At 55.7% G+C, this 56404-nt stretch carries 57 protein-coding genes, 1 tRNA gene and 1 pseudogene (1 of these 59 cut by a window edge); 32 read left to right on the forward strand and 27 right to left on the reverse strand.

Annotation, left to right across the window (positions count from 1 at the left end):
• Nucleotides 1-392 precede the first annotated feature (392 nt).
• The 4 genes from KO486_RS02505 to KO486_RS02520 form a co-directional block, all read right to left on the reverse strand.
• A complete protein-coding gene (locus tag KO486_RS02505; RefSeq protein WP_216035674.1) occupies nt 393-1535 on the reverse strand; it encodes an MFS transporter in 1143 nt (380 codons plus the stop codon).
• Nucleotides 1536-1604: 69 nt separating this feature from the next.
• Nucleotides 1605-2219 carry a protein-methionine-sulfoxide reductase heme-binding subunit MsrQ gene (gene msrQ, locus KO486_RS02510; RefSeq protein WP_216035675.1) on the reverse strand — a complete coding sequence of 205 codons (615 nt, stop codon included), beginning with the start codon at nt 2217-2219 and terminating at the stop codon, nt 1605-1607.
• Nucleotides 2219-3124, reverse strand: a complete 906-nt coding sequence (gene msrP, locus KO486_RS02515; RefSeq protein WP_216035676.1) for a protein-methionine-sulfoxide reductase catalytic subunit MsrP — start codon at nt 3122-3124, stop codon at nt 2219-2221. The genes msrQ and msrP overlap by 1 nt, the downstream gene beginning before the upstream one ends.
• Nucleotides 3125-3315: 191 nt before the next feature.
• A complete protein-coding gene (locus KO486_RS02520; protein ID WP_216035677.1) occupies nt 3316-4794 on the reverse strand; it encodes an FMN-binding glutamate synthase family protein in 1479 nt (492 codons plus the stop codon).
• Nucleotides 4795-5046: 252 nt separating this feature from the next.
• On the opposite strand from KO486_RS02520, the gene KO486_RS16510 reads away from it, so the two are divergent.
• The 4 genes from KO486_RS16510 to KO486_RS02540 all read left to right on the forward strand — a co-directional run bounded on the left by KO486_RS16510 (nt 5047) and on the right by KO486_RS02540 (nt 8750).
• Entirely contained in the window at nt 5047-6570 is a 1524-nt protein-coding gene (locus KO486_RS16510) for a hypothetical protein (protein ID WP_216035678.1), read from the forward strand.
• Between the two features lie 93 nt (nt 6571-6663).
• Entirely contained in the window at nt 6664-7440 is a 777-nt protein-coding gene (locus KO486_RS02530; RefSeq protein WP_216035679.1) for an SDR family oxidoreductase, read from the forward strand.
• Between the two features lie 126 nt (nt 7441-7566).
• A complete protein-coding gene (locus KO486_RS02535) occupies nt 7567-7893 on the forward strand; it encodes a hypothetical protein (RefSeq protein ID WP_216035680.1) in 327 nt (108 codons plus the stop codon).
• A 5-nt stretch (nt 7894-7898) separates the two neighbouring features.
• Nucleotides 7899-8750 carry an MBL fold metallo-hydrolase gene (locus KO486_RS02540; RefSeq protein WP_216035681.1) on the forward strand — a complete coding sequence of 284 codons (852 nt, stop codon included), beginning with the start codon at nt 7899-7901 and terminating at the stop codon, nt 8748-8750.
• A gap of 323 nt (nt 8751-9073) precedes the next feature.
• Here KO486_RS02540 and clpB read toward each other — a convergent pair whose 3' ends face one another.
• Nucleotides 9074-11692 (reverse strand): ATP-dependent chaperone ClpB, encoded by a 2619-nt coding sequence (clpB, locus tag KO486_RS02545; protein WP_216035682.1) that lies wholly within the window; start codon nt 11690-11692, stop codon nt 9074-9076.
• A gap of 160 nt (nt 11693-11852) precedes the next feature.
• Here clpB and pyrF point away from each other — a divergent pair, with 160 nt between their 5' ends.
• From pyrF to KO486_RS02560, 3 genes are all read left to right on the forward strand, one after another.
• Entirely contained in the window at nt 11853-12554 is a 702-nt protein-coding gene (gene pyrF / locus KO486_RS02550) for an orotidine-5'-phosphate decarboxylase (protein ID WP_216035683.1), read from the forward strand.
• A 195-nt stretch (nt 12555-12749) separates the two neighbouring features.
• Nucleotides 12750-12926 (forward strand): hypothetical protein, encoded by a 177-nt coding sequence (locus tag KO486_RS02555; protein WP_216035684.1) that lies wholly within the window; start codon nt 12750-12752, stop codon nt 12924-12926.
• A gap of 24 nt (nt 12927-12950) precedes the next feature.
• Nucleotides 12951-13163, forward strand: coding sequence for an orotidine 5'-phosphate decarboxylase (locus KO486_RS02560; protein ID WP_216035685.1), 213 nt, complete (start codon nt 12951-12953; stop codon nt 13161-13163).
• A gap of 148 nt (nt 13164-13311) precedes the next feature.
• Here the strand turns inward: KO486_RS02560 and KO486_RS02565 are convergent, their stop codons facing one another.
• Genes KO486_RS02565 through KO486_RS02575 form a run of 3 tightly spaced genes read right to left on the reverse strand, consistent with a single transcriptional unit; the run spans nt 13312 to nt 14985 of the window.
• Entirely contained in the window at nt 13312-13587 is a 276-nt protein-coding gene (locus tag KO486_RS02565) for a hypothetical protein (protein ID WP_216035686.1), read from the reverse strand.
• Nucleotides 13587-14480 (reverse strand): SPFH domain-containing protein, encoded by an 894-nt coding sequence (locus tag KO486_RS02570; RefSeq protein ID WP_216035687.1) that lies wholly within the window; start codon nt 14478-14480, stop codon nt 13587-13589. The genes KO486_RS02565 and KO486_RS02570 overlap by 1 nt, the downstream gene beginning before the upstream one ends.
• A gap of 58 nt (nt 14481-14538) precedes the next feature.
• Entirely contained in the window at nt 14539-14985 is a 447-nt protein-coding gene (locus KO486_RS02575) for an NUDIX hydrolase (RefSeq protein ID WP_252734529.1), read from the reverse strand.
• A gap of 63 nt (nt 14986-15048) precedes the next feature.
• Between KO486_RS02575 and KO486_RS02580 the strand changes: the two genes are divergently transcribed.
• Nucleotides 15049-16302 carry a DNA polymerase IV gene (locus KO486_RS02580; RefSeq protein ID WP_216035688.1) on the forward strand — a complete coding sequence of 418 codons (1254 nt, stop codon included), beginning with the start codon at nt 15049-15051 and terminating at the stop codon, nt 16300-16302.
• Here the strand turns inward: KO486_RS02580 and KO486_RS02585 are convergent, their stop codons facing one another.
• Nucleotides 16303-17187, reverse strand: a complete 885-nt coding sequence (locus KO486_RS02585; RefSeq protein WP_216035689.1) for an N-formylglutamate amidohydrolase — start codon at nt 17185-17187, stop codon at nt 16303-16305.
• 153 nt (nt 17188-17340) lie between these two features.
• Between KO486_RS02585 and KO486_RS02590 the strand changes: the two genes are divergently transcribed.
• From KO486_RS02590 to KO486_RS02605, 4 genes are all read left to right on the forward strand, one after another.
• Nucleotides 17341-17415 (forward strand) — tRNA-Val (locus KO486_RS02590).
• Nucleotides 17416-17497: 82 nt separating this feature from the next.
• A complete protein-coding gene (gene ykgO, locus KO486_RS02595; protein WP_005850168.1) occupies nt 17498-17623 on the forward strand; it encodes a type B 50S ribosomal protein L36 in 126 nt (41 codons plus the stop codon).
• Nucleotides 17624-17756: 133 nt separating this feature from the next.
• Nucleotides 17757-19610 (forward strand): ABC transporter ATP-binding protein, encoded by a 1854-nt coding sequence (locus KO486_RS02600; RefSeq protein WP_216035690.1) that lies wholly within the window; start codon nt 17757-17759, stop codon nt 19608-19610.
• Nucleotides 19611-19738: 128 nt separating this feature from the next.
• Nucleotides 19739-20956, forward strand: coding sequence for a DVUA0089 family protein (locus KO486_RS02605; protein WP_216035691.1), 1218 nt, complete (start codon nt 19739-19741; stop codon nt 20954-20956).
• Between the two features lie 74 nt (nt 20957-21030).
• Here KO486_RS02605 and KO486_RS02610 read toward each other — a convergent pair whose 3' ends face one another.
• Nucleotides 21031-22698, reverse strand: coding sequence for a peptidoglycan-binding domain-containing protein (locus KO486_RS02610; protein WP_216035692.1), 1668 nt, complete (start codon nt 22696-22698; stop codon nt 21031-21033).
• A 271-nt stretch (nt 22699-22969) separates the two neighbouring features.
• Between KO486_RS02610 and KO486_RS02615 the strand changes: the two genes are divergently transcribed.
• Entirely contained in the window at nt 22970-23821 is an 852-nt protein-coding gene (locus KO486_RS02615) for a hypothetical protein (protein WP_216035693.1), read from the forward strand.
• A 2-nt stretch (nt 23822-23823) separates the two neighbouring features.
• A complete protein-coding gene (locus KO486_RS02620; RefSeq protein WP_216035694.1) occupies nt 23824-24855 on the forward strand; it encodes a saccharopine dehydrogenase in 1032 nt (343 codons plus the stop codon).
• Here KO486_RS02620 and KO486_RS02625 read toward each other — a convergent pair.
• The 11 genes and pseudogenes from KO486_RS02625 to KO486_RS02675 form a co-directional block, all read right to left on the reverse strand.
• Nucleotides 24852-25169: a DUF3775 domain-containing protein gene (locus KO486_RS02625; protein ID WP_216035695.1), complete on the reverse strand. Its 318-nt coding sequence runs from the start codon at nt 25167-25169 to the stop codon at nt 24852-24854. The genes KO486_RS02620 and KO486_RS02625 overlap by 4 nt on opposite strands.
• A 92-nt stretch (nt 25170-25261) precedes the next feature.
• Complete coding sequence (locus KO486_RS02630; RefSeq protein ID WP_303435488.1) at nt 25262-25654, reverse strand: hypothetical protein; 393 nt, start codon at nt 25652-25654, stop codon at nt 25262-25264.
• Nucleotides 25635-26024, reverse strand: a complete 390-nt coding sequence (locus KO486_RS02635; protein ID WP_252734531.1) for a hypothetical protein — start codon at nt 26022-26024, stop codon at nt 25635-25637. The genes KO486_RS02630 and KO486_RS02635 overlap by 20 nt, the downstream gene beginning before the upstream one ends.
• Before the next feature lie 64 nt (nt 26025-26088).
• Nucleotides 26089-27936 carry a DNA mismatch repair endonuclease MutL gene (gene mutL, locus KO486_RS02640; protein ID WP_216035696.1) on the reverse strand — a complete coding sequence of 616 codons (1848 nt, stop codon included), beginning with the start codon at nt 27934-27936 and terminating at the stop codon, nt 26089-26091.
• Between the two features lie 48 nt (nt 27937-27984).
• On the reverse strand, nt 27985-29286 hold the full coding sequence (locus KO486_RS02645; RefSeq protein ID WP_216035697.1) for a pitrilysin family protein: 1302 nt from the start codon (nt 29284-29286) through the stop codon (nt 27985-27987).
• Entirely contained in the window at nt 29283-30608 is a 1326-nt protein-coding gene (locus KO486_RS02650; RefSeq protein ID WP_216035698.1) for a pitrilysin family protein, read from the reverse strand. Before KO486_RS02650 ends, KO486_RS02645 begins: the two co-directional genes overlap by 4 nt.
• Nucleotides 30609-30693: 85 nt before the next feature.
• Nucleotides 30694-31197, reverse strand: coding sequence for a DUF3035 domain-containing protein (locus KO486_RS02655; protein ID WP_216035699.1), 504 nt, complete (start codon nt 31195-31197; stop codon nt 30694-30696).
• Between the two features lie 52 nt (nt 31198-31249).
• Nucleotides 31250-31732 (reverse strand): annotated as a pseudogene (lspA, locus tag KO486_RS02660) (signal peptidase II); the annotation flags it as partial.
• An 18-nt stretch (nt 31733-31750) separates the two neighbouring features.
• Nucleotides 31751-33340: a bifunctional phosphoribosylaminoimidazolecarboxamide formyltransferase/IMP cyclohydrolase gene (purH, locus tag KO486_RS02665; protein ID WP_216035701.1), complete on the reverse strand. Its 1590-nt coding sequence runs from the start codon at nt 33338-33340 to the stop codon at nt 31751-31753.
• A gap of 20 nt (nt 33341-33360) precedes the next feature.
• Nucleotides 33361-35052 (reverse strand): heparinase II/III family protein, encoded by a 1692-nt coding sequence (locus tag KO486_RS02670; RefSeq protein ID WP_216036206.1) that lies wholly within the window; start codon nt 35050-35052, stop codon nt 33361-33363.
• A gap of 129 nt (nt 35053-35181) precedes the next feature.
• On the reverse strand, nt 35182-36459 hold the full coding sequence (locus KO486_RS02675) for an RsmB/NOP family class I SAM-dependent RNA methyltransferase (protein WP_216035702.1): 1278 nt from the start codon (nt 36457-36459) through the stop codon (nt 35182-35184).
• Between the two features lie 67 nt (nt 36460-36526).
• Here KO486_RS02675 and KO486_RS02680 point away from each other — a divergent pair, with 67 nt between their 5' ends.
• The gene (locus KO486_RS02680) at nt 36527-36703 is read left to right on the forward strand and encodes a DUF1674 domain-containing protein (protein WP_216035703.1); all 177 of its coding nucleotides are present in this window, start codon (nt 36527-36529) and stop codon (nt 36701-36703) included.
• 18 nt (nt 36704-36721) lie between these two features.
• Here KO486_RS02680 and dapB read toward each other — a convergent pair whose 3' ends face one another.
• Nucleotides 36722-37540 carry a 4-hydroxy-tetrahydrodipicolinate reductase gene (gene dapB, locus KO486_RS02685; RefSeq protein WP_216035704.1) on the reverse strand — a complete coding sequence of 273 codons (819 nt, stop codon included), beginning with the start codon at nt 37538-37540 and terminating at the stop codon, nt 36722-36724.
• Between the two features lie 69 nt (nt 37541-37609).
• On the opposite strand from dapB, the gene rbfA reads away from it, so the two are divergent.
• The 3 genes from rbfA to truB are packed head-to-tail and all read left to right on the forward strand — an operon-like array spanning nt 37610 to nt 39682.
• Nucleotides 37610-38026, forward strand: a complete 417-nt coding sequence (gene rbfA, locus KO486_RS02690; protein ID WP_216035705.1) for a 30S ribosome-binding factor RbfA — start codon at nt 37610-37612, stop codon at nt 38024-38026.
• A complete protein-coding gene (locus KO486_RS02695; RefSeq protein WP_216035706.1) occupies nt 38026-38739 on the forward strand; it encodes a phosphodiester glycosidase family protein in 714 nt (237 codons plus the stop codon). Before rbfA ends, KO486_RS02695 begins: the two co-directional genes overlap by 1 nt.
• Nucleotides 38740-38779: 40 nt before the next feature.
• Entirely contained in the window at nt 38780-39682 is a 903-nt protein-coding gene (truB, locus tag KO486_RS02700) for a tRNA pseudouridine(55) synthase TruB (RefSeq protein WP_216035707.1), read from the forward strand.
• Here the strand turns inward: truB and KO486_RS02705 are convergent.
• On the reverse strand, nt 39679-40047 hold the full coding sequence (locus KO486_RS02705; RefSeq protein WP_216035708.1) for a VOC family protein: 369 nt from the start codon (nt 40045-40047) through the stop codon (nt 39679-39681). The two genes, truB and KO486_RS02705, sit on opposite strands and share 4 nt — an antisense overlap.
• Nucleotides 40048-40110: 63 nt before the next feature.
• Here KO486_RS02705 and KO486_RS02710 point away from each other — a divergent pair, with 63 nt between their 5' ends.
• The 11 genes from KO486_RS02710 to aqpZ all read left to right on the forward strand — a co-directional run bounded on the left by KO486_RS02710 (nt 40111) and on the right by aqpZ (nt 50758).
• The gene (locus tag KO486_RS02710; RefSeq protein ID WP_216035709.1) at nt 40111-40623 is read left to right on the forward strand and encodes a DUF1643 domain-containing protein; all 513 of its coding nucleotides are present in this window, start codon (nt 40111-40113) and stop codon (nt 40621-40623) included.
• A gap of 154 nt (nt 40624-40777) precedes the next feature.
• The gene (locus tag KO486_RS02715) at nt 40778-41629 is read left to right on the forward strand and encodes a calcium-binding protein (RefSeq protein ID WP_216035710.1); all 852 of its coding nucleotides are present in this window, start codon (nt 40778-40780) and stop codon (nt 41627-41629) included.
• A gap of 142 nt (nt 41630-41771) precedes the next feature.
• Nucleotides 41772-42041, forward strand: coding sequence for a 30S ribosomal protein S15 (gene rpsO, locus KO486_RS02720; RefSeq protein ID WP_216035711.1), 270 nt, complete (start codon nt 41772-41774; stop codon nt 42039-42041).
• 88 nt (nt 42042-42129) lie between these two features.
• Nucleotides 42130-43230 carry a class I SAM-dependent RNA methyltransferase gene (locus KO486_RS02725; RefSeq protein WP_216035712.1) on the forward strand — a complete coding sequence of 367 codons (1101 nt, stop codon included), beginning with the start codon at nt 42130-42132 and terminating at the stop codon, nt 43228-43230.
• The gene (locus tag KO486_RS02730; RefSeq protein WP_216035713.1) at nt 43230-43937 is read left to right on the forward strand and encodes a polysaccharide deacetylase family protein; all 708 of its coding nucleotides are present in this window, start codon (nt 43230-43232) and stop codon (nt 43935-43937) included. The genes KO486_RS02725 and KO486_RS02730 overlap by 1 nt, the downstream gene beginning before the upstream one ends.
• A 76-nt stretch (nt 43938-44013) precedes the next feature.
• Nucleotides 44014-44730 (forward strand): sterol desaturase family protein, encoded by a 717-nt coding sequence (locus KO486_RS02735; RefSeq protein ID WP_216035714.1) that lies wholly within the window; start codon nt 44014-44016, stop codon nt 44728-44730.
• Nucleotides 44731-44817: 87 nt separating this feature from the next.
• Nucleotides 44818-45789 carry a YHYH protein gene (locus tag KO486_RS02740; RefSeq protein WP_216035715.1) on the forward strand — a complete coding sequence of 324 codons (972 nt, stop codon included), beginning with the start codon at nt 44818-44820 and terminating at the stop codon, nt 45787-45789.
• Between the two features lie 189 nt (nt 45790-45978).
• Nucleotides 45979-48111, forward strand: coding sequence for a polyribonucleotide nucleotidyltransferase (gene pnp / locus KO486_RS02745; RefSeq protein WP_216035716.1), 2133 nt, complete (start codon nt 45979-45981; stop codon nt 48109-48111).
• A 595-nt stretch (nt 48112-48706) separates the two neighbouring features.
• Nucleotides 48707-49258, forward strand: a complete 552-nt coding sequence (locus KO486_RS16575; RefSeq protein WP_216035717.1) for a LicD family protein — start codon at nt 48707-48709, stop codon at nt 49256-49258.
• Nucleotides 49259-49377: 119 nt separating this feature from the next.
• Nucleotides 49378-49932: a L,D-transpeptidase gene (locus tag KO486_RS02755; protein WP_216035718.1), complete on the forward strand. Its 555-nt coding sequence runs from the start codon at nt 49378-49380 to the stop codon at nt 49930-49932.
• A gap of 136 nt (nt 49933-50068) precedes the next feature.
• Entirely contained in the window at nt 50069-50758 is a 690-nt protein-coding gene (aqpZ, locus tag KO486_RS02760) for an aquaporin Z (protein ID WP_216035719.1), read from the forward strand.
• A gap of 75 nt (nt 50759-50833) precedes the next feature.
• Here the strand turns inward: aqpZ and KO486_RS02765 are convergent, their stop codons facing one another.
• Nucleotides 50834-51487, reverse strand: coding sequence for a peroxiredoxin (locus KO486_RS02765; protein WP_216035720.1), 654 nt, complete (start codon nt 51485-51487; stop codon nt 50834-50836).
• A 119-nt stretch (nt 51488-51606) separates the two neighbouring features.
• Here KO486_RS02765 and KO486_RS02770 point away from each other — a divergent pair, with 119 nt between their 5' ends.
• The 3 genes from KO486_RS02770 (at nt 51607) to rpiB (ending at nt 54593) form a co-directional block, all read left to right on the forward strand.
• A complete protein-coding gene (locus KO486_RS02770; RefSeq protein WP_216035721.1) occupies nt 51607-53031 on the forward strand; it encodes an aldehyde dehydrogenase family protein in 1425 nt (474 codons plus the stop codon).
• 80 nt (nt 53032-53111) lie between these two features.
• Nucleotides 53112-54119 carry a serine/threonine protein kinase gene (locus tag KO486_RS02775; RefSeq protein ID WP_216035722.1) on the forward strand — a complete coding sequence of 336 codons (1008 nt, stop codon included), beginning with the start codon at nt 53112-53114 and terminating at the stop codon, nt 54117-54119.
• 30 nt (nt 54120-54149) lie between these two features.
• Entirely contained in the window at nt 54150-54593 is a 444-nt protein-coding gene (gene rpiB / locus KO486_RS02780; RefSeq protein WP_216035723.1) for a ribose 5-phosphate isomerase B, read from the forward strand.
• On the opposite strand, the gene KO486_RS02785 is transcribed toward rpiB, so the two are convergent.
• The 3 genes from KO486_RS02785 to KO486_RS02795 form a co-directional block, all read right to left on the reverse strand.
• Nucleotides 54590-55237, reverse strand: coding sequence for an RluA family pseudouridine synthase (locus tag KO486_RS02785; protein ID WP_216035724.1), 648 nt, complete (start codon nt 55235-55237; stop codon nt 54590-54592). The two genes, rpiB and KO486_RS02785, sit on opposite strands and share 4 nt — an antisense overlap.
• The gene (rarD, locus tag KO486_RS02790) at nt 55234-56127 is read right to left on the reverse strand and encodes an EamA family transporter RarD (protein WP_216035725.1); all 894 of its coding nucleotides are present in this window, start codon (nt 56125-56127) and stop codon (nt 55234-55236) included. The genes KO486_RS02785 and rarD overlap by 4 nt, the downstream gene beginning before the upstream one ends.
• A gap of 78 nt (nt 56128-56205) precedes the next feature.
• On the reverse strand, nt 56206-56404 hold the 3' portion of the coding sequence (locus KO486_RS02795) for a DUF6552 family protein (protein ID WP_216035726.1). 17 nt of this gene lie beyond the right edge of the window; only the last 199 of its 216 coding nucleotides appear in the window; its start codon lies beyond the right edge, outside the window; its stop codon occupies nt 56206-56208.

Genomic DNA, 56404 nt, shown 5'->3' on the forward strand with positions numbered 1-56404 from the left:
CCGCTTCGGTCCGTTCCGCGTCCAGCGCCGCTTGCTGCGTTGCTGATGAAGGGGGTTCTACGGTCAGTGAACAAAACCCGCAACCCCTTTTTTGGAGAAAATTCATATTTCTGTCATTTTCTCGTTTTTCGTTGAATTTCAAAGCCTTGATTGTCGAAAGCTGCTTTCGACCCTAGGTCATTCGTAATTTTGTTACCTTCGCTCTTGGGGCGCTAACACTAGATGCTGCGTTATCCACAGAGGTGTACACAAGTTCGACTGAGACTCCCCCTGAATCGCACCCTACGTTCGGCTGATTTTGGCACTGACTCGCGCAAATCAGTGAAACGACTCGCGCCCTGACTCACTGAATCGCTGAAAATTTCCTGATGCACACCGTCTAAGGCGCCGATTCATCCCATAGAAAAGATCCGCGACAGCCAAAAAGATAGGATCAGCCCCGGAAAGAGGCACATAAAAGCAGCGCGAAGTGAAAACGACTCGGCCACGAAGCCAATTAGGGGCGGTCCGATCAGAAAACCGGAGATTCCGATCATCGCCATGGTCGCGATGTTCTGTGCTTCATGTGTATTGTCCAACCCCGCCGCTGCAGAGATACCCAATGGAAAGGCCACCGACACCCCAAGCCCGATCAAGGCGAAGCCTACAAACATAGCCGCCACACCAAAGGGCAATGTCAGGCATGCTATTCCCGCAATCGCCAAGCCCACAGTTAGTCGTGCGATGGCCCGCGCGCCATACCTCCGTCGCAACGCATCACCAGCAAACCGCCCTGCGGCCAAGAACCCCGCGAAGATGGATACCGCAATGCCCGCATCCTCGGGCATCCCCCCCCAGCGTTCAGCTAGGTAAACCGCAGCCCAATCCGACATCGCGCCTTCGACCATGGTCACGCACAATACAAAGAGAGAGATCACGAAGAGCGCCTTTGGCATTTCTCTAAGCCGTTGGGGTTTTACGGATGCGTTGTCTTCTTCGCCCAAGAGTCGCGGCAGGCTTAAGCCGGCCCATACACCGATCATTGCCGATGTTGCGGCGACAAGGAAAACACCCAAGGCCGGTCCAAAGACAATCAACACAGTCGCGAGCAATGATCCCGCCATGACACCCAAGGCCCAAAAGCCATGGCATCTGGACATGATGTGCAGGTCTGCGGATTTCTCGAGCCGTCCGGCGTAGGTGTTCATTGCGACTTCAAGAAACGCCACAAATGCGCCCAGCACTGCCAAGGCCAGAAACAAGCCGACCACGCCGCTTGCCATAAACGGCAAAAGCACCGCCGCTGCCTGAATCGGCAACATAAGAGCGAACGTTTTGCGTGGCCCGATCTTGGCGACGATCCGACTGGCCAGCTGTAGCGTCGGGATCAGTGCAATCGGCATCCCAAGTAATGCTAGGGCAAGGTCGGATTTCGACAGCCCAAGCGTTTCCTTTATATAGGGGATCAACGCCAGCCACGCGCCAAAGGCCATTGGCTGAAGGAAGAACAATGCCATGATAAGAAGCGTGGCTTTTTGAGTCGTGCGAGTATCCATGAGCGGACGCTAACAGCCGCCGATGCGAACACCAGTCAATTCACATTTCAAGATTGAAAGACCGACGGCCTAAACGCTTGCCGACAACCGAGCTTTGATGCTCGGAACATAACGGGTCCCGATAAGGGCGACGACAACCGCAAGATAAACCATAGGTTCAACCTCCCACACCTTTTGTACCATAATAAAGTGCACCGCCCCAAGGACCGCGATGGGATAGACGAGTTTGTGCAACTTGCGCCACGCCATTCCCCCCATCTTGCGAACCGACAGGTTGTTAGATGTCACCGCCAACGGGATCATCGCGATGAATGCGACCATGCCGATGGTGATATAAGGACGTTTCCAGATATCGCTCCACATTTGGTCAAACCGCAGCGACATATCCAAGACCACCCAAATGCCCAGATGCACGGCGACATAGACAAACGCCATGACACCAATGGCACGGCGAAACTTTAGCAGGTTCAGCTTCAGGTATTTGCGCAAAGGCGTAATAAGCAGGCCAAAGATAATCAGCTTCAACGACAGCTCGCCCATCTCTCGCTCTAGGGCGTTGATCGGCTCAACCCCCATCCCGCCCGTCGCCGCACTGTAAAACAGAAACGGGATCGGCAGAGTCAGCAAGATGTAGAGCACCCAAGCGGGAACTTTACGGGCGGCGGTGTTGAGGGTGTCGATCATTAGAAATCTACGCTCAAATCCATGCCTGCATAAAGGCTGGCAACTTCGGGGTAGCCGTTGAACATCAGTGTGTCCTGGCGCGATGCAAACAGCCCGCCGCCGATCATCCGCTCAGAGGCTTGGGACCAACGCGGGTGATCCACCTCTGGGTTCACATTACTATAGAAGCCGTACTCGCGTGCGTTGATGTCGTTCCATGTGGCTTTCGGTTGTTCATCCGTCAAAGTGATCCGCACAATGGATTTGATCGACTTGAACCCATATTTCCACGGAACCACCAAACGGATCGGTGCGCCGTTTTGATTGGCCAAAGGTTCGCCATAGATGCCCGTCGCCATCAGCGTCAGCGGATGCATCGCTTCGTCCAAACGCAGCCCTTCGACATAGGGGAAATCGATCACACGGTTGCGCACACCGGGCATAACTTCGGGCATCACGGCGGTTTCAAACGCAACATGGGTCGCACCGGACTGAACGCCAGCCTTTTCCAGCAGGTCTGCCAGTTCAAACCCATTCCAAGGCACAACCATCGACCACGCTTCAACGCAGCGGAAACGGTAGATGCGCTCTTCCATGGTCATATCGGCAATCAAGTCCTGCAAAGAAAAGGTGCCGGGATTTTCGACCATGCCGTCGATCGTGACTTCCCAAGGATCTGTGATCATGTCGCCGGAATTCTTGGATGGATCATCTTTGCCCGTGCCGAATTCATAGAAGTTATTGTAGCTGGTTATTTCTTCCAACGTGTTTGGTTCAAGCGGGGCCTGCTGCGCGGCCGCCGCCCCTGCAAGACCACCCGCCGCAGCGAGCCCTGTCATCCCCGCCAAAACGGAGCGGCGGTTCATCCAGACGTTTTTCGGTGTGACGTCGTTCGCAGTGTAAGTGTTCGTCCAGCGGTGGGCCATTGGGGCGTTCTCCGTTTCAAGTTTCGCTCTCTATATAAGGAAGAGTGATCACAGGTCACTAAAAGCCGCCTCACATCTGCGCGGGGAAACTGTAACGTTTGAAAATACGGACCGTCGAATTTGCTACGCAAATCCGATCCGGCGGGGGCCAGCCCCCGCACCCCCGAGGTATTTATGAAACAAAGGCAGGGTTAAGAGGGGTATAGCGACGAAAGCGGAATGCTGGTCCCATCAGGCTGAACGATCCGCACGTGGTCGCGCCGCATCTTGCGCGGTTCGGGAACACCTACCGAATGCGCGATGATTTCGACCTCTTTGACGATACCTTTGGCGTAGCCCGCGACACGTTCCCATTTTTCTTCTGGAACAAGACCTTTTTGGAAGCGGGGATCATGCGTGGTGATTCCTGTTGGGCATGTATTCTTGTTACACTTTAGAGCCTGGATGCATCCAAGGCTAAACATGAACCCTCGCGCTGACGTCACAAAATCCGCGCCTGCACAAAGGGCCCAGGCAATGTCGCCCGGGTTGACCAGTTTGCCCGAAGCCACCACGCGGATACGATCCTTGAGGCCACGGTCATTGCGCAGCGCCGTCACCAAGGGCAGGGCTTCGCGGATCGAAACGCCGACCAAATCCATCAGCGGCATAGGCGCGGCCCCTGTGCCACCTTCTCCCCCATCAAGCGTGATGAAATCAGGTGCGGACTTAGCCCCCCGCGCCACGATCACGTCAAAGAACTCTGCCATAGCGGCCTCTGAGCCCAGAACGGTTTTGATCCCCGTCGGCAGGCCCGACACTTCGCGGACGTGGGCGATGAAATCGAGCAGATCATCCCAGTCGTCCACTTCTGCATGGCGGTTCGGGCTTATGCCGTCTTTACCCCTTGGAAGGCCACGGATCTCAGCGATTTCGGCGCTGATCTTGGCAGCTGGAAGAATCCCGCCCTTGCCAGGTTTGGCCCCCTGCGCGAGCTTTATCTCGATCATTTTGACTTGTGGTGTTTCCGCTATTTTACGCAGCTTCTCATCATCCAATGCGCCAGCCGCATCTCGCACGCCGAACTTCGCCGTGCCCATCTGAAAAACAATGTCGCAACCGCCTTCCAAGTGATAGGGTGACAACCCGCCCTCGCCCGTATTCATCCAGATGCCCGCAGCCGCGCACCCTTTGGACAACGCCTGCACGGCAGGTTTCGAGATCGCGCCATAGGACATACCCGACAGATTGAAGATTGACTTTGCCTCATAGGGCGCGCGTGTGTCCGGTCCGATGACCAGCTTTTCGGTGCTGGCGAATTGATTGTCCAAAGGCGGAAATGCGGCATTGGTAAAGATGGGCGTCCCAGGCACCGACAGATTGCGGGTCGATCCGAAGGCCAAGGTACTACTACCCCCGTCCGCTGTGTGTTTTACCCAGTCGCGTTGCGCGCGATTGAACGGCAGCTCTTCGCGGTCCATGGCAAAGAAGTACTGGCGGAAAAATTCACCCAGCGCCGAGAACAAATAGCGGAACCTGCCGACCACGGGATAATTGCGCCGGATCGCATCCTCGGTTTGGGTGCGGTCGATGATACCCAGCACCAGAATCAAGAGAATGGCGGCGCCGATAAAGAGGATGAAAGTCACAGCGAGACCTTCAAAAACGGACATTGAGAAAGTGGAAAACATTGAGAACCGCCTATTTTTGGAAACAGTTAGATCACAGACAATAGATTGGCTAGCAATCGGTCAACCACTTCACGCAATTGGGAACTTTTGCTTTCCCAAGTGTAAACGACGCTCTACTCTGTGGCGAAAGACTGGCCGAAATTTGTCAACAATAAGGCACAGTTGGCGTCTAGAAAGACGCACACTTGGGGACTTCAGAGCATGACTTGAATGCGCGCCATTGGCGCGTTGTAACGTTTTTTGGAGGACTTTATGTCTGCAGACGATCTTCGCATTACCGAAGTAATGTATAACCCCGGTGCGACTGGCTACGAGTATATCGAAATTACAAACACGGGGACGGAGAGCGTTTCGACTGATGATTTTTTTGTCGGAAACGCAGACTTCCTGCCGGAGTATTTTGACGGTGGATTTGACGACGGCATCGATATTCCAGCAGGCGCGACGATTGTCTTGGTTCCCTCCCTTCCTGACTTCGACGCAGAGGTCTTTGAGCCACCGGCCCCGATTTCGCAGAACGATTTTGAAGCGGTCTATGGTCCTATACCAGCAGGTGCAGTTTATCTAAGCTATATCCACTTCTTTGGCGGCTCAGAGGACGGTGCTTTGTCCGGCGGCAGCAGCTACACCATCGGTGGAAACGATATCTATGCGCAGAGCGTTTACATCCAAAGCGGAGCCGCTGAAGGTCAGTCCGTTTCGGTTTCGTTGGAAGACGGATCCACATCGATTGGCGCGCCGACACCCGGTAGCGTTGGCTTACTTCCCATCGACGTTCCGACAGAGGGCGACGACACGTTGACCGGAACAGAAAGTGATGACGTTATTGACGGCCTTGGCGGTCGCGACACGATCAACGGTGGCGCGGGCGACGATACGTTGACGGGTGGCGCGGGAAATGACGCGATTGATGGCGGTCAAGACGATGACGAGATCGATCTTGGTGACGGGAACGACAACGCGTGGGGCGGTGACGGTAACGACGTGCTGTTTGGCGGCACAGGACTGGATCGCTTGAACGGAAACTCCGATGATGACAGTATCTTTGGCGGCAAAGGTGGCGACATCATCCAAGGCGGCAAAGGCGAAGATTACATCGACGGCGGAAAGCAGTCTGACAACATTTCGGGCGGGGAACAGTCTGATGAGATCTACGGTGGTAATGGCAATGATACCATCAACGGGGACGAAGGCGCGGACCTGATCTATGGCGGTTCTGGCAACGATAATATCGATGGCGGCACGTACGATGACGTTCTTTACGGCGATCACGGTCAAGACCGTATCAATGGAGGTGCTGGGGATGACTATATTGACGGCGGGGTCAGTGATGACCGCCTGAATGGCAACTCCGGTAACGACGAAATCTACGGTGGCCGCGGGAATGACGTTATGACCGGTGGCTCCGGCAATGATGAGCTGTTTGGCGGCAATCAAGGTGACCGACTCAATGGCGGTGACGGTGAGGACATCCTCAATGGCGGAATGGGCAACGATGAGTTGACCGGTGGCGCGGGCGCGGATGTGTTCATCTTTGAGGGAACCGTCAACTATGACGTCATCACGGACTTTGAAGTCGGCATCGACCAGATCGACTTTACTGCCTACGGCCCAATCTCGGACGCGGATGCAGCCGCTATCGCAAGCCAAACCGGATCAGACGTTGTCTTGAACCTAAGCGGCAGCGGCCAAGTCACGCTCGAAGGAATAGCACTCGGGGACCTGAGCTTGAGCGACTTCATCTATGTTCCCGATGACATCCTCGTGGTTGGCTAAGCTGACCACATCAAGACACCAATAATTGGCCCCACCGTAAGTTCTTTGCGGTGGGGCTTTTCTTTTGCACTGCAGCGCGGCAAGGTCCGCCTTATGAAAACAGCAATTATCACAGGCGCCGCGCGTGGCATTGGGCTAGCAACCACCGACATCCTTTTGTCGCAAGGCTGGCAGGTCGCGATGATCGACCGCGACGGTGGTGCTTTGGCCGATGCCATCAATTCTCGAACCAATGTCCATGGCATTGATTGCGATGTGTCAGACCCCGTTGCCGTTGACGGTATGGTCACTGAAACTCTCCGCCATTTCGGGCGCATCGATGCTCTGATCAACAACGCCGGTGTTGCCGATTTCGGGCCGATGGAAGACACGGATTTCGCCCGTTGGAAGACGGTCATGGACACCAATCTGGACGGTGTGTTTCTGTGTTCGCAAGCGGCTATTCCAGCATTGAAGGAAACCAAAGGCGCGATCGTAAATATCGCCAGCATTTCAGGCCTACGCGCGTCAACCCTGCGCGTCGCCTATGGCACGTCCAAGGCGGCGGTCATCCAACTGACGCTCCAGCAAGCGGCAGAACTCGGTGAATTTGGTGTCCGCGCCAATACGATTTGCCCCGGCCCCGTGCGTACGAAACTCGCGATGGCCGTTCATTCACAAGACATCATCGACGCTTATCACGATGCAATCCCGCTGAACCGCTACGGCACCGAAAATGAGATCGGCGAAGTCATCGCCTTTCTGGTCTCCGACAAGGCCAGCTATATGACGGGCCAGACAATCGCCGTTGATGGTGGGTTCGAAGCGACCGGCGTCGGGCTTCCGTCGTTAAGAAATACTGCCCAAACTGCGGATGAAACGGCCAAATAAGGTGTACGAACACCACACATTGCCAGTTTTTTGCACTATTGTGCTTTAAAATCACCCCATTCATGGCAGATTTGTCGTTCATTGTGAGCTGTGAACCAAAATCGGTAACGCAGCACTGGAGACGCAATGAATCGTCTTTTTAAAGCAGACAAATATGAAACTGAGGTTGAGCCCAAAAAGCTGTTGACCCGTTTCAAGCGTGTGCACAGGCGTGACGCGCCTCAACCTCCAAGAGACGGCGGCATCGATCCGCTTGGAACGCTGACCCGCGCCGATCAACAGCACCAGCGTGCGACCCCAACTCCCAATCCGACCTCAGGTCCAAGCCCCGTTAGACGGTCGATGATGGATTTGCAGGCCGCATTGCATGCCAATGGGCCGATCTCGGTCAGCGTGTTACAAAATGCTTTGCCACTCCGCACCGCCAAGATCGCTGGAAAGTCGCTAATTTGACCGCAATGACATCGTCTATCACCTTGATGGGTGTAAAAGGCGGCCCCGCCATTCGGCCTGGCTCAAACATGCCGACGTCCAATCTGTTACACATGGGCGGGCAGACTATTCTGGTGGATGCGGGGCTCGGCTGTACACGTGGAATTTGTGATGCTGGCGTGGCGCTAACGGGGATTGATTGTATTGTCATCACCCACCTGCATTCGGACCACTACCTCGAACTTGGGCCCTTCTTTCACACCGCGTGGACTGCGGGGCTGAACCGCCCCATTCGCGTTATCGGCCCAGAGGGTTTGCAGGCCTATTGGGACGGTTTTTTGTCTTCGATGGCTTTCGACATCGAACTTCGCCAAGACGATGAGGGCCGCTGCCCTCTCGCGCCCTTGGCCGAGATCGAAGTGCTCACGGAAGGCCCAGCCGCAATTGGCGGCGTGTCCCTGCACGCGATGCGCAATATTCACCCGCCGATCCATGACACCTATGCCCTACGGTTTGACCACGCAGACAAGCGCATTGTTGTATCGGGTGACACAGCCTTCATGCCCGAGATGATCGATTTCGCGAACGGCGCTGACATCCTTGTCCATGAAGCCATGTTGATCGATGGGGTCGAAGCCCTCGTGGCTCGGATGACCAATGGCGACGATCGTCTTCGAACCCACATACTACGCAGCCACACCAGCGCCGAAGACGTAGGCCGCATCGCGCGGGACGCGGGCGTCAAACAACTCGCGCTGACCCATATGGTTCCGGACGGTGATCCTGACTTTACTGAAGCCCACTGGGTCGAAGAAATTCGCAAGCATTTCAACGGGCGGTTTCAGATCGGCATCGACGGGATCACCCTGACGGCCTAATACCCGTTTATCATACTCTGGATGTAAGGAAGTACACTCGCCGCCAATATGCCCACAACTGCGCCCACACCGAGACGGACTGAAAAGCCTGGGAATTTAGGCGCAACGACGCTCAAGACCCCGCAAACAACAGCATAGAATATAAGGGTGGTTCCATCCATCCTTTGACCCTAGCACAGCATTTCGGAACTACAAAACGCGCGGCCTGCACACTCGTGGGATATGCTCGCATCGGTGGCTGCCAGCCTTACCACTTGCCTAAAATGTAAAAAGCCCCCCAGCAAAGCTGAGGGGCTCTTGTTATCGCGCTTACATGCCTGCGGTTAGTGAACCACAGCATCATCCGGCTTTGGACGGTTGGATTCACTAACGCGATCGCCAACCAAAAGCCCGTCAGCCCCGGCGGAAACCGAAACAGTGTTTCCGTCCTTCACATCACCCGCCAGCAGCATTTCTGCCAATGGGTCCTGCAACGCACGTTGGATCACCCGCTTCAAAGGCCGCGCCCCGAACACAGGGTCATAGCCTTCGTCCGCCAGCCATTTGCGAGCGCCATCATCAAGATCAAGCGTGATCTTGCGAGCCGCCAACCGCTTGAGCAGACGTGCCATCTGGATATCAACGATCCCGTCCATGTCATCCCGTGCAAGACGATCAAAGATAACGGTTTCGTCCAGACGGTTGAGGAACTCGGGCCTGAAGTGAGCCCGCACCGCATCCATCACATCGCGCTTGGCGTCGCTGGCATCAGACCCTTCGGGCAACTGGCTTAGCGCTTGTGACCCAAGGTTGGACGTCAGGATAATAAGCGTTTGCTTGAAATCCACAGTGCGCCCCTGACCGTCGGTCAGAACACCATCATCGAGAACCTGCAACAGCACGTTAAACACATCGGGGTGGGCCTTTTCGACTTCGTCAAACAAGATCACTTGATACGGACGTCTGCGAACCGCTTCGGTCAGCACACCACCTTCTTCATACCCAACATACCCCGGAGGCGCACCAATCAGACGAGCCACGGCGTGCTTCTCCATGAATTCAGACATATCGATCCGAACCATGGCGTTGTCATCGTCAAACAGGAACTCGGCAACCGCTTTGGTCAGCTCGGTTTTACCGACACCGGTTGGCCCAAGGAACAAGAAGCTACCCAACGGGCGCCCTTCGTCGTTCAAGCCAGCCCGCGCACGACGCACGGCATTCGACACGGCTTTCACCGCAGAGTTCTGCCCGATGACGCGCTTATGCAGCCCGTCTTCCATGCGCAGCAGTTTTTCGCGTTCGCCTTCCAGCATTTTGGCGACAGGCACACCTGTCCAACGCTCGACCACGCTCGCGATTTGCTCGGGACGCACGGCTTCTTCGACGAGAGGCCCTTCATCGCTGTGCTCTTCGGCTTCACCAAGCTGCTTTTCCAGATCAGGGATCACACCATAAGACAGCTCACCCGCCTTTTGCAGGTTGCCTTCGCGTTTTGCGATGTCCAACTCAGCCCGCGCACGATCAAGCTGTTCTTTCAGCCCACGCGCGCCTTCCAGCTTATCCCGTTCAGCCTGCCATTTTGCCGTCAAGCTGGCAGATTTCTCCTGCAAGTTTGAAAGCTCGCCCTCAAGGGTTTCAAGACGATCTTTCGACGCTTGGTCATCCTCAAGACGCAAGGCCTCAGCCTCGATCTGCAATTGCATGATTTGACGGTCAAGCTGGTCGAGTTCTTCCGGCTTGCTGTCCACTTCCATCCGCAAACGGCTGGCCGCCTCGTCAACAAGGTCAATCGCCTTATCAGGCAAGAAACGATCCGTGATATAGCGGTGCGACAGAGTCGCGGCACTTACCAAGGCGCTATCAGAAATCCGCACACCGTGGTGGAGTTCGTATTTCTCTTTGATGCCACGCAGAATGGAAACCGTGTCTTCCACGGTTGGTTCTTGCACCACGATGGGCTGGAAACGACGGGCCAAGGCCGCGTCCTTTTCTACGTATTTGCGATACTCATCCAAGGTCGTCGCACCGATACAGTGAAGTTCACCCCGTGCGAGCGCAGGTTTGATCAGGTTAGCGGCATCCATCGCGCCGTCGCCCTTACCAGCACCAACAAGCGTGTGCATTTCGTCGATAAACAAAATGATTTCGCCAGCGGCTTCGCCAACTTCATTCAACACCGCCTTCAGGCGTTCTTCAAATTCACCACGATATTTCGCGCCCGCGATGAGCGCGCCCATATCAAGCGACATCAGGCTCTTGTTGCGCAGGGATTCCGGCACATCCCCATCAACGATGCGCAGGGCCAAACCCTCGGCGATCGCTGTCTTACCGACACCGGGTTCACCGATCAGAACGGGATTGTTTTTGGTGCGGCGCGACAAAACCTGCATCGCGCGGCGAATTTCTTCGTCACGACCAATGATCGGGTCAATTTTACCTTCACGCGCACGTGCGGTCAGATCGAGGGCGTATTTCTTCAGTGCGTCATAGCCTTCTTCGGCACTCGCCGTGTCGGCAGTGCGGCCTTTGCGAATGTCATTGATCGCGGCGTTCAGCCCTTGAGCCGTAACCTTACCAGCATCAAGCGCGTCTTTTGCTTTGGATTTCACCATCGCAAGCGCCATCAAAATGCGTTCAACAGGCACAAAGCTATCGCCCGCTTTCTTAGCGAGCTTTTCGGCTTCGGCCAGAATCTTACCGGTCGTGCCGTCCATATAGGTCTGCGCAGCGTCACCGGACACTTGCGGCAGTTTCGCCATAGCGATGTCGATGTTTTGAAGCACAAGTGCGGCGTCACCGCCGGATGCATTGATCAGGTTCGCAGCGAGCCCCTGATCATCGTCCAACAAGGCTTTGAGTAGGTGTTCAGGCGCGAGCCGTTGATGGCTTTCGCGCATGGCAATGGTCTGTGCAGCCTGAATAAAACCGCGTGACCGTTCAGTGAACTTTTCAAGGTTCATATGGTCTCTCCTTATAAAGCGCCCCGTTAAAATTGCTGCCCGCTATGCGGCACAGGCTGTGTGGGGCCTTGTCCATAATATGGGGGTGCCGAGGCTCCTGTTCAAGATCGGTTGCCGATTGCCGTCAGCCCGCATAGAACGGCGGCAATCATAGGAGAGAATGATGTCCACGTCTGACCAGTTGATCGTAGCCCTAGATGTTCCTGATGCCCTGCAAGGCTTGGCCTTGGCTCAAAAACTGGGTGACGACGTGTCCTTTTATAAGATCGGGCTGGGAATGTTGACGGGCGGTGGATTGGCCTTGGCCAACGAGTTGTCTGACGAACTCGGCAAACGCATCTTCCTTGATATGAAACTGTTCGACATCGGCGCAACCGTCGAAGCCGCCGTGCGGGGTTTGTCACGCTTTGGCCATGACTTCTTGACCGTGCATGGTGATCCCCACGTCGTTCGCGCCGCCGCCGAGGGCAAAGGCGGAACAGATATGAAAATCCTCGCAGTGACGATCCTGACGTCGTTGGACCGCGCTGATCTGGATGCCTCCTGCATCAAGGCCGGCGACATCACTGATCTAGTGCAAGAACGCGCAGGCATCGCGCTGTCCAATGGTGCCGACGGCGTGATCGCATCTCCGCAAGAAGCGGCGCTTATTCGTGCGCTTCCTGAGGCCGAAGGTAAGTTGATCGTAACACCCGGCGTGCGCCCCGCAGGCGCCGATCTGGGCGACCAAAAAAGGGTTACAACACCCGCACAAGCAATCGCAAACGGTGCCGATCACGTGGTTGTCGGGCGTCCAATCTGGCAAAATCCAGACCCAAAAGCCGCTGCACAGGCTGTTTTGGCGGAACTCCGCGCGTCTTAAGCGAACAGGTAAGCGCCTTATTTTTAAGGGGATAAATCCTCAAGGCTTGTATTTTATTACATTGAATCACGGACTTGGGTGAAAACGTGTGTTTTCTTCCCCTTAATATCGACCAAAGTTATCCCCAGATCTTGTGTAGACGAAAGACAACTACACAAGATCACTTCGATTGATCTACTCGAAAGGGGAAATACGATGATTGTACTGCATGAAATCCACTACACCGGCAAAGCCTTTCGGGGCGCTGTTGTCCTGCCGACGCATGACGGACCTCTGAAGTTCGATTGCCACGTAGAGGGTCCGATGACTCTCGACCCATCTCAGGTGAAGCGCGCCTTGTTGGGTCACGCTGTCCGTCAACGTACACGCTAATCCAGACAACAGGAGATCATTCCAATGGCCAATATTTCGCTTGGAAACATCCGCTACAACCCCACGACTGGCGCCTATGAGGCCCGCGTAGATATCGACCGCAAAGGTCGCACATATCGCTATCCATGTTCCGTTGCAGGTGCACTGACCATGGACGAAGCCGCCGTGCGTCAAAGCCTAAGCCGTCAGGCCCTTAAGCTGGCTGGCCGCGAAGGTGGCCTGCACGCTGTTCGCTAGATTTAAGTTACGTCTGTCACTGCCTCTGTCCGAACTGTCCCTCGGACACGAATTCCTCGTGATCAGATAAACTGGCCCCGCCTTTTGAGCGGGGCCTTTTTTTGTCCGTCAAACGGTTCGTCGGGAATATCACTACGCCGAAGGCGCATCAGTCATTGATATCACGGTCCCAGATTTTAACCTGCCCGCGACGGATACCGAACATCTGGCGCATGATGACATAGGCAACCAGTGACAGCACTGCAAAGACCACCAGTGACCACGCGAGCGAAAGCCCTGTGAAAAGACCAAGCCAGATAATCGCCCCGAGGAAGAACCCACCAACGGCAAAGCCGAAAAAGATCCAACCGGGGATCAGGACCTCTGCGATGGCCAGCACAAGTGCGGCCACCATCCAGATCCACCATTCATTATGCCAACCCATCAGCCGCGCCCTTTCAACATGTTGAACGCGTTGCCAAAGCTTTCGATCAAGCTAGCTGGGAGCACAACTGTGTTAGACCCCGCAGAAGAGCTCATCGCGTTGACAGCTTCGACCTGTTTCAGTGCAACCTGATACTGCGCCGCCTCAAGACCGTTCTCAGCAATCGCAACCGCAACGACCTGCGTTGCATAGGCTTCGGCGTCTGCAGACACACGGCGCGCTTTGGCGGCTTGTTCCGCGGCATAAAGCTCAGCATCGGCCTGAAGCTCAACGGCACGCTTCATACCTTCGGCTTCAGTCACCTGCGCACGGCGGGCGCGTTCGGCGTTCAACTGCTGTAGCATAGCGGCACGGGTTGCGGCATCCAAATTCACATCCAGAATTTCAGCTCGGGTCACTTCGATACCCCAGTCATCCACCTGAGCGGCCAACTGATCTTGAATAGCGAGGATCAGCCCTGTGCGGTTCGCCTGCACTTGGTCGAGTTCCATCTTACCGATTTCGGAACGAACGATACCTGCAACAGTTGTCGAAATCGCGCCGTCCACGTCTCGGATACGATAAACTGTCTTTTCAGGTTCAGTGATACGGTAGAACACGGATGTTTCGACCTGCACCAACACGTTGTCCGATGTAATCGCGTCTTGGCCCATTACGGGTAGCTGACGTTCAAGGATCGAGATCTTATGTGCAACGCGGTCCAAGAAAGGTACGATAAAGTTGATGCCTGGCCCAAGCACCGAGCGCAAACGGCCAAACCGTTCCACTACAAATTTTTCGGACTGCGGGACGATGCGAACACCAACCAGAATGCAGATGATAATGAATGCAGCCAGCAGGATCAGGACGATATTGCCGCCAATCAAATCTGTAATAATATTTTCGATGTCCATGAAGTGTCCTTACCAAGTCTTCTGCCCACAATTGGGGCATAACAATACGTATGACATTCTAGATAGGGGCGACACTCGTTTCGCGCAACATTTGCCGTAGACGCGCATGCAGGGCGGGCACCAGATTCGGCATATTCATCACATGGCTCACGGGACGGATCGCATAACTCTGACCTTCATCCCCGAACCGAATGTCTTTCGCCGTGGCGGCTGACAATTGAACCGCAAAAAACCATGCTTTGTTTGCCGGCACCACCATCGACGGAACCGCTTTGCCCCACGTTATCGCAGCCTCAGGCAGTATCAGCCCGAACTCTTCAAACACCTCTCGTTTCAAACAGGCTTTGGGCGTTTCACCGTTTTCGCGACCACCTCCGGGAAAATCCCAGTATCCGGGCCAGATCACACCGCGGTCCCGTTGATAGATCAATAGATCATCGCCAATGAAAATTGCCGCCTTAGCTCCGTGAAACCCGCTGTCCGTCATCTGCACGCGCCCTGTCATCTTGGTTATCGCGTCTGATCTAGCACGCTTGCCACAACTGGTGCTGCTCTTTATTCACGGACCATGCCTGCCCTTTGCCGCGCCTGTTTACATACCTTTGATGCCGGATCCCGTTGTCCGGCATGCCGGTCGCCGCGTGTCACCAGCCACGCTGAACTGTTCGACCTGACGATTGCGCATATGGATTGCGATGCCTTTTACGCCAGCGTTGAAAAACGTGACAACCCAGAACTGGAAGGCAAACCCGTCATCATCGGCGGCGGACATCGCGGCGTCGTTTCCACCTGCTGCTACATCGCGCGGATCAAAGGCGTCCGCTCGGCGATGCCGATGTTTCAAGCGCTCAAACTTTGCCCCGAGGCGGTCGTCGTGCGCGGCCGCATGGACGAATACGTCAAAGTCTCAAGGCAAGTCCGCGCCCTGATGGATGAACTAACACCCACGGTTGAGCCCTTATCCTTGGACGAAGCCTTTATGGACCTGTCGGGCACCGCAAAGCTTCACGGAGCGCCGCCTGCCGTGATGCTGGCGCGGCTTACCAAACGCATGGCGGATGAAATCGGGATCACGGGGTCCATTGGCCTCAGTCACAACAAATTCCTCGCAAAGGTGGCATCAGACCTTGATAAACCGCGCGGTTTTTCGGTGATCGGGGCTGCTGAAACCACCGAATTCCTGCGGCCAAAGCCCGTGAAACTGATCTGGGGTATCGGCCCCGTGGCACAACAATCTTTAGACGCGGCGGGCATCCGCACCTTTGAAGACCTGCTGCGCTGGGACCGCCGTGATCTGCACGATCGTTTCGGCGGCATGGGAGATCGGCTCTATTCCCTTGCGCGAGGTGAAGACGCCCGCCGCATCAGCGCCCATACCCCCGTCAAAGGGCTCAGTAACGAAACGACGTTTTATGAAGACACCAGTGATGTCGACATTCTTGATGGTCACATCTGGCGGTTGGCTGAAAAGGTATCTGACCGCGCCAAGGCCAAAGACAAAGCCGGCCGCGTGGTGACGCTCAAGCTGAAGAAATCAGACCACAAGTCACTAAGCAAGCGGATCAGCCTGCACCAACCGACACAACTGGCCGACACAATTTACCGCACCGCACGCGGATTGTTTGACCAAGTGGGCGATCAAGGCCCCTACCGGCTGTTAGGTGTTGGAATTTCCGAACTGGTCGCCGCGGACGACGCCGACCGCGAAGGCGATCTTCTGGATCCGAACGCAGGTAAGCGCGCAGAGGCAGAACGTGCAGCAGATGCAATCCGTGAAAAGTTTGGCAAGGATGCGATTCTAAAAGGTCGCGCGTTGCGGTGACTACTCCGCCGCGAGGCTCTCAGCCGCTGGGCGACCAATGCCTGCAAGCTCAGAGATAACTCCAGCAAGAACCCCTTTGAAGGTTTCATAGTCGGAATTCGGCTTAATCGCCGCCTCATCCATATAGAGAGATCGGTTTATTTCGACCTGTACCGCGTGGTGTCTACGCGACGGGCGCCCGTAGTGCTGACAGATATATGCCCCTGCGAACGGCATATTCCGCGCCACCTTAAATCCTGCTGACGCAAAGGCTGCTTCGATATGTTCAACCACCGAAGACGCGGCCGCGGCCCCGAACCGATCCCCTAGGACCACATCAGGACGTGCCCCCCCTGACGGGCACACACTTTCGAGCGCTTCGTGAGGCATGGAGTGGCAATCAACCAGAATCGCCTCGCCAAAGGCGTTGTGCGCTTCGTCCATTAAGGTTTGCAGCATGTCATGATAGGGCCGCCAAACTGTCGCGATCCGGTTATGCGCCTCAATCAAAGGCAGCTTGCCGTTGTAAATCGCACGCCCGTTGGACACCACACGCGGAATCACACCCAACCCGCTTGAAATACGTGGGTTGTGTGACGATCTTCGCACACCTTCGATAACGGCGGGGTCCAGTTCATCCGGCGCACGGTTCAAATCAAGGTAGGCGCGCGGGGACTGTGACAACAACAAAGGCGCACCGTGATCCACAGCCACAGCAAACAAATCATCAACAAAAGCGTCTTCGGAGGACCGGATTTCAAGCTTATTCAACACCGTGCGGCGCATAAATGACTCCGGATACCTACGTCCAGAATGAGGTGACGCGAACACAACCGACGTTGACCGCGCCTTGGGGCGGTGCAACAGGTAGGACAAATCATGCGATGTTGGCGCCCGTGAGGCCATAAACGTCACCCTTTCGCTTTTCAGTGTAACGCATTTTGCTCAATTACCAAAAGCCCTTGATCCCTATGCCGACTCTTTATATAGACCGCCCAACCGACGCGCGCTCAGCGCGTCCTATTCGTTTATAGGGCGTGTCGAATGTGTTAAGGAAAAGGATGATTAGCTCAGCGGTAGAGCACTTCGTTGACATCGAAGGGGTCACTGGTTCGATCCCAGTATCGTCCACCACGGATTTAACCGCGCTGCATGTGCCAGCGCATAAACGAAACAAAGGCGCCTTTCACCGCGCCGCGAGACAAAGGATAGAACCATGAAAGTTCGCAACTCCCTCCGGTCGCTGAAAAACCGCCACCGCGATTGCCGCGTTGTGCGCCGTAAAGGCCGCGTTTACGTGATCAACAAGACTCAGCGCCGCTTCAAAGCACGCCAAGGTTAAGACTGACCACATCGTTTTAAAAAGCCGCGCCCGAGCAATCGGGTGCGGCTTTTTCTTTTGAACAGACGGATTTCGCTGTCCATTGAGTTTCCCGCCCAACCTCGCCACCATAGATCGCAGAAAGGCGGGATCTATGTTTGGAGCATATGAATGGGTGACACGGCGGGTTCTGAACCTCGTTGACCCATACGTACATGGGACAGGAGAAACGCCGTCGTCACGGGTCTGGCCCTATCTGCGATCCCACCTGCGGCCATTGCGCAGTGTCCTTGTCCTAAGCATCTTTGTCACCATTCTCGCCGCCAGCATGGAAGTCTGGTTGATCAGCTATGCGGGAAAACTGATTGATATGCTCGCCGATACGTCACCTGCCGAGATTTGGCAGACCCACGGCTGGAGCCTAATTTTTGCAGCCGTGATGATAATTTTGATCCGCCCGCTGAGCCAATTCGCGCGACATTCCGTGAACGAATTCGGCCTCAGCTGTAATTCCGCCAACCTGTTTCGCTGGCGCGCCTATGATCATTTGACCCGACAATCCGTCGGTTGGTTTCAAGAAGACCTCGCGGGGCGCACCGCATCGCGATTGGTTCTCATGGGGAACTACGCCGGTGATGTCATTTTTCATGCGCTAAACGCTTTGGCGTTCGGGTTGGTCTATATGGTCGGGGTCGTCACATTTATGGCAGGGATCGACATCCGGCTGGCTATTCCGCTGTTTGTATGGCTCGCGCTGTATGTAACGCTAATGACGTTGATTGTTCCGCGCATGGTGCGTTCAATGGAAACATTCATGGCGGCAAAATCTGCTTTATTGGGGGGCGTTGTCGACGTGTTCTCGAACTTTGATACTGTTAGCCTGTTTGCCCGCCGAAAAGACATCGAAGAGGATCACAAAGACTCTCTTGAGGCGACACGGGAAAAGCTGTTTCTGACCCGCCAGATCAGCGTCGGAATGCGCACAATCACTGTTTGGCTAGAAGGCGTGATCATTGTGGGTTTCGTGGGCTACGGTATTTTTCTTTGGTCACAAGGTGCTGCATCCATCGGTTTGGTGAGTGCCGCCATGGCCATGAGCCTGCGGATCACCACGATGGCAGATTGGGTTTCCGAAGCTGTATGGTCGATCTTCCAACAAGTCGGCTCAGTTCGGGAAGCATTGCGATCCATCAGCCAACCGCTCGCCATTCCCTCGGCCGATACGCTCCCTGATTTTGAGATGAAGGGCGGTGAAATCATCATCAACGACGCGCACCACCATTACGGCAAAGGTAAGGGCGGGCTGGACGGGATCAACCTGACCATTCGAGCCGGTGAAAAAATCGGACTGGTCGGTCCGTCTGGCGCAGGAAAATCAACGCTCGTGAACCTAATCTTGCGGTTTTACGAACCCGAAGACGGGCAAATCAAGATCGACGGCCAAGACGTGCGGAGCGTCAACCTTGAGAGCCTACGCAACGCCATCGGTATGGTGAGCCAACAAGCCGCCCTTTTGAACCGCTCGGTGCGCGACAACATTGCCTTAGGGCAGCCGGACATCATGCAAAGCCAGATTGAAAGTGCCGCACGGCGGGCCCATGCCCATGACTTTATTTGTGATCTGACTGACAGCAACGGACGCACTGGATACGATGCCCACGTCGGCGAACGTGGCGTGAAACTGTCCGGCGGGCAACGGCAACGGATCGCACTGGCGCGTGTTTTCATGAAAGACGCACCGATCCTTATCCTTGATGAAGCCACCAGCGCGTTGGACAGCGAAGTCGAAGCAGAGATCCAGTCTTCGTTGCAGACCGTCATGCAGGGCAAAACCGTGATTGCCATTGCCCATCGCCTTTCTACAATTGCAGAAATGGACCGGATCATTGTGATCAAAGACGGCACGATTGTCGAAAATGGCACTCACCAAGACCTCCTGAATGCGGACCAACTGTATGCGTCGCTCTGGAACCGCCAGTCTGGTGGGTTCATTGGAGCCGAGGACTAAGACCGGCGGCCAAATTGAGAAGAGGTCGGGTTTCCCTGACCTCTTTGGAAATTACACAACTCTTCTCTGGCCACGTCGACGTCCTCTGCTTACGCTGCCGTCAAGCAATTCAAACGGAAGGTAATATTATGATCCGATCTCTTTCTACGACGTTGACGGCGGGGCTCTTTGCTCTCGCGGCACTTCCAGCAGCCGCACAAGATGCGAACCTTTGTGGTGGCGCAGGTTCATCCGGCCAATGGCTGGGCGGCGATGAGGCCTCATCAGATATTTCGATATCCCCGTCCTTTGTGGAACAGATGGCTCTTGTTTTGATGCGCAATGAATACGTTGGTCTGTTCACGGTATCCCAAGATGGCGACTACCGGATCGAAGCGCAGGGCAATGGCGGTGGTGACACGGTTTTGGACGTGCGCAACGCCGCTGGTGATATCGTCGCATCCGATGATGACAGCGGCGGCGAAGGCGCCAGCCGCACAGAAGTATTCCTCACTGCGGGCACCTATTGCGCTTCAATGCGCAGCTTTGACGGCACCCCTTTGACCGGATTTGTGCGCGCAGCGCGTGTCGATCAAGAAGCCCTGACACCCGGTTTTGGGACCCCGTCTGATGGTGGCGAAAACTACAACACGGGCACTTGCGATCTTGGCGCAGCGGTGCCTCTGACCCTTGGCGAACCCATCGCGAATGCGTGGTCTGCACAGAACATGTATAGCCTCCAACTCGATGCTCCGATGGCCATTTCGCTGACGGCTGAAAATGAAACTGCTGATCCGATCCTGTCGCTTTATGATGCGAGCGGGAACTGGATTGCCGAGAACGATGACTTCGACGGATTGAACAGCCGTATCGATGTATCCACGCCACTTGAGGCAGGCACCTATTGCGTCGCGGTCAATCTGTACGGTGATGAAAACGTGCCAATCACAGTGCTCGCGAAGGAATATGATGCGTTGGAGGTCCAGGTAGGTCTCTATGCCCGCGGCGACGCAAGCCCGCCTCTGGATGGGTCTTACCCTGTCACCGCACTGGGTGAGCTACAGACTCGCCTTCGCCAAGACGCAAATGTAGGTGGTGATGCGACATGGTTCTCGTTTGACGTTTTTGAGGGCGGCTTGGTGCTGGTCGAAGCGATTGCCCAAGGTCAGGGTGATCCGGTTCTGATCATGTACGATGATCTTGGTCGTCAGGTTGGCTATAACGATGACAACGGCGGTTCACTTGATTCACTGCTGACTGTTCGAGTGCAGCCAGGAACCTATGCGGTTGCTGTTAAACAATTAGACAGCGGCACAACCGGCATGATCCGCATGCTGTTTGAACGTTACGTTCCGGCACGGCCCTAAATCAGCCCATATGAAATGAACATGGCCCTGCCTCGACACTGTGTTGAGGCAGGGCTTTTTTTCGCCCCGAGGGTTTAACGACCGATCCGGACAGATCCTGTCATCAGGCCGACGGCGGTTGCACGATCCACGTAACCAGTCGCGGGAATGTCTTGCGCCTCTTGATAGGCAACAATGGCATTGCGGGTGCTGTTATCAATCACCCCGTCCAACCGACCGGGATTGTGGCCCAAGTCCCGTAGCCGCAACTCCAGAAGCTGGGCACGCACACCAGACAGGCGCAGTGCGCTTTCCTCGGCCTGAGCCTGCGCCACTTGCGCATCACTGATGCTGGGTGCGGTCATCTCTTCGATACGGGCGCGCGCTTGCATTGCAAATACGCCGGATGGGTAGGCGGCAAGGTATTCCTGATAGGACGCAAGCGTGTCCTCAGATTCCGCGATCGCCCACGCGGCGCGATCTGCGGTCTCGGCGGCGGTGCGACGTTGGTCCTCGATGGTCGCGAGACGCGCAGTAGCGATATTGGCGAACAACCCGTCAGGGTAACGTGCAAGATAAGCGCGATAGCCGGGCTCATCACCAACACCACCGGTTTCAGCCCAATAGGCACGATCACGGGCCTCGGCGCGGGCCAGCTCGCGGGCTTCTTCGGCCTCGATCTCGGCTTGGCGACGGGCGGTCTGTGCTTCCATCAGTTCGATCTGATCATCGGTCAGATAAGACGTCTGCGGGTATCCGTTAGATTGCTGCCAATTGGTAATCGCACCGCGCGAACCCGGTCCAAAGATACCGTCAACACCGCGCGTGTTGTAGTTCAGCAAAGTAAGATTTGACTGCACCGCGCGACGTTGATCCCGTGTCAGGTTCAACGCATCTTCGGCCAAGCGTGCGGCGCGGTTTGGTTCTGCCAATATCGCAGAAATCTGGGCCTCGGCATCATCGACAAACCGCCCATTCGGATAACGGTTTACGTAAGCGCGGTAGGCATCGGCACTATCGGCGGCCGTCGTACTGTCCCAAAGGGCGGCTTCGGCGTTTAAATCGTTCTCGCTCGGCCCTGTGTTCGCTACGGGCTCATCCACAATAACTTCGCCTGGCATCAAAACCCAATCACGGGGCATGTAACCTGAAACCGATAGCGAAGGATTGAGCGAAAGCTGGCGTCCCAACGTGGCCTCGGGTTCAGTCAACGGACCCTCAAGAACCGTGTTCGCCATCGACGGCGTAGTCCGGATCAATGTCACACCCTGCGGCAGATCAATTTCACCGATACCAGCACGCAGACCGCTGCCATCCAGATCAAGGTCGTCCTCATCCGCCACTCCTAGCAGGATCACGGCCTTGCCCTGACGTTGCCCCAAGAGCGGAAGCAGGCTGTCCACGGACAAGGCAGCATTCTGAACGCTAAACAAATCTGGCGCATCCGCCTCAGCCGTAAGCAACCAAGTCCGCGCACCGTCCGTCACAAAATGCCCCGTCAGCACAACAATAAGCCGATCTGCATCAACCACCGCGCCCTGAAACGCCATCGCCAAATCATTGGCTGCGTCTACCCGCGGATTGGCGCGGCTGAAAACCTCAAACCCAAGCGCACCAAGGCGGTCCGTCGCACCCAGCACGTCATCCGCGCGGTTGACCCGATCAAGTTGTTCATACCGTTCGGTCCCAAGAACCAATGCGGCATCCTGCGCCCAAACGGGCAAGGGCATCAGAAGGGCGGTGGTCAAAAGCAGATGGCGCATGAGGCGTCCTTTCAAAAGTGTTAGGCTGAATGTCGCGACCAACGGCGCGCTATTCAATAGCACTTTGTAATTTGTCGCATTTTGCGCGGTGATTTACCTGCATACCCGATCTACGCAATGTCTACGAATGTCTCATGTCACAGGGTTCATTCATTCGTTACCCTTTTCGCACGACAGGCGCCACTTAAGCAAAGCGCGACCATTCGCGGTATTGCGGTTCGGGTGGTTCTTCGTCATCTCTTGATGAATACACAAGCAACTGGTTGTTTCTATGCCCTATTCTGACGATTTCTCGCCTACTGCGTTAGAGCCTCGTATTACTGTCCTCGAAGGCTCCCAAATCATCGAGATCGTGTTCACGGGGCTCTATTTTCATACCAGCGCCGATGTGAACGCTTTTTACGACTACATTGAAACCCGCATTGTCGAGACAGGTGAGGGACAGTGGTTCTTTATGGTAAATACGGAAGACTACCGCGTTGATGGCGACGCGTGGTTTGCCTTTACACGTCGTGGATTGGACCTGAACGAAGGCCACGGCATGAAAACCGTGCGCTATGATGCGGACCCGATGACCGTGACACAGATTGAACGGGCCAAAGGCACCGAACGCGAAAACCCAAACCTCTTTGGGTCGCGCGAAGACGCTCTTGAGCATCTTAAGTCCCAGCCGTCCAAGCGGCGTGAACGCTTAGCGCACCACCCTAGTTTTGAGAAGAACGCGTTCATGCGCCGCCTGACGTTCATCAAGGAAACCGGCATTTTGGAGATCGACCTGTCCGGCATGAGCTTTGAGCATTCCCGTGACGTTAACGACGTCCACAACTGGGCCGAAGAAGCGATCCGCGCGTCGCGTCAAAAATGGTGGATGTTGTTCAACTACGAAGGCACGCGCATTCAGTCACCAGCTTGGGTGCAATTCTCGGTGCGCTCTGAAGAATTCAACAAGACCTATTCTATGGGCTCAGTGCGCTATGCTCTCGGGTCAGAAACCGAGGCCGACAAACGCCTGCGGTATGAAGCCAAATCAACCCGTCCAAACATCCGCAACACGCACGACGAAGCGCTTGAGCGGCTCGAAGAACTGCGGGCAGAATACGCCGCAGCCCATCCGGAGAATTGATCATGCTAATATGGATGCGCCACGAATCCCGCGCCAACGAAGCCCGTGCGCCACTGACGCCCGACGGCGCAAAGCAGATGATCGCGAAAGGATGGCGTGTGGTTGTGGAAACAGCGCCACACCGCTGCATTCCCGACAGCGCCTATTTTGACGTCGGTTGTGAGGCCGCCGCCGCCGGATCATGGGTGGACGCCCCAAGCGACGCGATCATCCTTGGGCTCAAAGAACTTCCCGAAGACGGAGCGCCCCTGCGGCATCGCCACATTATGTTCGGACATGCCTACAAAGGCCAAGCCTCCGGTCGGGTGTTGCTGGACCGTTTCAAGGCAAACGGTGGAACGTTACTAGATCTGGAGTATCTGGTGGATGGCACCGGCCGCCGCGTCGCCGCTTTTGGCTATTGGGCCGGATACGCTGGCGCCGCCTTGTCTGTGATGGCATTGGGCGCGCAACACCGCGGTGAAGTGATGGCGTCGGTGGATGCCTTTACGTCGGCGACTGCGCTTGCTGAAACCGCTAAGTCCTCTGTAACCGGCACGCCAAACGCGCTTATCATCGGTGCACTCGGGCGCGTTGGAACAGGGGCGAGCGACCTTTGCCGTGCAGCTGGCATCACGCCAACGGGCTGGGACATGGCAGAAACCGCGCACGGTGGCCCTTTCCCCGAAATCCTCGGTTTCGACATTCTGTTGAATTGTATCTTAGCCCATGATGGCGCGCCTGTTTTCGTGCAAGCCGACGCAGGGCAGACGCCGCGCAAACTGTCGGTCATCGGCGATATCGCCTGTGACCCGGAAAGCGAATTTTCCCCGATCAAGGTCTACGACCGCGCGACAAGTTGGGCCGTGCCAACCGTACGGGCCCATCAGGACCCGCCGTTGGATGTTATGGCGATTGATAACCTACCGTCGCTTCTTCCTGTGGAAAGTACGGATGATTTTGCACACCAACTCTTGCCGCATCTTCTGGAACTGGAAACGGATTCAACAGGCGTTTGGAGCCGCGCGGAAGCGACGTACAAACAGCACGTTTAATAAAGGTCGTCTTCTTCTGCGGCCGCTGAGATTCCCAAGGCATCCAAACCGTTCTCAAGGTGATCGGCCAAATGCGGCGACCCCTTAAGGTAATCTTCGGTCGGGGTGGACGCTTCGGTCACGGCGGTATTGTACGCCTCTGCGTATTCTAACGCATCGAAGCTCCCACGGCCGATCCACATCACGGCCACAAGGCTGGCTTGTTCTTCTTCATCCAGTCCCGAAACGAATGCATCAAACTCACGCTCGCCGCGAGGCGTGTCTCGCGCAAGAATTATGATCTCGGCGATTTTGTCGGTGTTAATTTTCAGCATGTCTCAATCTCCTCTTTTGAGAGCAGATTGAGACATTATTCCAAGAAACGCTTTGATTTAGAACAAAGGCCGAAGCCGGATTGAAACCAGCTTTAGGACGGCAGGGAAACCCAACGCATTCCGATCGTTTCACCTGTTGAGAGGTCTGAGAACTGGCCAATACCTGACGGAACGCCGCCGGCGTCCAGCTGCAAGATCAGACGGGTTGTTTCATTGCCAAAGCTGACACCAGTTTCCGTGCTTTCGATAGGGAAAGACGCACCGTTGGACATCCGCACACAGGACTGCTGAAACAAGTCATTCCCGCAAGACACAACCTGTGCTTGGTCTGGTGGATCGGTCAGAACGGATTGGTAATAGAACGTCAGTGTATTCCCTGGCGCGAATGGGCCCGTTTCACCGCCGGGCAGTTCCGCCAGGCAACCGGACAACACAGTCCCCATCAATGCCACTAGGGCTGTACTCTTAATTCCACGCAAGATCACGTCTTACTCCTCGCCAAGTTAAATAACCGTCGCCACCCGGCGACAAATAAAATGTCCGGTCGCGATACGCACCCGTCACGACAAAATAATCTGCTGTTCTTTGTAGATGCCCCACGCGGCCCGTTCCGCCACAAATATGCGTTCCGTTCTGGCAGGGCGTCAAAGAATAGGTATGCAAATCGCCGTGCTCATCGGCCACGACGTAAACCGTCCCCGTATCAAACGGAAGGTCGCGGTAGGCCTCATCAACGGCGCGTCGCGTTTCATCCAATAGGTTTAGGGATGCGAGTTGGGATTGCGACGCGGCCCAATCGGCAGAACTGCATCCCGCCAGAGCTACCAAAGCCGTCAAGACCATAGCTTTATGCATAATTTTCCCCATCGTTTGCCCCACGCTATAGCCCGACTTCACGCTTCTCAATAGCCGAGTGCGGTTATGTCCGACCAAACAGCCGCTCAATATCGCTTAATTTCAGTTCAACATAGGTCGGGCGCCCGTGGTTACATTGCCCTGATCGAGGGGTTTGTTCCATTTCCCGCAAAAGCGCATTCATCTCTTCGCCGCGCATCCGTCGTCCGGTGCGGATCGAACCGTGACAGGCCACCCGACTGAGGATCGCTTCGAGTTTTTCCTGCACGAGAGTCGAAGAGCCCTGATCGTCAAGCTCATCCAGAATGTCTCGCAACATAGCTTCGGCATTCACTTCGCCCAAAATCGCGGGTGTTTCGCGCACCGCAATAGCGCCAGCACCGAAGGGTTCGATCGTCAGGCCGAACTTGGACAGGTCAGCGGCGTGGGCCAACAATTGGGCGGCATCCCCGTCTGACATTTCGATAATCTCGGGGATCAGCAACGCTTGGGCTGCCACACCGTTTTCCGCCATCTGAGTTTTCAGTTTTTCATAGACTAGCCGTTCGTGCGCTGCGTGGCCGTCCACAATGACAATGCCCGTTTCAGTTTGAGCAATGATGTAGTTCTCATGAACTTGCGCGCGGGCGGCGCCAAGGGGGTGGTCTTCTTCGGCTTCAGCGCTTTCGGTTTCGACCACATCAACGCGACCAGACATATCAGCGCCAAAATCAGCAAACCCGCTCGGCTGTGGATCTGGGCGATACGCGGGCCCTGCCCCACCAGACGGACGGTCCATCTGATAGACCCGTGCGCCGCCGTCAAAACCCGGACGTTCGGGTTGCATCGCACCCAAGGTCGCGTCAGCCACGGTGGTAGAGGCACGATGCCCTGCCTCTGCTAAAGCATGGCGAATGGCGCTCACGATAAGGCCGCGCACCACACCGGGATCGCGGAAACGCACCTCGGACTTGGCAGGGTGAACGTTGACGTCGACGCGTGTCGGATCAAGGTCGACAAACAAACAGGCGGCGGGATGCCGATCGCGGCTCAGTGTATCCATATATGCGCCACGCAAAGCACCCAAAAGCACTTTATCTCGCACTGGGCGGCCATTCACGAACAAGAACTGTTGAACCGACGACCCACGCGAATAGGTCGGCAAGGCGGCATAACCCGTCAAATGGACCTCTTCTCGTTTGGCATCAATCGCCAGCGCATTGTCCGCAAAATCACGACCCAACACACAGGCCAATCGTGCATGAAGGCCTGCAAACATGTCGCCAGTTTCGGCATCTGCCCGAAACGTCACGCGGGACTTGCCACCAGAAACATCCGTGAGAATGAACGTCACAAAAGGTTCCGCCATGGCGAGGCGTTTTATCACATCGCTTATCGCCTGCATCTCGGAACGATCCGTGCGCAGGAATTTCAGACGGGCTGGTGTGGCGTAAAACAGATCGCGTAATTCAACGACCGTGCCCGCAGTCAAAGCGGCTGGGCGGACAGCCTCGTGAGTGCCGCCAGACACAGAAATCTCTGCGCCTTCGCCACCCGTTGTGCGGCTTCGGATTGTCAGACGACCAACCGCACCAAGAGACGGCAAAGCTTCCCCTCGGAACCCGAAACTATGGATATTAAGCAAATCGGCACCGTCAATCTTGGACGTCGCGTGGCGTGACAAGGCTAAAGGCAAATCATCAGCTGACATGCCGACACCATTGTCGGTCACACGGATCAAGGTTTTGCCGCCATCAGCAATAGATACTTCGACACGTGTCGCCTTGGCGTCCAAGGCATTCTCAACAAGTTCTTTCACCGCAGACGCGGGGCGTTCCACTACCTCACCGGCTGCGATCCGGTTGATCGCAGCATCGTCCAGTTGCCTGATAACAGGACGCGTTTCGCTTATGTTGGGGTCAGGAGCAGCCATACCGCTACAGATAGCATGGCGATGCCCGATTCTGACAGAGGTTTTGTGCTATTCTAGGCCTTCAGGTTGACCAACGACAACGAAATGCAGACCGTCTGGGTCCAGCAGCTCTGCCGCCATTTGGTTAACCTCTTCCAAGGTCACAGCGTTAACCAAATCATTGCGCCCGGCGATGTATTCCGTCGGCAGATCTTGCGCCTGCATGCCCACCAAAATCCCCGCGATTTCAGCATTGCCATCAAACCGCAACGGGTAGGCCCCCGTGAGGTATGTCTTTGCGGCGTCTAGCTCTTGCGCTGTGACACCTTCGCTCGCCATTTTAGCCCACTCTGCGCGAACGACTTCGATCGCTTCAGCGATGGTTGCATTGCCGGATGCGACTTGCCCCAGATACATCGTAGAAAGGTCTTTGGGGACAAGGTAGGAATAAACACCATAGGTCAGCCCGCGTTTCTCTCGGACTTCGTGCATTAACCGGCTTTCCAACCCGCTGCCGCCCAGTATTTCGTTCAACAGATAGGCCGCAAAGAAATTCTCGTCATCGCGCTCGATCCCCTCATGGCCGAACAGCGCAACCGATTGCGGCGTATCGTAAGGAACAACCGTTGTGCCGCCTTCAAGGCCAAACTCAACACGGTCCGGCAGATCAGGGCCCTCCATCGGCAAGTCACCGATCAAGTCATCAATCAAAACGCCCAGTTCGTCGGCGGAGATATCGCCCGCAGCGCCTACATAAACACGCCCTTGCACAAGAGCATTGGTATGCGCCGCAATCAAATCATCGCGTGTAATTGCGGCGACCGTTTCGGCGGTCCCATCGAGCGACGAGCCATAAGGGTGATCACCAAAGGCGGCAGCATCAAAGGTCGCGCTTGCGATACTGTTGGGGTCTTGCGCATCCGAACGCAACATCGATTGCACTTGTGCGCGGACCCGTTCGATGGCGTCGTCATCAAACCGCGGATCAACCAGCGCATCGCGCAAAAGCGCTGCGGCTTCGTCACGGTTTTCCGTTAGGAACACGGCGGAGACCGAAACAGAATCGTCATAGGCGCTAAATCCATAAGATGCTGCAAGCGCCTCACGGGCTTCTTGGAAACCACGTGCATCCAAATCGCCTGAGCCCTCTTCCAGCAATGCCATCATCAGATTGGTAGCACCCCGCTTTGCAGGGTCATCAAGTGATGCGCCGCCATCAAAGATGATTTCGATCGCGACAAAGGGAATTGAGTCTTCTTCCACCAGCCACGCATCAATTCCACCCGGAGATGTGATTTCTTGAATGTCGATTTCAGCCTGTGCGGACGCAGCCGTCAGCGACAAAGCAAAGGCGAGGACGTAACGGATCATTGTAGAACCTCCCGGCTTGGAATGACCCAGCCTGTAACAGATTGGTCTCGGTCGAGGACCCGTTCAGCCGCCGCAAGGACATCTTCAGCTGTAACCGCTTGCAAGATTTCGGGCCAAGCCTGAACGTCATCCACTGTCAGCCCGGACGTCAACGCAGCGCCGTAACGACGGGCAATTCCGCCCACATTGTCGCGGGCGTAAATTTCACTCGCCTTAAGCTGGGTGCGCAAGGCTTCCATTCGGGCGGGGTCGATGCCTTCTTCGAGGAAAGCCGCTATGGCAGCGTCCATTGCGTCTTCTGCGTCTTGTAACGAAACTCCTTCGGCAGGCACGACAGTGAGTCCGAAAGTGCCATCATCAAGGTTCAACCCGTCGTAATAGGCCCCTGCATAAACGGCTGTGTTGGTTTCAAATTGCAAAGCAATGCCAAGCGCAGATGTAAACGGAGAGCCGCCCAAAAGGTCCGCCAAATAGGTAAGTGCTGCGGCTTCTTCCTGTGCGCCTTCGTCGCGTTCGGGAGCTATGTAGCTGCGGCTGATGTATGGCTGCGCAACGCGCGGGTCTTCAAAGATAAGACGCCGCTCAGCGATTTGCGGTGGTTCCTGCGTGCGAAATCGCTCTGGCAGGTTTGGCTCAGCGGGAAGCGGTCCATAGTATTTTTCTGCCAAGGCCAGAACCTCGTCCGGTTCAACGTCCCCAGCCACAACGAGGATCGCGTTATTTGGAGAATAGTAGATGTCGTAAAAGGACAGCGCATCTTGCATGTCCAACTCTTCCATCTCGTGTTTCCAGCCAATGATCGGCACGCCGTAACGATGATTAAGGAACTGTGCTGCGCGCATCTGTTCACGGGCCAGTGCGTTCGGGGAGTTTTCAGTGCGCTGGTTGCGTTCTTCGAGGATAACGCCGAGTTCAGTGCGAATGTCCTCTTCGGTGAGCACGAGGTTGTTCATCCGGTCGGCTTCGTATTGCATCATCAGCGGCAAACGATCTGCGGCGACCCGCTGGAAATATCCCGTATAGTCATAGCTGGTGAATGCATTGTCCGAACCGCCGTTTTCCGCAACGACCCGCTGGAACTCACCGCTTTCGACCGTTTCGGTGGCTTTAAAAAGCAAGTGTTCAAGGTAATGGGCGACACCGGATGACCCGACAGGTTCATCCGCCGATCCTGCACGATACCAAAGCATATGGACAACAACAGGTGCGCGGTGATCTTCGATCACAACCACGTCCATACCATTGTCGAGCTGAAAGGTCGTGACCTCTTCCGCGAGGGATGAGCCCGCCCAAAGGGCAAGGGCCGCTGCTAGAAAACGCATCAAGTTACTCCGCTAATGTCTAAGCAGAACCTATGCGACAACACGGCACCTGCAAGGGCACAAACGCGTTTGTGAGAACTTGGTGTTACTGAGGTGGCGCAGACGGGGTCGCAACACCTGCATTCCGGAATCGTTGAAGTTCTGCGTAGGCATCAAGTGCTTGGCGAGCATAGGCTTGGAAATAACGGTCACGGGCGCGAAACAACCCGAAACGGGATTGCCGCGTGCGAAAGGCCTCGTCCTCAGCGGCCAAAGTCTGGCGAATTGCCGGATCCACTCCATTTCGGCTGGCAGCGGTAATCAACGCACCGTCACGAGTTGGTACCCCTGCGGCAACAAGCGCGTTGGGGTTGCCGCCCAAAACAGCCACAGCATCCGCATTTGGCGTGGGGTCGGTAATGTTGGTGCCACCTGGTGTCGGTGTCGGAAGAACGCTTAGGTCGGCCGGCAAAGTCAACGGACCTGATGGTTGCACACGGAATTCATCCGGCCCGCCACTGGACGAGCGCAAATCGCGCAAACCGCGATCACCGCCTGCGCAAGCAGTCAGTGTCAGCACCAGCGTCATACAAAGTGTCAGTCGTAACATCTCGCCCGTCCCTGTCGTTCCATATGCGTTTTAGCCGATAGTTTGGGGCTCGTCACGCGGTCTTCTTCTCGCCGTCGTTTTCTGTGAACAGAACAAGCCCAATCGCACCCGCAAAAATCGCCACATCGGCCACGTTAAAGGCAAACGGATTGTTGATCCCGCAGCACGACATGTTCAAGAAATCCGCCACCGCACCATGCAAAATACGGTCGATTACGTTTCCAAGCGCGCCCCCAACAAGCAACCCAGCACTGATGTAGGCCCACCGGCTGCGTGGTTCTTTGCGAATCCACCACAGCACAAAAATCGAAATAGCAATCGCCACCCCGATCAACACCCAACGCATGTCGAAATCAGCGAACAAACCAAAGTTTACACCGCGATTCCATGCCATGCGCAGGGACAAAAGCGGTGCAAATAGGTCTAGGGCTTGGTTCGGCTGGCTTTCCAGATCGACCACATATAGCACGATATACTTCGTGACCTGATCAATCAGGAAAATCCAAAATCCAGTCCAGTAGGTCAGCCGCATCTTTGTGAGCTTTCTTTTTTGTCAGTGCTTGAAGTGGCGCATGCCGGTGAAGACCATGGCAAGGCCAGCCTCATCCGCGGCAGCGATCACTTCGTCATCACGCATGGAGCCACCAGGCTGGATCACACAAGACGCACCGGCAGCCGCTGCCTCAAGCAGACCATCGGCGAACGGGAAGAACGCATCAGACGCAACAGCGGCCCCTTTGGCCAGTGACGCAGGCAAGCCCAGCGCATCCGCCATCCGTTGGGATTTGGTCGCCGCGATGAGCGCGCTATCAAGGCGTGACATCTGCCCAGCGCCAACACCAACGGTCTGACCATCTTTCGCATAAACAATGGCGTTAGATTTAACGTGTTTGGCAACAGTCCACGCAAACAACATGTCCGCGATCTGTGCATCTGTCGGCTGGACCTTCGTCACGACCTTAAGGTCGGACGCGGCGATATGGCCGTTGTCTTTGTTCTGCATGAGGTATCCACCGGACACCTGACGGATCGTTTCAGAAACCGCCATCGGGTCAGCCAAACCACCTGTCGTCAGCAAACGCAGGTTCTTCTTGGCAGCGAACAAGACCTTCGCCTCGTCCGTGGCAGATGGCGCGATAACGACTTCGGTAAAGATACCAGTGATCGCCTGAGCCGTTTCAGCGTCAAGTTCACCATTCAACGCGATGATACCGCCGAACGCTGAAGTCTGATCGCACTCAAAAGCCTTTTGGTAGGCTTCGGCCAATGTCGCGCCACGGGCAACGCCGCATGGGTTGGCATGTTTGATGATCGCAACGGCAGGGCCGTCTTTTGCGGCAAATTCACTGACCAATTCAAACGCAGCGTCTGTGTCGTTGATGTTGTTATAGGACAGTTCTTTGCCCTGATGCTGCTGGGCCGTCGCCACGCCGGGGCGGTCGGAACCGTCGGTGTAGAATGCTGCTGCTTGGTGCGGGTTTTCGCCATAGCGCAATGTCTGGGCAAGCGTCCCGGCAACGGCCTTGCGACGCGGTGCAGCATTGCCGATAGCACCAGCCATCCATGTGCTCACGGCGGCATCGTAGGCACCAGTGCGGGCATATGCGGTTTGGGCCAGCGTCTGGCGGAACGCGAATGTCGTCTTGCCATCATTGGCGTCCAGTTCAGCCAACAATGCGTCGTAGTCTTCGACATCGACGACAACGTTTACGAAAGCATGGTTTTTCGCCGCAGCACGGATCATCGCAGGACCGCCAATGTCGATGTTCTCGATCATCTCGTAATATTCGGCACCGCGGGCCAAAGCAGCCTCAAACGGGTAAAGGTTCACGACCAGCAAATCGATTGCGCCGATGTTGTGTTCGTCCATCGCTGCTACGTGGGCGTCGTTATCCCGAAGTGCCAACAAGCCGCCGTGCACCGCTGGGTGCAATGTTTTCACGCGACCATCCATCATTTCGGGGTAGCCCGTAACATCAGCCACATCGCGCACGTCCAAACCGGCGTCGCGCAATGTCTTTGCTGATCCCCCAGTCGAGAGCAATTCAACCCCACGCGCAGATAGCGCCTTTCCAAGGTCAATCAATCCGGCCTTGTCGGATACGGAAAGCAAAGCGCGGCGAATTGGTTGCAGGTCGGTCATGTGGGCCCCCTCAGGCGGTATCAAGTTTCTGATCCGCTGAGGCTTGCGACATCACGCAACGCGGTGGGCGTTTCTTGCGCTTTGGACAAAGACCAACGGATGCGCGTCGAATAGGCCAAAGTGGTGCCAGATAAAACCACCTGTTGCGTGGCACGGGGCCGCAATCGGCCATTTTCTAGATAAACTGACGGTTCTAGGCGCAAATCCCCCGCCCCATCATGGCGAAACACCCAGATTTCACCGGATTTCTGCGTCAGCGACACCGCCGCCCCGCCCAAATCGACCACTGCATCCACCTCTGGATGCAAATGGAACCGCACCGACCAAGGGATTCCTTGCAACTTCTCCGCGTCCAGCGCTTTGTCAAAAATCGGTTCGTCTTTCGAATCCAGAATGGTCAGCAAGTCTTCACCGGCAATAGCGCGGCCATCCGATGTCAGGTCAAGCGTGCGCACATGGGTCAGGCCATGGGTGCGCCGATACCCGTCATGGGCCGTCGCCAACCGCATACCGTCGCCCAGTTCGCTGAACTCGGATTGAACGTCCTTGGGGCGATCAAGAAGCAGCTCCGCGCCATTCTTCTCCACTTTGATCCGAGACGAAGACAGGCCTTCAATGGTTAGCGTCGAATGGCTCGGCGTGGCGCGGCCAGCACGGCGCCATTCGGGGCCAAAGCTGGCACCGGGGCCGCAATTGACGATCAACGGCCGCCGTCCCGAGGTCACCTCCATCGCAAGCGTAGAGGCATGAGCCTCAGCCGATGCCGCACCAGAAGACGGGGCGGCAGCATCCATAATTAGCGACGTGCGTCCCGCCGTAAGCCGCCCGTATCCCATATGCAGAGATTGGTCGGGCTGTTCCAACGTGCCGACAGCGGCCAAGGCTTGATCGAGCCAACCATCAAGCCCGCGTCCACCCCCATGAAATCGCGCCAACCCACCATCCGAATGACGCAGCGCCCGCAAGGTGGGAGCGATCCGATGCATGGCCGATGTTAAGGCCTCGGGCACGGCGCGGTCTGCATTGCGCAAGGCCGTTTCTACCCAAGTCAGCAGCGTGAGAACCTCAAGAAGTTCTTCAGGGTTTCTGGTCGCAATGCCGCCATCAGGCCCGATCTGCACTTTGCAGTCGCGGGTCAGCACCGCAATCGCCGGAGCCACGCGGGATTCCATGCCTTGCAATGCCAGACCCGCGTAAATCATCCCAGCCAGCGCCTCAAATCGCGGTAGGCCCGGGCGTGCAGCACTCCAGCGGCGGGATAAGAAGATTGCCTGTTGAGCCGCTGATCTAAAATAAGCCTCTGATTGTTCTTTTTCAGCACCCCGCAGCAGGAAAAACCCATGGGCAATCCAACGGATCAGCCGACGGCCCGTGACGTCTGGCGTCCAACCCGCGCCGCGCCCATCGCCGTAGCGGACAATCCAGTCCTGCAACCAAGCCTGCGCGGACACCCGCGCCCTGCTGTCACCCACGGCAGCCATATCATCCAGCCAAGCAAACCCATGGGCCGCATTGGTGGACGTATCAACGCGTGCGGCCGCCTCCCAAAGGCTGACACCCGGTGCTTCGATCAGATGGCCCGAGAACAAGAAATTACCCGCCAAAAGCTGTCTACCACGAGCGAAATGACCAATCATCTTTGGTTCAGGGTTGGAAATAAACCCAGTGGCCGGACGCGTTCGTGCTGCCAGCCGCGCTTGCAACCGGTTCATCAGGCGCATGCGCCGCGTTGAGGTGTCGGATGTATCCACCACTTTTAAATCTGCCTCTCGCTCGTGCTGTTCCAGCATCTTTGCGTTGGCAGACTTATAAGGCCCGCGCCTGTTTAAGTCACAGGTTTTTTAGTCGGGCTTGCGCAATTGCGCGATGTAAAAGCCATCCATGCCGCCGATCTCGCCCCAATAGTCAGGCCGCAAACGCAAGCCGCCTTCAGAGGTACGCCATGCTGGATCAATCCCAGCAATATCGAGAGCGTGTATTTCGACCGTCAAACCATCATGACGTTCAAGAGCATCATCAACCTGCACTTCGCCCTCATCAGGGAGAAGCGAACAGGTGCAAAACACCAAACGACCACCTGGTTTCAGGAGGGACAGAGCGTGGTCAATCATGCCAGCCTGTTGGGCTATGAGCTCACCAAACTCGGAACCGTCTTTTGCATAGGGCAAATCAGGGTGACGGCGGATTGTCCCTGTGGCGGAACAGGGCGCATCCAGCAAAATCGCATCGAACCCGTCTTCGGTGTAGGCAAACGCATCCGAAGTGACGGTCTGTGCGGTCAGGCCCGTGCGTTTGAGGTTTTCAGAGACGCGGATCATTCGGCCAACCGACGAATCAACAGCCGTCACGTCTGCTCCGCTGGCCGCAATCTGCATCGTTTTGCCACCCGGCGCCGCACAAAGGTCGAGGATCTTTTCGCCTTTCTGCGGGTTCAGAACCATGACGGGAATAGCGGCAGCAGCGTCCTGCACCCACCAATCGCCTGTTTGAAAACCAGGCAAGGCAGAGACCTGCCCACCGTCTTGCAATCGAATCGAACCTGTCGGCAAAATTTCGCCCTTCAGGACTTCATTTGCGGCTTCGATATCGCCTTTGACGGTAATGTCCAACGGAGCGCCCGCAAACTGAACCGCCTCAATCGCGGCGATAACTTCGGGGCCGTAGGCGTTTTTTAGCGGTTTGCGCAGCCAACCCGGCATGCGGGGCAAGGCAAGTTTGGACCAGCCTTCCGGTCCTTCAGCGGCGACTTTGCGCAGGACTGCGTTGACCAAGCCTTTCATGGATTGCGTGCGTTTGTTACGCGCCACCAGTTCAACGCCGGCGTTCACAACACCATGCGCCGCTTCGCCCCCTGCGAGCTCAACTGTGCATAGACGCAGCACGTTACGAACAGCCGTCGGAGGGGTCTTTTGTAAGAACCGCGCCAACATCCGATCCGCACGCGCCATTCCGCGCAGGGTCTCGGTTGCGAGGCGTTGTGCACGGGCGCGATCTTCTGGGGAGAGGTGCTGCAATGCACCCTCGCCGATCAACTCAGACAGCAACCGCCCTTCGGTTGTGATTTGATCGAGAAGGAAAAGCGCGGCCTTGCGCGGGCCTAAACCTTGTTGTTGCGACATCTGGAACCCCTTGGAATCTGATCCATGCGAGGTATATCAGGACTAGGCCCCACGCAAGGACACCAAAATGCACGATACTGACAAGGATCTCACCCCAGCCGCCCAGCGCGCCTTGGCCGAAGCTGACGAACGCCGCAAAAAGGCGAAAGCGGCTGAAATGCCCGAAGAACTAGGGGGCCGCGATGGCCCAGAGCCCGTGCGCTTTGGGGATTGGGAAAGAAAAGGCATTGCCGTCGATTTTTGAATTATGGCGCGCGGGGGGTCAGCCGTCTTTCAGACCCAGCACATCAATCATGTCATAAGACCCCGGCTTTTGGGTTTGCCCCCAAAGTGCGGCCTTCAATGCACCGCGCGCAAAGATCGCCCGATCTGTAGCGATATGGCTCAGCTTAATCCGCTCGCCGTAAGCCGCGAACAGCACATCATGTTCGCCGACAATGTCACCGCCGCGAATGGCACTAAAGCCGATATCTCCACGGGTTCGCGCACCCGTAATGCCATCCCGACCAGAATCGCTCACGTCCTTTAGATCAACGCCGCGCCCTTCGGCAGCCGCTTCGCCAAGCATCAAGGCCGTACCAGAGGGCGCGTCCACTTTGTGGTGGTGGTGGGCCTCGATGATCTCGATGTCGAAATCTTCATCCAAGGCCGCAGCGACTTTCTTTGTCAGTTGCGCCAGCAGATTGACACCAAGTGACATATTTCCAGCCCGAACAATAACAGCATGATGCGACGCCGCTTCGAGATGCGCGAGGTCGTCTTCCGTCAGGCCAGTAGTGCCGATGACATGGACAGCACGGGCTTGCGCTGCGAGTTCTGCGAAACCGACGGTCGCTTCTGGGGCCGTGAAATCAATCACCGCTTGCGCCTTGGCAAATGCAGCAACAGCATCATCCGTCACGTTTACACCAACATTCGCTCCGCCCATGGCAGCGCCAACATCTTGACCGACCCAATCGTGACCGCTCCGTTCCAGAACGCCAACCAATTTGCAGGCACCCGACGCCAAGACAGCCTTGGTCAGCATCTGCCCCATTCGGCCAGAACATCCAGTGATTACGATCCCGGGCAAATCAGTCATGTCGTTTCCTTTCGTCACATTGGCGCCAGTGCGCTTGGCAAGCCGCTTCGCACCCCTTACATGGGCTGCATGGCAAAGAACAGTTTTCAAGGCAAGGACGGCCCATCACAACGCCAATTGCGCGTTGGTGAGGTAATCCGTCGATCAATGTCCGAAATTTTGCAGCGCGGTGAGGTCCATGACCCCGATCTGCAACGCATGTCGATTACCGTCGGCGAAGTCCGCATGACACCCGATCTGTCGATCGCGACCTGTTTCGTGCTGCCCTTGGGCGGCAAAGATGCAGATGTGGCGATTGCGGCGTTGGCGCGCAACAAGGGCGAGCTGCGGCATCTCATCTCCAAGGGGATGAAGCTCAAGGCGACCCCTGATCTGCGGTTCCGCATTGATGATATGTATGACCGGATGGACGCAACTCGTGCGATGTTTGCCGAAGATCGTGTCGCAAAGGACGTCGCCGCAACCGATTCCGACGAGGACGAGTAATGCGTTGGCTCTTGGGCCTATGCTTTCTGGCGTCCCCTGCCGCGGCAGTGACCTGCAAGGACGTCCAGCACTTGGGCGCGTCCTATACCATTTGCGATGTCGGTGTTGATGAAGACTTGCAGCTCTTTTTGGGGGACGATGATGGCAACGTCCTTGGCAGCTTTCGCGCCGTTGAAAACTATCGTGGAGTATCTCTTTCGTTCGCAATGAACGCAGGAATGTATCACGACGACCGCTCACCCGTGGGTCACTACGTTGAGGATTTCGTTCCGCAAAGGTCTGTCATGACCCGCGAAGGTCCCGGAAACTTTGGCCTGCTGCCCAATGGTGTTTTTTGCAGCGGTGAGACATTTCAGGTTTTCGAAACGCTTAAGTTCCTAGAGCAGACCCCGCTTTGTGCGGACGCGACTCAATCCGGCCCAATGTTGGTGATTGACGGGGAACTGCACCCGCGGTTCATCCCTGACGGCACGTCCAAATTCATTCGCAACGGCGTTGGCACCCCAACCGATGGGCAGCGCGCCTATTTTGCGATTTCCAATGAGCCGGTGAACTTCCACGACTTCGCCACCTTGTTTCGCGATCACATCGGAGTGCCCAATGCTCTTTATTTTGATGGCAAAGTCAGCCGACTTCATGCCCCGCAACTGAACCGATCCGACTTCGGTTGGCAGCTTGGCCCGATCATTGGTGTGGTTGACGCCGATCAGTAGGCAGACTAACCCGCCCGCCTGACCTAAGACCGGAGGCCACATGGCACGCAAACGCAAAGGACGCGACCTGCACGGGTGGCTTGTGGTGGATAAACCCGCCGGGATCACCTCGACCTCTGTCGTCAACAAAGTGCGCTGGGCGCTGGATGCCAAGAAGGCTGGCCATGCCGGCACGCTTGACCCAGAAGCAACGGGCGTCTTGGCGGTGGCCTTGGGCGAAGCGACAAAGACGGTTCCTTGGATCACCGATGCCCTGAAGGCCTATACCTTTACGGTGCGCCTTGGTCAGAAGACGAACACCGATGACGCCGAAGGCGAAGTCACCGCAGAAAGCGCCGAGAGACCCTCCGATGACGATATCAAAGCGGCCCTTGGGCAATTCGTCGGCGACATCATGCAAATCCCACCCGCTTTTTCTGCCGTAAAGATCGACGGTGAACGCGCCTATAAACGGGCGCGGGATGGTGAAGAATTTGAAATCGCCGCGCGCCCTCTCTGGGTCGAAGAGCTGCTGTTGATTGATCGTCCTGACGAAGATCATGTCACCCTAGAAATGACCTGCGGCAAGGGCGGCTACGTCCGCTCTATCGCGCGCGACCTTGGTGAGGCCTTGGGCTGTCACGGCCACGTTCGCGAACTGCGCCGCATTTGGTCAGGCCCGTTTGATGCCAAAGATGGCGTCACGCTGGAACAACTCGACGAACACGCAAAGACCAACGCGCTCGACCATTTGATCTTGCCGCTCGAAGCGGGCCTTGATGATCTGCCGCGTGTCCATTGCCCCGAAAGCAGCATCACCAAGCTGCGCAATGGCAATCCTGCGATGGTCATGGGCGATGTTGAATACGGCGAAGAATGCTGGGCCGACCACGGCGGGCAAGCCATTGCTGTTGGCGTTTTCAAATCAGGTGAACTGCATCCGACACGGGTGTTTGTGCGTTAACGGTGCTGATCGATCAAAATCGGGTTCCCATCCGGATCGATGACGACGAATGACCCGATGCCACTATCTTCGCCGGTTTCTTGACTGACCTCATGCCCTGCCGCTTTTACCTTGGCCTTAATCTCGCGCACATCATCAAAGGGATCGACCTCGTTCGCCGATTGATCCCAGCCCGGGTTAAACGTGATCATGTTCCCCTCGAACATGCCTTGGAACAGACCGATCAAGGTATCGCCGCTCTTCATGATCGCGAAGTTATGCTCCACCAGACCACCAAAGTGCGAAAACCCGAGATCTTTGTAAAACGCGATGGATTTGGTCAAGTCTTTGACTGACAGTGAAACCGAAAATGCGCCGAGTTGCATGGGATGTCCTTTCGCTGTGCGTTCACCCTAGCACATTTTTCGATGCTTGGGCATAACGCTGGAATGATCACTCGGACCCATATAAAAGACGACGCGCCCTCCACGGCGGTTTACTCAGATTGCGAAAGATATCGCTACGCCCTAACGCGAGTTTGGGATGAGGCCGGAACGTCGGTTCATTTTGTTATGCTCAACCCGTCCACCGCGACCGAGGTGCAAAATGATCCAACCGTTGAGCGCTGCGAACGCAGGGCGCGCGCTTTGGGGCATGGTGCGTTTCGGGTGACTAATATCTTTGCATGGCGTGACACCGATCCACGTAAAATGCGCGCCGCGTCCGAACCTATTGGCCCTGTAAATGACGACACGATCCTCGAGGGGTTGGCATGGGCGGATCAGACGATTTGCGCTTGGGGGACCCACGGGGAACACCTGAAACGCGGCCCGCAGATCGAAGCCATGTTGCGCGCTCAGGGCAGCCAACTGTTCCACCTTGGTCTGAGCAAAGCGGGCCACCCTAAACATCCACTTTATATCGCCTACACCCAAAAGCCTCAGATCTGGGCACAGGAATAGGCTCTGCCTGTTGTTAGGTACGCGTTAACCAATTTTCCCGATTTATAGGGTTTTTGGCGCTTCGATGATCTATGATCGCGGGGATTATCTCCATCCGCTACCTTGGGTTTGCCCCTCGCGGTCAGAATACGTCAGCCTTACGAAAGCAATTATCATGTTTATGCTTCTTGGCCTTGTGGGCCTTGCAATCGCGGGAACAGCCATTGTTGGCCTACCGACGTCCGACGACGACTCAACTGTGGACGACGACTCAAATACAGATGACGTCTTGATCGAACCAGAACATTCTGAAGCCGGCTCGAGTGGCGGAACAAACGGTCTCGATAACTTGCTCGGCGGAAGTGATGATGACAGCTTAGATGGCCTACTTGGCAATGACTATATTGATGGTGCCGGCGGAAATGACACCCTTGTTGGTGGCGGGGGCGACGATGACATGCATGGCGGCGACGGCGACGATAAGATTGTCGGCGACGATGGCGACGATCAGGTCTACGGTTACCTTGGCGATGACGAAATGTCCGGCGGCAACGGAGAGGACACGCTTCACGGCGGCAGCGGTGACGACCTAATTGATGGCGCCTATGACGACGACGAACTTCTTGGCGGCTATGGGAATGATACGCTGATCGGCGGCGCGGGCCGCGATATGATCCAAGGCAGCGAAGGCGACGATTTGATCGACGGCGTGACCGGTGAAGATGCAGGCGCAGAACAAGACTACCTGAACGGCAGCGAAGGCGATGACACACTTATCGGCAACGATGGAGACGTAATGTCAGGAGGGGACGGGGCAGACCGTTTTGAAGCCGAAAGCGGTTTGATTACGATCATGGATTACACTGATGATGACGTGCTTGTCGTCAAATACGATGACGTGGTTCCGACCCTGACGACACAGACCACCGACAGCGGGCTTTTGCTGTTGGCCGACGGGGATGCCATCGCAGAACTGTTTGGCATCGCGTCGCTTGACGTAGACATGGTGCAGCTCATGCCGATCTAGCAGCACATTTCCTTTGCTTTCGTAAGGGAATCTTCCTATATGCGCGCATCTGGCCTCGTTATCGGGGGCAGACCACCCTCCACGGGCCCTGCTGGACGACATCCCGGCTTGTGCCATTCACCCTTTAAATAAGGAGATCCCGATGTCGATTACTGCTGAAGAAAAAGCACGCTTGATGAAAGAATTCGCAATCAAAGAAGGCGACACTGGTTCGCCGGAAGTCCAGGTTGCGATCCTGACATCCCGCATTTCTACGCTCACAGAGCACTTTAAAACCCACAAAAAAGACAACCACGGTCGCCGTGGCCTTTTGAAAATGGTTGCTCTGCGCCGTAAGCTTCTGGATTACACCAAAGGCAAAGACGAGGCTCGTTACCAAGACCTCATCAAACGCTTGGGTATCCGCCGCTAAACCTTTTGGTTTTTGCGAACGAATAGCAGCCGCCTACGGGAAACCGTGGGCGGTTTTGCTTTTCCTGTGAACCGTATAGGGAAATCCCATGGACATTTTTCTCATCACCGCCCCCGGCCTGCAGGACCTGCTGGCAACCGAAGCCCGCGAAAAAGGGTTCAAAGTGACGTCTGTCATTCACGGCGGAGTCACGATCCGAGGTGAGTGGCCAAAGGTCTGGCGTGCCAACCTACAGCTTCGCGGGGCCGCACGCGTCCTTGCACGGGTTGCGGAATTTCGCGCCCTTTACTTGTCGCAACTCGAACTGAACACGCGTGACTTTGCGTGGCAGGACGTTCTGCCAAGCGGCGCATGGGTGCGCGTTGAAACCGCCTGCCATAAGTCAAAAATCTATCACGCAGGCGCCGCAACCGAGAGAGTCGAGAACGCGCTCTCCGCACGCGGTTACAACATCGCACGCGAGGAGGAAGATCTCGTCGACGCCCTATCAATCCGCGTCCGTATTGACCGTGACATCGTCACCCTATCGCTCGACACGTCGGGCGAACCTTTGCACAAACGCGGCCACAAGGAAGCCGTCAACAAAGCGCCTATGCGTGAAACCATGGCTGCGATGTTTCTGCGCGATGCAGGTTACAACGGCAAAGAGCCGTTTTATGACCCCATGTGCGGATCGGGCACCTTTCCAATCGAGGCCGCAGAAATCGCACGCCGGTTTGATTCCGGTCGCGCCCGCGCGTTTACGTTTCAGTCCCTGCCCAGTTTTGACGTCGAGGCGCTTGATGCGATGCGCAGCCCTGAACGGCCCGCAATGTTTAATGCCTACGGCAGTGATCGCGACCAAGGTGCTGTCACGATGTCCAAAGCCAATGCAGACCGCGCAGGCGTTGCCGATGTAACCGACTTCCAAGTGAAGCAAGTCAATGAGATCACTCCGCCGTGTGACGACGCTGGACTGGTCATGATCAACCCACCCTACGGCGGGCGTATCGGTAACAAGAAGCCGCTGTATGGCCTGTATTCTTCATTCGGAGATAGGATGAAGTCGCATTTCAAGGGGTGGCGCGTGGGGGTCATTACCACCGAACCCAGCCTCGCCAAGGCGACGGGCCTGCCGTTCAAACCCCTCGGCCCTGTTGTAGATCACGGCGGAATGAAAGTGCGGTTGTATCAAACGGACGCTCTTTGATGTGGCGTCTTGCGGTAATCATCACTGTTTTGATTCTCTGCGCTTGGGGCGCTCTACAGCTAAGCCGTTCAACCACATTCATGATTGCCGGCGAAGCCATCGCACGGGTCGAGACGACTGCGCCTGTTATCGCGATTACCTTTGATGATGGCCCATCCCCGCGCTATCTGGGCGACGTTCTGACGACGCTAAACGAACATGACGCCATCGCGACTTTCTTTCTAGTGGGGCAGGACGTTGTTACGCATCCGGAATTGGTCACTCAAATTGCAAATGACGGCCATGAGCTAGGCAACCATTCCTATTCGCACCCTCGTCTGGTTCTGATGTCCCCGTCCCGCGTCGCCGCCGAGATTGAGGCTACAGATCAAGCGCTCAGAAACGCTGGGTATACGGGTGCCATCCCTTTCCGTCCGCCTTACGGCAAGAAACTAGTGGTTTTACCGTTCTATCTCTCGCGTAACGAACGGCCTGCCATTATGTGGGACGTCGCCCCAGAAGGCGATCCTGCACTTGCGGGCGACGCAGATGCCATCACAGATTTTGTCCTGCAAGAGGCCCGATCAGGCTCCATTATTTTGCTCCATCCAATGTATGATAGCGGTTCTGCTGCACGCGCTGCTTTGCCAGCCATATTGTCGGGGCTATCGGCGCGTGGTTTTGAGTTTGTGACGGTCTCTGAGTTGCTAGAACTGCGCGCACCTTAGACTTCGGCACGTCGCGTCATCCTTGATCGAAATCGGACCCCTGCCCTAGAGTTTCTTTAACTCTGGGAGGGGAAACATGATTCCGACACTTCGTATTCTGATCAACATGGGCAGCTTGCAGCGGCTCGCACCTTTTTGGGTGTTGGGTTTTGTGCTGTTTTTCTTAAACTTTAGCATGCTGGCATGTGTGGCCGTCATTTACGGCTTCGTTCTGCAGTTCTTTGTGGAATACGTCATGCACCGGTTTCTGTACCACAAAGAACCACCCCAGCAGCAGGGCATGTTCAATGACCTGTATCGTAGCCATATCGGCCACCATGAATTCCCGACGAACCCAGAATTTTTTACCGGTGGTGACAATTGGTATGCGCTGAAATTTGGTCTAGTTGCAGCGGCACTTCACACGTTCGCTTTGTGGCCTATCCTAGGTCTGTCAAACGCGGCTTTGTTTGGAACTGTTGCTTTGTTCCTCGGATCAGTGAGTGCGTTTACCTTTTATGAATACTGCCACACGCTGGCGCATGTGAACGTGCCTAAGGGTTGGTTTGGAAACAAGGTCACGCAAAGCCACCTGCGCCATCATTTCAACGACCATGAGACCACGTTCCACGTCAGTTTTGGTATGGGATGGATCGACCGGTTGTTTGGCACATCTTATAGCCGCGAAGACGCACGAGAGAGGTTTGATCGCGATACGATCCTAAGCCTTGGTATGGACCCCGAAGACTTGCGTTTGGTCGAGGCCAGAAAAGCGTTTGGGCTCCCAAAATCGCCGAGAGACCGAGCCGTTTAAAAATATTCGACCGAATCTTTCCCGTCATGCGTATCATAGGGACACGCAACGTTTCGTGTTTCTGACAGTGATCAAAAAGGTTCCGCAATGATACGCTCGCTCCCCTCCATTACACTTCTATCCTGCCTTGCCGCGACATCTGCCTTGGCCGATGCCACCGACGACCGCATCCATGAATTGGAACATCTGTTTGTGAATGCCATGGTTCTGAACGGCCCTGAAGTCGTTGATTGCACGCTGTCCGGCGGCGCACAAAGCACCTGTTTTACAATTACAGTTAAGGCCGAACCACAAGACTACGAACCCGGCCCGTGGTGTCCGACATCCGGCAGCGACGGCCCAGAACTGGCAGGGAAGTGGTTTGTAGATGGTGAATTCGTCGATGCGGATGGCGCATTCATGGCGTCCTTGGCGGACGTTTACGATGACCCGAAATGGCAGATGGTTGATCCTGAAACAGGTGAGATCAAAGTGACGGATACGCTCGAACAGTGCGCTGCAGCCGCGCGTCCTGATGTGGGCCCCGAGTACGAAAACTTCTGCGTTGTCTGTGAACCATCCTATATGGATGATGACGCCGCAGTGACCTACACCATCCCGCTTGAACCCGTCGCCCAAGACAGCCCAACGCCAACCAACCAAACTGGATCTGGCGTCGCTTTCAACGGCGTGCGCCTTGATGGACCCGCCCCGGTCGATGCCATTCTGGGCGCGTATACGGTTGCCCCGTTCGACGACTGTGGCGGGCACGTGAACTTGCATGTTGGCTACCACTACCACGCGGCGACCGATTGCCTTGAAACCACGGCGCAGGATGATGGCGGCGACGCACCGGTTATCGGCATTGCAATGGATGGCTACGACATCCGCGCCCAACTTGGCGTTGAGGACCCGACGTTGGACGAATGCAACGGTCATGACCAAGGCGAGGGATACCACTATCACGCGGGCGAAGAAGGCGCGAACCTGATCCTCGGCTGTATGACGGCCCAAGCAGGCTGTGTGTCCGAAGAAGCAGGCGCAACCTGCGACGCATCTGCACGGCCACCACGCCCTTAAAAAGCTCTTGGGAAGCCTTTAAACACAAGGCTTCCCAAACGTCCGCTCGTCATGTAAACGCCCCCTATCTGAGACGTAACGCTTAAGACCCCGGCGTGCGCATAAGGACATGGGGTCGGTGGCAATGGGGCCACCAATGATACGAGGGACTTGGGAACGCCCAAGGGTGCCCTCAAATAGGAAACGATAATGTTCAAAGAAATTAAAAAATCCATTCAGTGGGGCGAAGAAACGCTTACACTGGAAACGGGTAAGGTTGCGCGTCAGGCAGACGGCACCGTGATCGCTACATACGGCGAAACAACTGTTATGGCGAACGTCACTTTCGCCAAGCAACAAAAGCCGGGTCAAGATTTCTTCCCGCTGACTGTTCACTACGGCGAAAAGTATTACGCCGCTGGTAAAGTACCAGGTGGCTTCTTCAAGCGCGAAGCACGCCCAACTGAAAAAGAAACACTGACAGCCCGCCTGATCGACCGTCCGATCCGCCCGCTGTTCGTTGAGGGTTTCAAGAACGAAGTACTGGTTATCTGTACTGTTCTGTCCCACGACCTCGTTAACGACCCAGACATGGTTGCAATGATCGCGGCATCCGCTGCTCTGACAATCTCTGGCGCGCCGTTCATGGGCCCGATCGCTGCTTGCCGCGTTGGCTTTGAAGATGGCGATTACATCCTGAACCCTGAAATGGACGACATGCACAAGCTGCGTGAAAACCCAGAGCAGCGTTTGGACCTTGTTGTTGCAGGCACCAAAGACGCCGTGATGATGGTTGAATCCGAAGCTTACGAACTGTCTGAAGAAGAAATGCTCGGCGCTGTTGAGTTTGCTCACGAGCAAATCCAGCCAGTTATCGACCTGATCATTGATCTGGCCGAAGACGCCGCGAAAGAGCCGTTCGACTTCTCCGCACCTGACTATTCCGATCTGTCCAAGGCTGTTGCCAAGGCAGGCGAAAAGCAGATGCGCAAAGCGTTCGCGATTTCCGACAAGCAGGAACGCACAACAGCCGTTGGCGAAGCCCGCACAGCAATCAAAGAAGCTCTGACAGAAGAGCAACTTGAAGATGCAAACCTCGGTTCCGCAATGAAAGGCCTCGAGGCCTCCATCCTGCGTGGCGACGTTGTGAAAACTGGTAAGCGTATCGACGGTCGTAAGACTGACGAAATCCGTGACATCGTTTCCGAAACTGGCATCCTGCCACGGACACACGGTTCTGCATTGTTCACACGCGGTGAAACTCAGGGTCTTGTTGTTACGACATTGGGTACTGGCGACGACGAGCAAATGATCGACAGCCTTCAGGGCATGTATAAGTCGAACTTCCTGCTGCACTATAACTTCCCTCCATACTCTGTTGGTGAAGTTGGTCGTTTCGGCCCTCCAGGTCGTCGTGAAATTGGCCACGGTAAGCTTGCTTGGCGTGCTCTTCAGGCGGTTCTGCCTGCGGCAACTGATTTCCCATACACCGTTCGCGTTGTGTCCGAGATCACAGAATCCAACGGTTCGTCCTCTATGGCGTCTGTTTGTGGTGGCTCCTTGTCCATGATGGACGCAGGTGTTCCGCTGAAATCAGCGGTTGCCGGTGTTGCTATGGGCCTAATCATGGAAGACAGCGGCGACTACGCCATCCTGTCCGACATCTTGGGCGACGAAGACCACCTCGGCGACATGGACTTCAAGGTTGCGGGTACCGAGAACGGCATCACATCCTTGCAGATGGACATCAAGATCGCAGGCATCACGCCAGCCATCATGAAAGAAGCTCTCGCTCAGGCGAAAGCGGGCCGTTTGCACATCCTTGGTGAAATGAACAAAGCGCTCTCCGGCGCGTCCGAGTTCTCCGAGCACGCACCACGCATCGAAACGATGCAGGTTCCAACGGATAAAATCCGTGAAGTCATCGGTTCTGGCGGTAAAGTTATCCGTGAGATCGTTGAAGTGTCCGGCGCTAAGGTCGACATCAACGACGAAGGCATCATCAAGATCGCATCGCCAAACGGCGAAGCCATCAAGAAAGCCTACGACATGATCTGGTCCATCGTAGCCGAGCCTGAAGAGGGCATGGTTTACACAGGTACAGTCGTGAAGATCGTCGACTTCGGTGCATTCGTGAACTTCTTCGGCAAGAAAGACGGCCTCGTGCACGTTTCTCAGATCGAAAACCGTCGCTTGAACCACCCATCCGACGTTCTGAAAGAAGGTCAGGAAGTTAAAGTTAAGCTTCTGGGCTTTGATGACCGTGGCAAGGTTCGCCTGTCCATGAAAGTCGTCGATCAGGAAACTGGCGAAGAAATCAAAGAAGAGAAGAAAGAAGACTAAAGTCTTCAATCTCAATTCTTGAACACAAGGGCCCCGACGGAAACGTCGGGGCCTTTTTTACGACTACCGAGGCTGTCACAAACTTGTTACATCTGCTGCGCACGCACCAGAAATGTACACGTCACGACCAACACGGAAAGCCGTAAAACAACGTATGTCCAACCCGTTTAACCCTCGCCGCCTCCCTGTGACGACCCGCCCCATGAGCGCGGCGTCAAAAACTATCATGTCTAACGTTGATGAGATGCTTAGCGCATCCGACCTAAAGCAAAACTACAAATCCGTACTGAAATCTCTGAACCGGGTTCCAGCTGCGGAAAGAAACCTCAGCTGGGTCGAACGAGCGATTATTCTTTACGCGAAAACTGGAAATAAGCTTTCGCGGGCAACCTCACTTAACACTCGACTCGCTGGAGCCCGCAAAAAAGCAGGCGAAAAGGCGAAATACGCGAAATTTTCCAAACGGCTTGAACAAGAAATTGCGCCCTATAGGCTAACCAATCACGGCAGGGTCCTGCCTTTCCGGCACCGAGACCCCGAACCCATTTTGGCGAATCTTTCCAAGGTTTTTTCCTTACTGGACAGCCATGGGTATGTGGCCTTTATCAACTCAGGAACCCTTTTGGGGGCAGTGCGTGACGGCGGTTTCCTTCCGCACGACGACGATATCGACCTTGCCGTTCTTATCACAGGAACGACCCCTTCAGAGCGGATCGCCGCGCTGCGTCAGCTCGGGCGGATCATTGAAGCATCTGGCCTAAGCACGTCCCCCGTTAAACTCAGCCGTTCGAGCCCTCTGGTTAAACTTGAAACCGCTGATAATGTTGGCGTGGATCTATTCCCGTTTTGGCTCGAGAATGATCGCGTCCACATCTGGCCCCACACCTTTGGCGAATTGTCTAAGGACCAAGTTCTTCCACTTGGCACAACGGTACTTCATGGCGTCACGGTGCCCACTCCGGCAGAACCAGAAGCAATGTTAGCAATCAACTACGGACAAGGATGGAAAAGCCCGGACTCTTTCTTTAGATTTGACTGGACGACAGCGCGGGAACGTTTCCATGATGAAATCGTCGCTTTCACGAGACAAAGCAGATCACTTCATAACAGGATTGCCCGCTTGTTCGGGCGCGGAGACCACCCCTAACCGACGCGGTTATGGACACACCTACGAAGTTACGTGACCGTGATCGGCAATACCTTGCCCAAAACACTCAATACAGGGCATAACGTGAATTATCGTACGTCTTACTGGGGATTATTTTAATGATTACGCGCCGCCATTTCCTAAACTCTGCCGCCGCAACGGCGGGCCTTGCCGCTTCATCTGCGTCCGCTCAAGGGTTTCTTATTCCCGAAAGCCAATTGCCACGTGTTGTGCGCATTGATCGTGACTATGCAACGGGTGAAGTCCACGTCGAACCCGGCAGCTTTAAATTGTATTGGATGCTCGGCCCTGGCCTAGCGATGGAATACTCGGTCGGGATTGGCCGCCAAGGCCTGTATGAAAGTGGCGATTTCGTCATTCGTGTCAAGAAAGAGTGGCCAAGCTGGACCCCTACGCCAGACATGATCGAGCGTAGCCCCGAATCCTATGCGCAATACGCAGATGGCATGCCCGGTGGCGTCAATAACCCGCTTGGTGCACGCGCCCTCTATCTATTCAGTGGCCAGCGCGACACTTTCCTTCGCATCCACGGCACCAACGCGCCACGCACAATCGGTAGTGCAGTGTCCAACGGATGCGTGCGACTGGTGAACAGCCACATTACAGACCTGTACAACCGCGTTCCTTTGAACACGCGCGCTGTCTTGCACTAAGTTTTCATTTATTTCGAAGAAGGCCCCGTCATTTGGCGGGGCTTTTTTTTATTTTCTCCCCGTGACCCGTTTACCCAGTAAATCGCATTGTGGGTTCTAACGTCCGATCACTGGACGTTCTTGGGAAGGAAATAACATGAAAAAACCATTAGCCGAATTCATCGGCACATTCACACTGGTCCTGTTTGGGTGCGGCGCGGCCGTAATCGCAGGGGCCGACGGCACAACAGGCATTGGCCTTGCGGGCATCAGTTTCGCATTCGGTCTGGCCCTGATCGGAATGGCCTACGGGATTGGTCCGATTTCGGGCTGTCACATCAACCCCGCTGTTTCTTTGGGCGCAGTTGCCGCAGGTCGCATGACCGTGGCTGAAGCTATTCCTTACATGATCGCACAGGTCGCGGGCGCAATCGCCGGTGCACTGGTTCTCTGGATCATCGCATCTGGCACAGCAAGCTACGAAGGTGGTCTTGGCGCAAACGGTTGGGGCGAAGGCTACCTCGGCGAATACAATATTCTCTCGGCATTCGTCTTTGAAGTCGTTGCAACATTCCTATTCGTCGTCGTCATCCTCGGTTCCACAGGCAAAGGCGCACCTGCAGCCATGGCGGGTCTAGCCATCGGTCTAGCGTTGGTCGTGATCCATTTGGTTGGCATCAAGATCACGGGTGTTTCCGTGAACCCTGCCCGTTCCATCGGGCCAGCTCTGTTCGCAGGTGGCGGTGCCCTTGGTCAGGTTTGGTTGTTCATCGTCGCTCCGGTTATCGGTGGCGTTGCAGCTGGCATCCTGTTCAAAACAGGCCTTCTTGACGCAGACGAAGCATAAAAAAAACGCCCCGCCCACCAATCCCGATGGGACGGTGGGCGGGGCGCCTTTGCGAAGCAAATAGCGACGCTCCCGTTACTCAGGCAATTTAGCCATCCGCAGGTACGGCAGCTTCGTGTCGATCGACCCATACTTGGCGATCGCATCTTCATCAGACACGCCCATTGGAACAACCACGTCTTGGCCAACGGTCCAGTTTGCTGGTGTTGCAACATTCTCGCGCGCGGCAGTTTGCAGACCGTCCAGTGCACGAAGCACTTCGGCAAAGTTACGGCCAACATTCATCGGATACGTCATGGACAGCTTAAGCTGCTTGTCTGGTCCAACGATGAACACAACGCGTACAGTCGCGGAATCTGCGGGTGTGCGACCGTCTGGCATGTAGGCTTCTGCTGGCAGCATGTCGAACGCCTTAGCAAGTTCAAGACCTTCGTCGGCAACAATCGGGAAACCCGCTTTGGCGCCGCTTGTGGCTTCAATATCCGTCTTCCATTTCTTGTGCTCTTCTACACCATCAATGGAAATCCCCAGCACCTTCGTGCCGCGCTTTTCCCACTCATCAGCCAGCTGTGCCACAGCGCCGAATTCAGTTGTGCAAACAGGTGTGAAATCTTTCGGGTGACTGAACAGAATGGCCCAGCTGTCGCCAATCCAATCGTGAAGGGCAAATGTGCCCTCATCAGTTTCAACAGTCAGGTTCGGAATCGTGTCGTTGATGCGCAAGCCCATGTCGGTGCTCCTTCTTGTTTACGTTCACTGTTCATATATGACTCGTGTTAGAACAGTTCTAGCACTGCCAGTAGCGCAAACACACCCTGCGACCATAAGTGCCAATCGGAGGATCGATCATGATCGAGAAAAGAGATTTCTACATCAATGGACAGTGGGTCTCCCCTGCCAAAGCAAACGACTTTACAGTAGTGGACCCGTCCACTGAAGAAGCCTGCGCTATCATCTCTCTTGGTGATCAAGCCGACACAGATGCCGCCGTTGCCGCTGCCAAGGCCGCCTTTCCTGACTGGGCGTTTGTAGACAAGTCCGAAAAAATGGCGCTGCTCAAGCGTTTGCTAGAAGTCTACAACGATCGCGCCGAAGAAATGGCCCAAGCCATGTCCATGGAAATGGGTGCGCCGATCTCTATGTCACGCATCAACCAAGTTGGCGCTGGGTCTTGGCACCTCGAAGGTTTCCTAAAGGCCTTTGAAACAATGTCGTTTGAACGCGACTTTACTGCGACTGAAAAAACCCTGTTGGAACCAATTGGCGTTTGCGCACTTATCACGCCGTGGAACTGGCCGATGAATCAGGTTGTCCTGAAAGCCGTCCCTGCAATCGCAGTCGGTTGCACAACGGTTTTGAAGCCGTCCGAAATTTCACCACTGTCGAGCGTTTTGTTCGCTGAATACATGGACGAGGCAGGTTTCCCTGCTGGCGTCTTCAACATGCTCAATGGCGATGGCGTTGGTGTTGGTTCTCAACTGTCCGCGCACCCTGATGTCGATATGGTTAGCTTCACGGGTTCGTCCCGCGCAGGTAAACTGATTTCGAAATCGGCGGCAGACTCCCTGAAACGCGTAAGCCTAGAGCTCGGCGGTAAAGGTGCGAACATCATCTTTGAAGATGCAGGTGCAAAAGGCGTTGAATACGGCGCATCCCGTTGCTTCCGCAACTCAGGCCAATCCTGCAACGCGCCAACGCGCATGTTGGTCGAATCGTCCTTCTATGACGAAGCCGTTGAAATCGCGACACGCGTTGCCAATGAAACCAAGGTCGGCCCCGCATCAGAAGAAGGCCAGCACATTGGCCCTGTCGTCTCTGAGGCACAGTTCGATAAGATCCAAGGCCTGATCGAGGTTGGCATTGGCGAAGGTCGTCTGACGGCCGGTGGTCTTGGTCGCCCAGACGGGCTGAACCGTGGCTTCTACGTCAAACCAACCGTAATCGCAGATGTCACAAACGACATGACCATCGCCCAGGAAGAGGTCTTTGGCCCCGTGTTGGCCATCATGAAGTTCGACACAATCGACGAGGCGATCGCTATTGCAAACGACACGCCTTACGGCCTCACTAACTACATCCAGACACCTGACGACGAAAAACGGCACTACGCGGCCCGTCGCTTGCGTTCAGGTATGGTGGAAACCAATGGCCAAGGATTTGCCCAAGGGTCACCGTTTGGCGGCTACAAACAGTCCGGCAATGGCCGCGAAGGCGGGCTATACGGTTTGGAAGAGTTCCTCGAAGTCAAAGCCGTCAGCGGTTGGACATCCTAAAACACAGATATATCAAAGGCGGCGGGCCCTCTCGCCGCCTTTTCCTTTTCTTGGTGGGCAATCGGCGCTAACAACCCGACATGCGCGCCAACTTTGTACCCACCACGACCCACAAACGTGACGAGTTTTCCGAAACCGTATCTGGCCATCTTGAGGGTGAGCCCGAGACGAAACTCGTGCTGCGCAAACTGGATGGCGTTCCGTTTTGGGCGAAACCCATCGCCGGGTTTCTTGCGCGTAAAGAAGTTCGCTCACTGCGTATAGTCACCGGCATTACAGGCACCCCCGATCTGATCCGCGTAGACGACGAAGGCATCCTGAGGAGTTGGTCTGATGGTATTCCGCTGAACCTCGCTAAGCCGGATGATGCCGCTTATTACAAAGACGCCAAACGCATCCTACGCGAAATGCGTCGGCGCAACGTCACGCACAATGACCTCGCCAAGCCGCAGAACTGGCTGATGGCACCGGATGGCACTGCCGCTGTGATCGACTTTCAGTTGGCATCGGTACATCGCCGCAAGGGCTGGATGTATCGCACGATGGCCTACGAAGACCTGCGCCATTTGGTCAAACAAAAAGGGCGTTATGCAAAGGATCTTTTGACGGCGTCCGAGCGCAAAATCCTAAGACGCAAATCCCTGCCGACGCGCATTTGGATGGCCACAGGCAAACGCCTTTATAACGGTATAACGCGTGGTTTGTTTAACTGGTCCGATGGTGAAGGCACCGGTAACCGCATTGCCAAAGAAGGCGCGGACATCACGGCTAACTTGATGGCAAATGATGCCGTGACAGGGGTTCGTCTTAGCCCGTTCGCATTGCCCGCCAAGGGAATGGGGATCTACGCCTTTGTCGAAACCAAACTGGACAGCGATGCCACGCGCGCATTGATTGCAGACAATCGTGTCGAATTGATCCAGCCGGTAACCCGTCTGCCCCGCGAAGATGTTGCTGAACTGGTGGCCATGAACCGCTTGGACGAACTGGAATTTCTTCTCGGCAAGGAACCCCAGCTACGAGCGGATACTCAGCCGATCGTTGACGCGCGCCTTAACCTGACCGACCGCCGATTGGCGGGCCTATAACCAAAAGAATAACATACGAAAGAGACTGCCATGACCAACACATCCAAACGCATCGTCCTGTCTAGCGATCACGCCGCGATCGACCTGCGCCAAGCCATCGCCAAGCACATCGCAGATCAGGGCTATGAAGTAGAAGACATCGGCCCGACAACCACCGAAAGCACGCACTACCCGCTCCATGGCGCGGCTGCGGCTGAACGTGTGGCGTCTGGTGATTGTGATCTCGGCATCATCGTTTGCGGTACAGGCCAAGGCATCATGATGGCCGCCAACAAGGTCAAAGGCATCCGTTGCGGTGTGTGCTTGGACACGTTCTCAGCGCGGATGACCCGCGAACACAACAACGCTAATATGTTGTCGCTTGGCGCGCGCGTGGTAGGCGAAGGTCTGGCACTTGATATCGTCGATGCATTTTTGGGCGCCGAGTTCGAAGGTGGCCGTCACGCAACGCGCGTGGATATGATCGAACCCTAAAACGGCGCCTTTGCGCGGTACCGAACGCCTTCGCCACCGTCAGGGTGGCGCAGGCGTAATTCTTCAGAATGAAGCATCAGGCGGGGATAGTTGAGCGCCTCACCTGTTGCATAAAACGGGTCCCCCAAGATCGGGTGACCAAGGCTGAGCATATGCACCCGCAACTGATGACTGCGCCCTGTCTTGGGCATCAACCGCACGCGGCTTTCGACACTGTCACTGCGAAGAACGCGCCAATCTGTCTGAGCAGATTTTCCCGTTTCATGGCAAACCTTTTGAAGTGGTCGGTTTTCCCAATCTACAATAAGCGGCAAATCTACCGTACCTGTTTTCGGCTCTAGCTTGCCCCAAACGCGGGCTACATAAGTCTTCTTGGTATAGCGTTTTTCAAATTGTAGTCCGATGTGGCGCTGCGCATGGGGCGTCAGTGCAAAAACCATTACACCGCTGGTGTCGCGATCCAATCGGTGGATCAATAGCGCCTGCGGGAACGCTTCCTGCACCCGCGCGATCAGACAGTCGGCAAGGTGCGGGCCTTTGCCCGGAACCGACAACAGCCCTGCCGGTTTGTTTACGATCAAGATTTCATGATCCGAGTGAATGACATCAAGCGGATCACTTGGCGGGTTGTAGTCACTGCTCATGCTTTACGACCCCGAAACATTGCAAAGGTATACAGGGCCAACGCTGCCCAGATCATCGGAAAGGCAATGGCGCGGGCAGAACCAAATGGTTCTTCAAAGACGAAGACCGCGACCAACATGATCATCGTTGGTGCGATGTATTGCATGATGCCGATCGTCGCGAGGCGCAGCCCCTTTGCCCCATTGGCATAGAGCATCAACGGCACCGCCGTGACCACGCCACAGCCCACCAAAAGCCACGTATCTGTGCTCGCCGGAAGGAAGCTCCCTTCACCCGTAATCGCCAACCAGCCGATATAGGCCAAGGCAAACGGGGTCATGATCAAAACTTCCAACAGAAACCCCTGATTTGGACCAATTGGCAGGGACCTTTTGAAGTACGCATAAAAACCCCACGACAGCATCAAAACCAACGCAGGCCATGGCAGGGACCCATTTGCGATTGTCAAAACGGCAACCGCGCCCGCAGCCAATGCAACGGCTCCCCACTGCAAACGGTTCAATTTTTCGCCCAACAAGACAGACGCAAGAAGTACGCTGAAGATTGGGTTGATATAATACCCCAGCGCCCCATCGAGCGTGCGTTCCGCTGCAATCGCCCAGACATAGGTCCCCCAATTCACGGAGATCAGCGCGGCGGTAATCGCGCCCATCATCAACGATTTAGGATCGCGCAGGATGCGGCGCACGTCTTTGGTTCGTCCCAACAGGATCAGGACAACGCCAACGATTGGCACCGACCATACCACGCGGTGCGCGACGACCTCACCGGCGGAAATATGGTCTAGGTACTTTAGGTAAAGCGGCAAGAACCCCCACAGAAAATATGCAGAAAACGCAAATCCGAAGCCGCGCCATGTATCTTGGTTGGGGGGAGGTGTATTCGCCATACGTGCATGAGCACGATTAAGCGGCCTCAGGTCAAGCCAAAGCCGTTCGTGCTGCAATCGTAATTTGTGATGCGCCGTTCACGAATTGAGATAACCACCCACGATGGCGATCAAAGCCCCCACATGCACGACCATGATCGCACGGTCCTTCCACATGACCCCGACCAGAAACCAAAGGATGATTCCCACCACAAAAGCGAGGATATTCCACGGCACTATGTTCAGACCTGTCAGCGCATAACCGATCAGTTGGACCACCGTCGCGATCCATTTAACG

Origin of the sequence: Octadecabacter sp. B2R22 (genome assembly GCF_018861045.1) — a bacterium.
Taxonomy (GTDB): domain Bacteria; phylum Pseudomonadota; class Alphaproteobacteria; order Rhodobacterales; family Rhodobacteraceae; genus Octadecabacter.

Excerpts from the sequence above, each read along its gene's own strand:
- KO486_RS02615 (WP_216035693.1), top strand. The coding sequence starts at position 22,970 with ATGCCCTATTCTGACGATTTCTCGCCTACTGCGTTAGAGCCTCGTATT.
- mutL (WP_216035696.1), bottom strand. The coding sequence starts at position 27,936 with ATGGCTGCTCCTGACCCCAACATAAGCGAAACGCGTCCTGTTATCAGG.
- KO486_RS02520 (WP_216035677.1), bottom strand. The coding sequence starts at position 4,794 with ATGTTTTCCACTTTCTCAATGTCCGTTTTTGAAGGTCTCGCTGTGACT.
- KO486_RS02505 (WP_216035674.1), bottom strand. The coding sequence starts at position 1,535 with ATGGATACTCGCACGACTCAAAAAGCCACGCTTCTTATCATGGCATTG.
- KO486_RS02535 (WP_216035680.1), top strand. The coding sequence starts at position 7,567 with ATGAATCGTCTTTTTAAAGCAGACAAATATGAAACTGAGGTTGAGCCC.
- KO486_RS02680 (WP_216035703.1), top strand. The coding sequence starts at position 36,527 with ATGCACGATACTGACAAGGATCTCACCCCAGCCGCCCAGCGCGCCTTG.
- KO486_RS02605 (WP_216035691.1), top strand. The coding sequence starts at position 19,739 with ATGATCCGATCTCTTTCTACGACGTTGACGGCGGGGCTCTTTGCTCTC.
- rarD (WP_216035725.1), bottom strand. The coding sequence starts at position 56,127 with ATGGCGAATACACCTCCCCCCAACCAAGATACATGGCGCGGCTTCGGA.
- KO486_RS02600 (WP_216035690.1), top strand. The coding sequence starts at position 17,757 with ATGTTTGGAGCATATGAATGGGTGACACGGCGGGTTCTGAACCTCGTT.
- KO486_RS02620 (WP_216035694.1), top strand. The coding sequence starts at position 23,824 with ATGCTAATATGGATGCGCCACGAATCCCGCGCCAACGAAGCCCGTGCG.
- KO486_RS02645 (WP_216035697.1), bottom strand. The coding sequence starts at position 29,286 with ATGATCCGTTACGTCCTCGCCTTTGCTTTGTCGCTGACGGCTGCGTCC.
- KO486_RS16510 (WP_216035678.1), top strand. The coding sequence starts at position 5,047 with ATGTCTGCAGACGATCTTCGCATTACCGAAGTAATGTATAACCCCGGT.
- KO486_RS02530 (WP_216035679.1), top strand. The coding sequence starts at position 6,664 with ATGAAAACAGCAATTATCACAGGCGCCGCGCGTGGCATTGGGCTAGCA.
- KO486_RS02710 (WP_216035709.1), top strand. The coding sequence starts at position 40,111 with ATGATCACTCGGACCCATATAAAAGACGACGCGCCCTCCACGGCGGTT.
- aqpZ (WP_216035719.1), top strand. The coding sequence starts at position 50,069 with ATGAAAAAACCATTAGCCGAATTCATCGGCACATTCACACTGGTCCTG.
- purH (WP_216035701.1), bottom strand. The coding sequence starts at position 33,340 with ATGACCGACCTGCAACCAATTCGCCGCGCTTTGCTTTCCGTATCCGAC.
- KO486_RS02775 (WP_216035722.1), top strand. The coding sequence starts at position 53,112 with ATGCGCGCCAACTTTGTACCCACCACGACCCACAAACGTGACGAGTTT.
- KO486_RS02765 (WP_216035720.1), bottom strand. The coding sequence starts at position 51,487 with ATGGGCTTGCGCATCAACGACACGATTCCGAACCTGACTGTTGAAACT.
- KO486_RS02705 (WP_216035708.1), bottom strand. The coding sequence starts at position 40,047 with ATGCAACTCGGCGCATTTTCGGTTTCACTGTCAGTCAAAGACTTGACC.
- KO486_RS02580 (WP_216035688.1), top strand. The coding sequence starts at position 15,049 with ATGCCTGCCCTTTGCCGCGCCTGTTTACATACCTTTGATGCCGGATCC.
- KO486_RS02655 (WP_216035699.1), bottom strand. The coding sequence starts at position 31,197 with ATGTTACGACTGACACTTTGTATGACGCTGGTGCTGACACTGACTGCT.
- KO486_RS02540 (WP_216035681.1), top strand. The coding sequence starts at position 7,899 with ATGACATCGTCTATCACCTTGATGGGTGTAAAAGGCGGCCCCGCCATT.
- truB (WP_216035707.1), top strand. The coding sequence starts at position 38,780 with ATGGCACGCAAACGCAAAGGACGCGACCTGCACGGGTGGCTTGTGGTG.
- pnp (WP_216035716.1), top strand. The coding sequence starts at position 45,979 with ATGTTCAAAGAAATTAAAAAATCCATTCAGTGGGGCGAAGAAACGCTT.
- rpsO (WP_216035711.1), top strand. The coding sequence starts at position 41,772 with ATGTCGATTACTGCTGAAGAAAAAGCACGCTTGATGAAAGAATTCGCA.
- KO486_RS02675 (WP_216035702.1), bottom strand. The coding sequence starts at position 36,459 with ATGTCGCAACAACAAGGTTTAGGCCCGCGCAAGGCCGCGCTTTTCCTT.
- KO486_RS02570 (WP_216035687.1), bottom strand. The coding sequence starts at position 14,480 with ATGGACATCGAAAATATTATTACAGATTTGATTGGCGGCAATATCGTC.
- rbfA (WP_216035705.1), top strand. The coding sequence starts at position 37,610 with ATGGCAAAGAACAGTTTTCAAGGCAAGGACGGCCCATCACAACGCCAA.
- KO486_RS02610 (WP_216035692.1), bottom strand. The coding sequence starts at position 22,698 with ATGCGCCATCTGCTTTTGACCACCGCCCTTCTGATGCCCTTGCCCGTT.
- pyrF (WP_216035683.1), top strand. The coding sequence starts at position 11,853 with ATGATGTCCACGTCTGACCAGTTGATCGTAGCCCTAGATGTTCCTGAT.
- KO486_RS02770 (WP_216035721.1), top strand. The coding sequence starts at position 51,607 with ATGATCGAGAAAAGAGATTTCTACATCAATGGACAGTGGGTCTCCCCT.
- KO486_RS02715 (WP_216035710.1), top strand. The coding sequence starts at position 40,778 with ATGTTTATGCTTCTTGGCCTTGTGGGCCTTGCAATCGCGGGAACAGCC.
- KO486_RS02625 (WP_216035695.1), bottom strand. The coding sequence starts at position 25,169 with ATGCTGAAAATTAACACCGACAAAATCGCCGAGATCATAATTCTTGCG.
- dapB (WP_216035704.1), bottom strand. The coding sequence starts at position 37,540 with ATGACTGATTTGCCCGGGATCGTAATCACTGGATGTTCTGGCCGAATG.
- clpB (WP_216035682.1), bottom strand. The coding sequence starts at position 11,692 with ATGAACCTTGAAAAGTTCACTGAACGGTCACGCGGTTTTATTCAGGCT.
- KO486_RS02555 (WP_216035684.1), top strand. The coding sequence starts at position 12,750 with ATGATTGTACTGCATGAAATCCACTACACCGGCAAAGCCTTTCGGGGC.
- KO486_RS02785 (WP_216035724.1), bottom strand. The coding sequence starts at position 55,237 with ATGAGCAGTGACTACAACCCGCCAAGTGATCCGCTTGATGTCATTCAC.
- KO486_RS02635 (WP_252734531.1), bottom strand. The coding sequence starts at position 26,024 with ATGCATAAAGCTATGGTCTTGACGGCTTTGGTAGCTCTGGCGGGATGC.
- KO486_RS02695 (WP_216035706.1), top strand. The coding sequence starts at position 38,026 with ATGCGTTGGCTCTTGGGCCTATGCTTTCTGGCGTCCCCTGCCGCGGCA.
- rpiB (WP_216035723.1), top strand. The coding sequence starts at position 54,150 with ATGACCAACACATCCAAACGCATCGTCCTGTCTAGCGATCACGCCGCG.
- ykgO (WP_005850168.1), top strand. The coding sequence starts at position 17,498 with ATGAAAGTTCGCAACTCCCTCCGGTCGCTGAAAAACCGCCACCGCGAT.
- KO486_RS02575 (WP_252734529.1), bottom strand. The coding sequence starts at position 14,985 with ATGACAGGGCGCGTGCAGATGACGGACAGCGGGTTTCACGGAGCTAAG.
- KO486_RS02735 (WP_216035714.1), top strand. The coding sequence starts at position 44,014 with ATGATTCCGACACTTCGTATTCTGATCAACATGGGCAGCTTGCAGCGG.
- msrP (WP_216035676.1), bottom strand. The coding sequence starts at position 3,124 with ATGGCCCACCGCTGGACGAACACTTACACTGCGAACGACGTCACACCG.
- KO486_RS02560 (WP_216035685.1), top strand. The coding sequence starts at position 12,951 with ATGGCCAATATTTCGCTTGGAAACATCCGCTACAACCCCACGACTGGC.
- msrQ (WP_216035675.1), bottom strand. The coding sequence starts at position 2,219 with ATGATCGACACCCTCAACACCGCCGCCCGTAAAGTTCCCGCTTGGGTG.
- KO486_RS02755 (WP_216035718.1), top strand. The coding sequence starts at position 49,378 with ATGATTACGCGCCGCCATTTCCTAAACTCTGCCGCCGCAACGGCGGGC.
- KO486_RS02670 (WP_216036206.1), bottom strand. The coding sequence starts at position 35,052 with ATGAACCGGTTGCAAGCGCGGCTGGCAGCACGAACGCGTCCGGCCACT.
- KO486_RS02730 (WP_216035713.1), top strand. The coding sequence starts at position 43,230 with ATGTGGCGTCTTGCGGTAATCATCACTGTTTTGATTCTCTGCGCTTGG.
- KO486_RS02585 (WP_216035689.1), bottom strand. The coding sequence starts at position 17,187 with ATGGCCTCACGGGCGCCAACATCGCATGATTTGTCCTACCTGTTGCAC.
- KO486_RS02740 (WP_216035715.1), top strand. The coding sequence starts at position 44,818 with ATGATACGCTCGCTCCCCTCCATTACACTTCTATCCTGCCTTGCCGCG.
- KO486_RS02565 (WP_216035686.1), bottom strand. The coding sequence starts at position 13,587 with ATGGGTTGGCATAATGAATGGTGGATCTGGATGGTGGCCGCACTTGTG.
- KO486_RS02650 (WP_216035698.1), bottom strand. The coding sequence starts at position 30,608 with ATGCGTTTTCTAGCAGCGGCCCTTGCCCTTTGGGCGGGCTCATCCCTC.
- KO486_RS02725 (WP_216035712.1), top strand. The coding sequence starts at position 42,130 with ATGGACATTTTTCTCATCACCGCCCCCGGCCTGCAGGACCTGCTGGCA.